Here is a 56,964-nt window from a genome sequence, read left to right on the forward strand (position 1 = left end):
GGGTGGGGCCGGGGGGCGCTGCGGGGCAGCCGGCGCTGGCGCCATGGCCAGCGGCGGTGCCTTGCGGCCGCCACCACGGGCAGCGGAAGCCTGGCGGGCGGCCGCCAGCGCGGCGGCGGCGGGCGACATGGCCCCGTTGCCGGCGCCAGCGGCCGGCCGTGCCGGCGCAGCTTCAGGGGATGCAGGGACAGCGGCAGGTGCGGCAGCGAGTTCGGCCACTACCGCGGGCTGGACCGCCCGTGCGGGCATAGGGGCAGGGACCGGTGCCGCCGCAGCACCGGCCTTGGCCTGTTCGGCGGCATTGGCCACAGCCGTCGCATGGCGGGTATCAACGGGTTGCGCGGCTTCGGCACCACGCTGGCGCGCAGGCGCGGCACCACCGCCCTGCCCTTGCGTCGTAGTGGGTTCAGACGACGGCCGGAACGCCAGCATGCGCAGCAGCGTCATGGTGAAGCCGGCGTACTCGTCCGGCGCGAGCGCCAGCTCGCTGCGGCCGAGGTTGGCGATCTGGTAGAACAGCTGCACTTCCTGCGCGTCGAACACGCCGGCCAGGCGCCGCACCTCATCGGCTTCGGGCCATTCGTCCTGCACCGAGGCCGGCACGGCCTGCGCCAGAGCCACCTTGTGCAGCAGCGAGCCCAGGTCCTGCAGCGCGCCGGCAAACGACAGGCTGCGGTCGGCCATGGCATCGGCAATCGCCAGCATGGCGGCGCCGTCTTCGGCGGCCAGCGCATCGAGCAGCTGCACCAGGTAGCCCTGGTCGATCGCGCCCAGCATGCCGCGCACCGCGTCTTCCGAGACCTGGCCCGCGCTGTAGGCGATGGCCTGGTCGGTCAGCGACAGCGCATCGCGCATCGAGCCGTGCGCGGCCTGCGCCAGCAGCCGCAGCGCATTGCCGTCGTGGCCGATGCCTTCCTGCGCCAGGATATGGTCCAGGTGCGAGACGATATGCCCCGGCGGCATCTGCTTGAGGTTGAACTGCAGGCAGCGCGACAGCACCGTGACCGGGATCTTCTGCGGATCGGTGGTGGCGAGGATGAACTTGACGTGCCCGGGCGGCTCTTCCAGCGTCTTCAACATGGCGTTGAAGGCGTGGTTGGTGAGCATGTGCACTTCGTCGATCATGTAGACCTTGAAGCGCCCGGAGGTCGGGGCGTAGACCGCCTTGTCCAGCAGCTGCGCCATCTCGTCGACGCCGCGGTTGGACGCGGCGTCCATCTCGATGTAGTCGACGAAGCGGCCGCTGTCGATCTCCTGGCAGGCCTTGCACTGCCCGCACGGCTGGGCGGTGATGCCGCCGTTGCCGTCAGGGCCGGTGCAGTTCAGGGCCTTGGCCAGGATCCGCGACAGCGTGGTCTTGCCGACCCCGCGCGTGCCGGTGAACAGGTAGGCATGGTGCAGCCGCTGCTGTTCCAGCGCGTGCGTGAGCGCGCGGACCACGTGCTCCTGGCCGACCAGCGTGGTGAAATCCCTGGGGCGCCATTTGCGCGCTAGAACTTGATAACTCATGGCGGCGATTGTAGCAAAATGCGGCCCCCCTCCGGCCGCCGCCGCCCCGACCTCGCGGTCTTTATTCGCCACGCGCCGCGCGGGCTGGCTCCGGTGGCCGCAACCCGCCCGCGGCGGGGCTCAGCCGCACTCGCCCACGTAGCCGCAATTGGCGCATTTGGCGCATCCGTCGACCTTGTGCAGGGCGTGCGCGCCACACTCCGGGCACGGCTTGCCGGTGCCGACACCGGGGGTGCCGGGGGCTCGGACCGGGCTGGCGAGATCCGCCCCGGCATCCGGCGCCTGCCCCCCGCCCTCGCGCTGGGCCAGCCTGGCCGCCAGCGCGGCTACCGGCACCTGGCCGCCGTCGGCATCCAGGAAGCCGCGCTTGATCAGGATGCGCTGCAGCGCGTAGCTGAGCGCGGCCACTTCGGAGTCATGGAAGCGCGGCACCTCGGTACCGTCCTGGCGCACCAGCGTGCCGTAGCGCACCGTGCCCTTGTCCCACACCACGTTGCGCATGTCCGCCAGTGCCTTGGCCACCGAGCCGCCCGAGCGCGCCACCATCGACAACAGCCGCATGGTCGAGGTAATCCACTGCTGGCCCTCGCTGCGCTGCCCCGCCGGCATGAAGAACTCCACCGGGCGCTCGATCTCCACCGGCTTGCCGCCGGCAACGCCGGCGACGCGCATGAAGTTGACGGTCAGGTAGACGGTCTTGTGGCCCTCGTACGTCAGGTATTCGACCTTGGACGTCACGCCCTCCAGGTCGCCCACCGGCCGGCTGCCGAAGGGGCGCACCAGCGGATTGTCGTCGGCCATGGCAGCGGGTGCCGCCGCCGGCGCCTCTACTGACAGCACGGCCCCCAGCACCGAATTGGGACGATAGGTCGCCAGCCCCTTCAGGCCGGCCTTCCACGCCTCCAGGTACAGGTTGCGGAAGGCTTCATACGGATAATCCTCCGGCACGTTGACGGTCTTGCTGATGCTGGTGTCGATATACGGCTGCACCGCTTCCAGCATCCGCATATGATCCAGCGCCGACATCTGCAGCGCGGTGACGAAGGCATCCGGCAACTGGGCCATGTCGGCCCCCATGTGACGGTAAAGCCGCCAGGCATGGTCCGCCACTTCGAAGCTGCGGTAGCTGTTGTCCGGCATCCGCTTCTTGCGGTTGTAGGTCCACGAGAAAGCCGGCTCGATGCCGTTGGAGGCATTGTCGGCAAAGGCCAGCGTGATGGTGCCGGTGGGTGCGATCGACAGCAGGTGCGAATTGCGCAGCCCGTTGCGCGCAATGGCATCGCGCAAGCGTTCAGGCAGCCGGCCGGCAAACCCGCTCTGCAGGTAGGCGTTGGCATCGAACAGAGGGAAGGCACCCTTCTCCACCGCCAGTTCGGTCGACGCCAGGTAGGCATCATCGCGCATGCGCTCCGAGATCCGCGCCGCCAGCTGCCGCGCCGGCTCTGTGTCATAGCGCAGGCCCAGCATCACCAGCGCGCTGCCCAGCCCCAGGAAGCCCAGCCCGACGCGGCGCTTGGCGTGGGCCTCGGCCTGTTGTTCGGGCAACGGCCAGAAGGTCACGTCGAGCACGTTGTCGAGCATGCGCGTGGCCACACGCACCACTTCGGCAAAGGCATCGAAATCGAATTCGGCCTGCGGCGAGAACGGCTGGCGCACGAAGCGCGTCAGATTGATCGAGCCCAGGCAGCAGCAGCCATAGGATGGCAGCGGCTGCTCGGCGCACGGGTTGGTGGCCTCGATGCGCTCGCAGTAATAAAGGTTGTTGTCGGCATTGATCTGCGACAGGAACAGGATGCCCGGCTCGGCATGGTCGTAGGTGGCCTGCATGACCTGGTCCCACAGGTTGCGCGCCGGCACGCGCCGGTACACCCACTGGCCGTCGTCGCGGCGATAAGCTCCTGCGGCGATCATATCGGCGCCCGGCTCGGCCTCATGCACCAGTTCGACCTCGCCGTCTGCCTGCACGGCCTGCATGAAGGCGTCAGTGACGCCGATGGAGATATTGAAGTTGCTGAGGTCGCCCTTGTCCTTGGCGTGGATAAAGCTCTCGATATCGGGATGGTCGCAGCGCAGCACGCCCATCTGCGCGCCGCGGCGGGCGCCGGCGGATTCCACGGTGGCGCACGATGCGTCAAACACTTTCATGAACGACACCGGCCCCGAGGCGCGCGAATGCGTGGCCCGCACCAGCGCGCCGGCCGGTCGGATCGCCGAGAAGTCATAGCCCACGCCGCCGCCGCGGCGCATGGTTTCGGCGGCCTGCGCCACCGCCGTATAGATGCTGGGGCGGCCCTCGCGCGGCTCCGACACCGAATCGCCCACCGGCTGCACGAAGCAGTTGATCAGCGTGGCCTGGATGCCGGTGCCCGCCGCCGAGTTGATGCGTCCGGCCGGCACGAAGCCGTTTTCCTGCGCCCACAGGAAGCGCGCGCTCCAGGCCTCGCGCTGGTCCTCGGGTTCGGCCTGCGCCAGCGCGCGCGCCACGCGTTGCCTGACATCGGCAATGCTGCGCTCTTCGCCCTTGGCGTACTTCTCGATCAGGACTTCGGAGGAGATTTCCTGCGGCGCCAGGGCGCCGCGAATGATCTGGTCGTTTGCGTTCATGTATTGGCTCACCACGGTCTGGGTCGGTGAATGGTCGGGCCGCCGCGGCCCGCGTTACCTGCGCCAGATCAAGCCGACGCATTTACCGCGGGCAATGACCCACCACTGCAAAGGGCATTCAACGCAATTTCTCCGCGATATCGCGGTCTGGGGTACAATGCCGCTCGGACGGGCCTCCTCGCATGGTGGCGCGGTCAACCTGGTCAGGTCGGGAACGAAGCAGCCACAGCCGTTTTCCGCCAGTGCCGAGGGTCAGGCTCGTCCACCTCACACCCCCTCCCGCTGTATCCGCACGCACGAGTCGTTCGCAGCGCAGTCCCTGTCACTTTAGTACAGCCGGGCCGCGAGCGCGCGCGCTGCACACCCCATTTTGCGCCGATTCTGGCACCCTGTCCGGGTGCCACGCCAGCCGTCAGAACAGCGAGCCCTGCTGCGGCATCGGCGGCGCCATTCGCTCGGCGGGAATCCATTCGCCGTCCGCGGTGGCCACGCCGGCCTCGATACGCTTGCCCGGGAACATCGGCGCAAGCGCGGCCACATAGCGGCCCAGCTGCGCGCGGTAGGCGGCATGCTCCTGCGGCAGGAGCCGCAGCTTGTAGTCGACGATCACCACGCGGTCGTCGAATTCCACCAGCCGGTCGATGCGCAGCAGCCGGCCGCGCGCGTCATAGAGTTCGACTTCATTGCGCGCGCTGCGGGCGTCCCCCGCCCCCAGCAACGGCGCCAGCGCCGGCGCGCGCAGCATCGCAGCCACCGCCTCCAGCGCTTGCGCCACCTGTTGCCGCCACGCCTGCCGTGCCGCCCCGGTGTGCGCGCCCGTCAGCGGGAACCAGCGCAATGCGGTGTCGATCCCCGGCACGCCGGCAAAGGCTTCGGGATAGCGCGTCAGGCGCTCCAGCAAAGCATGCACCAGCTCGCCGTGGCGGGCGGCCGCGGCGTTGAAGACGATGCCGTCGGACTCGTCTTCGGCTTCGGCCTCGCCCTCTTCTTCAAGCGCGGTCCCCTGCCGCGCATCCACTGCATCGCGATAGCGCAGCCGGAAGTCGGTAAAGCGCACCGGCTCGCTCAGGCGCGCGGGCATCGGGGCCTGGTCCTGCGCATCGGCCAGCTCGCCCGGATAGGCCGGCACCATCTCGCCGACGCCCGCGGCCTGCAGCCGCACATACCAGCTGCCGGCGATCTCGGCATTGCCCTCGCCCGAACCGCTGCGGCTGGCCCGGCCCTTGACCCCGCTGACCAGCAGGCCCTGCTGCGCGCGCGTCATGGCCACGTACAGCAGGTTCCAGTTCTCGCGCTCGCCCAGCGCCGCCTCTGACTCGAACAACGGCGCCCGCGCCAGCCCGCGCTCGCTGCGCTTGCCGTAGGCCGAGAAATGCCGAGGCACCGGCGACGACGGCGGCCAGTCGACCAGGATGCCGCCCCGGTCCGCGGCCGGCTCGCTGTGATTGGCATCGAGCAGCACCACGAACGGCGCCTCCAGGCCCTTGGCTGCATGCACGGTCAGGATATGGACCGCGTCGAGGCCGGCAAACGCCGGATCGTCCTCGGCCGGCTCCACGTCTTCGGCGCTCTCGCCCATGCCGCCTTCATCGGGGCTTTCGCCCTCGTCGCCGCGGCGGATTTCCTGCAGCTCGTCGATAAATTTCGGCAGGCTCGGATAGCGCCCGCCGTCGAGGTCCAGCGACAGCTTCAGGAAGGCATCGAGGTTGGCCAGCACCTGTTCGCGGATATCCGGCGGCGCGGCCTCGGCATAACGGCGCCGCACTTCGCCGCCGTGGAAGATCTGGTCGATCAGGTCATGCACCGGCCGGTGCGGCGCGACGCGCAGCCACTGGCGCAAGCGCTGCACGCCTTCGCGCAGCGCATCGGATACGTGTTCGGGCAGGCCGCCTGACTCGATGCGTGCCCACCAGCCGCCCTCGCATTCGATCCGGGCCAGCGCCAGCAGGTCGTCGTCAGTCGCGCCCACCAGCGGGCTCTTCAGCACGTGCGCGAGATCCAGGTCCGATTCCGGCGTCATCAGGAACGCCAGCAACGCCGACAGGTCCAGCGCCTCGAGCGTGGCCAGCAGGCCGCCGCGGCGCGGGCTCAGGCACGGAATGCCGGCCTCGCGCAGCGCGCGCTCATAGTCAGCCAGATGGGTCTTGCGGCGCACCAGCAGATGCATGTCGCTCCAGCGCGCGGGGCGCTGTTCGCCGCCCTCATGGACCGGCACGGTGTCGCGCACCAGGCGCAGCCACGCGGCCACGCGCCGGCCCTCTTCCAGCCGCAACGAATCGCCGGCCTGCCGGCGTGGCTGCAGCAGCGTGTCGCGATGGGCGGAGGCGGCTTCGGCGCCCTTGTCCTCTGCACCATCGTCAACGGCGTCTTCGGCCTTGTCCTCGGGCTCCACCAGCGGCAGCAGCCAGACCGGCCCGTTGCCTCCGGCCAGTGCCGTGGTCTGGGTCGCGTACAGCGGATAGCGGCCCTCGGCGCGCGCGCTGTCGAACACGGCGTTGACCCAGTCCAGCACTTCGGCACGGTTGCGCCGGGTGCGGTTGGTGCGCAGCACGGTGGCGCCGAACGCATCGCGCAGCATCTCGCCGGCCGCGCCGAACAGCCGTGCATCGGCGCGCCGGAAACGGTAGATCGACTGCTTGGGATCGCCCACCAGGAACACCGTCGGCCGCTCGCCCAGGCCCGCATAGCCGGCCAGCCAGCCCTGCAGGATGCGCCACTGCAGCGGGTTGGTGTCCTGGAACTCGTCGAGCAGCAGATGGCGGTAACGCGCGTCGAGCCGCACCTGCAGGTAGGTGGCGGTCTCTTCGTCCGACATCAGGCGCGCGGCCTGCCATTCCAGGTCGGCGAAGTCCATCGCGCGCTGCTCGTCCTTGTGCCGCTGGTAGCGCGTCAGCAAGGCATCGCCGATGCAGAACAGCGCGCGGTTGATCGCCAGCACCGCGGCTTCGCAACAACGCGCGCTGATGTCGTCAAGCATGGCGCAGATCGAGGCATGCTCGTCCAGCAACGCATCGACCATGCCTTCGCCGCCGGCGGCCTTGACCAGCGCCGCGGTGCGCCGCAGCGAACGCGGGCCGCCGGTGGTGGTGAAGAACGCGGCGCGCAACTGCGCGAACGCCCGTTCGGCGGGCTTGCCGGGCACCGCGCCCGCTTCGCGCCACGCGGTGATCGCCATCAGCGCATCGGTGATGCGGCCGGCGTGGGTCTGCTCGGTCTTGCCGGCCGCGCCCAGGCGCAGCGCCAGCGACTCGCAGGCATCGCGCCAGCCTTCGTCGGCCAGCGCCTGCAGCAGCACGTCGCCCCGGGCGTCTTCGCCCAGGCAGTCGGACAGCGCCTGCAGCGGGTCGCCGCCCTCCTGCATCGCCCACCATTCGCTGCGGGCATGGAACATCGCGTCCAGCAGCGCGCGTGCCTGGAAGTCGCCCACGGTATCGACCAGCGTTTCCCACGCGGCGCGCAAGTCGGTGTATTGCTCCGTGGCCAGCGCGCGCCAGACCGGGGCCCAGGCTTCGCGTTTCATGCGTAGCGCATCTTCGCGCAGCGCCGCGCCCGGCACGATGCCCGAGGCCAGCGGCGCGCCGCGCAGCAGCGTGCCGAACCAGCCGTGGAAGGTATCGATGGCCATGCGCCCGGGCGCGGCCAGCACCTGCGCATGCAGGCGCCGCGCACGCGGCAGCGTCTCGCGCGCGGCGTCGGGCGTCAGGCCGCGCTGCACCAGAGCGGCGATCACGTCGTCGTCGCTGTCGCGCGACAGCTGTGCCAGCACCTCAAGCAGGCGGTCGCGCATTTCTTCGGCGGCCTTGCGCGTGAAGGTGATGGCCAGGATCTCGTGCGGCGCGGCGCCGGCCAGCAGCAAGCGCACCAGCCGCGCCACCAGCAGCCAGGTCTTGCCGCTGCCGGCACAGGCCTCAACCACCACCGAGCGCGCGGGATCGCAGGCGGCGCGCGTGAACTCGGTCTCGGAAACGGGTTCGCCGTCGCGCTGGTAAGGCTGGACGTGGTGCGGATCGTGGGGCGTCATGATGTCAGCGCCGGCACGGCGGTGGATTCCCAGAAGCCCTTGCGGCACAGGCCGCGGGCGGTGCAATACAGGCAGGCGGAGGCATCGCCGAAGGCCGGCAGCCTGGCGCCCTGGCGCAGGCGCATGACGTCGTCGCGCATCTGCCGTTCCAGCCAGATGACGGCGGCTTCAAAATCGGGCAGGCCGACTTCGCGCTGCGCCGCCGCTGCGCCCTCGCGCGCGCCTTCGAGCGATACCCAGCTGCCGGCTGCCGCATCGGCGCGCAGCAGGCCGTAGAACGGCAGCTGGCAGTCTTCCTCGACCTCGGCCAGCTTGCGCTTGAGGCGGGTGGCGCTCTGCGTCTTGTAGTCGAGCACGGCATGCGCCCCGCCCGGGCCCTGGTCAAGCCGGTCGATGCGCCCGGTCAGGCGCAGCGGCTGGCCGTCGGGCATCGGCAGGTCGATGCCGGCGTCGAGCTCGCCGCCGCGCCAGAACCAGCCCTCGGCCTCGCGCGCGGATTGCCAGGCGACATACGACGGCATCACCTCGCGCCAGCGCCGGTAGTAGGCAATGGCATTGCCGTCCTCGGCCATCAGCGCGCCGAACACGTCTTCGGAAATCTCGGCCAGGCGGGCCAGGCGCTGGTCTTCCGCCAGCGTCTCGCCACGCTCGCGGCGCGCCTGCAGGTCCTTGTGGTAGCGCAGCAGCACGTGGTGCAGGTGTTCGCCGATCTCGCGTTTCTCCAGCTCGTCGCTGACTGTCTCCAGCCCGGCCAGGCCCAGCATGCGGCCGGCGAAGAACTGGTAGGGGCAGCGGCGCAGCATGTTGTAGGCCTGCGCGCTCCAGCGCACCGGCACCAGCGCGGGCTCCGCCGCCGGCGCCGGCATGCCCTGCGGATCGGCAAAGGTCTCGTGCGCCTGTGCTGCGGCGGCGGCTTCGATGCTGACGCCCGCGCGCGCGCAGCACGCCGCCAGGCGCTCGATCCAGCCCGACACATGATGCGGCTCGCCGCGGCTGCCGTAGCGTTGCCAGGTCAGCACCACGTCGTCGTTGTTCAGCAGCACCTCGGCCAGGTCGCGCGCCTGTTGGGCAAAGCGGGCCTCGCGGTCTTCCAGGTCCAGCTCGCGCCGCATCTGGTTGGAAAAGAACATCAGCTCGGCGGCGCTGGACGGCAGTTGCGCGTCATCGCAGCCGACGATCACCACGCCCTCGAAGCGGCGCATGCGCGCGCCGTTCAGGGGCAGGATGGTGATGCGCGCCGGGCCGCTGGCCGAGGGCTCCTTGTAGGCGACCGATTCCAGCAGCGCCGACAGCATCGCGCGGAACTCGCCCTGCGACAGCGTGGCATGGCCGCCAGTCTCGTCCAGCGGCAACTCCTGCAGCCGCGCCAGCGCATCGAGCAGCTGGCTGCCGGCATCGTCCGCGGCCAGCGCCGCGCGCATGCCGAGGCCGTCGAGCATGCCGTCGAGCCGTTCCAGCCAGGTTGCCAGCGGATGCTGCGCGAGCCCGCGCGGCCAGCGCGCCGCCTCGTCGGCGAGCACGGCGACGAGCGCGTGCGCGGCGCGGCGCGGCGCTTCGGCGGCATCCTCGTCTTCCGCGGCAGCTTGCTGCGCGGCAGTCGGTGCGCTCCCGAACAGCTGGCGCAGGCGCGCCCAGCCGCCGGTAATGCCTTCGCGCCGCACCTGGCGCTCAAGCAGCGCGATGGCCGCGCCGCGCCCGGCAACCTCCGGCAGGCAGAACGGGCTCTTGAGCAGGTCCAGCAGCGCGGCGGTGTCGCCGTCGCGCACCAGCAGGTCGAACCAGCGCATCAGCGCGGCGGCCGCGCGCGTGGTGGAAAGCTTCCAGCCGGTCTCGTCGCGCACCGGTGCCCCGGCGCGCGCCAGCAAGGCGCGGGCGCGCCGCGCCACCACGCGGTCGTGCGCGACCAGCGCCACCTGGCGGCGGCCTTCATTGAGCCACTGCACCAGTTGCGCGGCTGCCGCGGCGGCTTCGTCCTCGAAGCGCGCGCTGCCGATCACGCGGATCGACGAACGCTGCGGCGGCAGCGCAGGCATGGCCGGCGCGGGGGCGACGGCTTCGGCATCGTCGGCGATCCTTGCTTCCGGCCACAGCGCCAGCAGCGTCTGGTACCAGTCGGCATCGCTCTCGCCCTGCCCGGTCCAGTCATAGCCGACCTGCAGCACCGGCACCAGCTCGGCGGCATCGCGCAGGAACGCGGCTTCAAGCGGCGTGGGCGGGGTCGGGGCAATCCAGATCACCGGGCCGCGCAGCTGCTGCGACAGCTCGCGCAAGGCGCGGCGCCGCGCCGGCAGCGGATCGTCCGGGCCGGACAGCGCCTGCCAGAATGCCAGCACGATGCGCGCCTCTTCGCCGAGGAAGCGCTCGGACAGATGCGAATAGGTCCGTTCCAGCGCGCCCTGCAGCAGGCCGGCGCGATCGTCGCCGTCGATCTCGTCATCGTCGCGGATGGCGGCGTCTTCGAGCCAGCGCGCGTTGAGCTCGTCGCAGATCGACAGCAGCGTCTGCGACAGGCCCCAGGCGGCGGTCTCGTTCTGGGCGCCGAAGGCGCGGCGCAGCCAGTCCTGCCCGCGCACCGCCTGCTGCACGGCCAGCAGGCGTGCGGCCGGGCTGCGCACCGGGGCGCCCTCGGGCGGCAGGTCGAGCAGCCAGTGGCCCAGCGTCAGCACGCGCGGCAGCAGCCGCGGGCTGCCTGCCGCGCGCGCGGCGGCGTCCAGTGCCTGGCGCACGCCCGGGATCTGCGCCGCGGTGGGCACGACCACGTGCGCGCCCGCCTCCGGCGCGCCGCAGCGGTCGAGGAAATACCAGGCAGCGGTGGCGGCCTGGTCGAGGAAATCAGGGCCAGGGCGGAAACGTAGCGACGTCATGGGCGCGTGGGGCGCAGCCCGGAATGGCTGCGCGAACTGCGTCGGTCGGCGAAAGCGTCAGGATGCAACGGAAACAATACGGGCGCCGCCGGCCTGGGCGGCTGGCGGCAAGTGTGATGCAGGGGCAGGCGGAACGGCTCAGTCCGAACCGCCTTCCAGCCGGGCGCGGATCTCGCGCGCGGTCTCGAGCAGGCCCTCATAGCCGGAGCGCGCATGCTCGGGCAGGTCCGGGTCGCCCACGAGGGTACCGAGGGTCTCGATGATGCTGTAGACCAGGCCGCGTGCGGCACCGCTGGCGATGCTGTTGGTCTCCACGGCGCTGCTGATATGGTCCAGCGCATCGCTCAGGTGGTCCACGTCCGGCGCCTGGCCGGGCTCGGGCTCGGGCTGCGAAGGCTTGCGGGGATCGGTGTTCATGTCGATGACCTAGTCAGTGGCGCAGGATGCAAGATTGGTCCGCTGGCGCCGCCCGCGAACCGCTTTCTATTCTACGCGCACGCCACACGCAATCGGCACCGCGCGGCGCGCACAAGTGCATTCTATGACACACCCTCCCGCACGCCGCAAGCGATTACCCGAATCTCTCGGCGCCATAGAAAATAAGCATTTCAATGAATCCCCCGCTTGCAGCAGAATCATTTCCGTGCCGGCGCGCTTTCGAGTGTTTGCCAGGCCGGTCTTGAAAATCGGCAAACTGGTAACATATCGGCAGCACCGGGCGCGGCAGCGGCCCCCACAGCCTGTTTGCGGGCTGCGGAGGCAGCCCGACGGGTCCGCGCAATCTCGTGTAAGGTAACGGTTCGGCCCTCCGAAGTCTCCAGCCTTCAACATAAACAGAGCGAAACCAGAGGTTTTCCGCCATGAGCGAACAAATCAAGTATGTGAGCGACGCCTCCTTCGATGCTGACGTCCTCCAGTCCGACAAACCCGTCCTGCTCGACTTCTGGGCGGAATGGTGCGGCCCCTGCAAGATGATCGCGCCGATCCTGGACGAAGTCGCCAAGGACTACGGCGACAAGCTGCAGATCGCCAAGATCAACGTCGATGAAAACCAGCAGGTGCCGGCCAAGTTCGGCATCCGCGGCATCCCGACGCTGATCCTGTTCAAGAACGGCGCAGTCGCGGCCCAGAAGGTCGGCGCGCTGTCCAAGTCGCAACTGACCGCCTTCCTCGACGGCAACCTGTAAGCTGCGCGCCGGGACCTGACCCACGGTCCCGGTTTTGTCACGGTCCGACGTGCGTGCGCCACATCCTGGCGCGCCGGTCGGATTGTGCTAAGATGCCACCAACAACTCCCCGAGCGTTCGCTCATTTCCCCCCTTCCCTTTAGGTCTCGCCCGTCCGGGCCCATCTGTACCCCTCGTCTATGCACCTGACAGAACTCAAATCGCTTCACGTGTCTGCGCTTCTCGAAATGGCGGCTACGCTCGAGATCGACAACGCACAACGGATGCGCAAACAGGAACTGATGTTTGCGATCCTGAAGAAGCGCGCCAAGATGGGCGAAACCATCTTTGGAGACGGCACGCTGGAGGTGCTGCCCGACGGCTTCGGCTTCCTGCGCTCGCCCGAAACCTCGTATCTGGCCAGCACGGACGACATCTACATCAGTCCGTCCCAGATCCGCCGCTTCAACCTGCACACCGGCGATTCGATCGAGGGTGAAGTGCGTACGCCCAAGGACGGCGAACGCTACTTTGCACTGGTCAAGGTGGACAAGGTCAACGGGCAGCCGCCCGAAGCGGTCAAGAACCGCATCATGTTCGAGAACCTGACGCCGCTGCACCCGAACCGGCCGCTCACGCTCGAACGCGATATCAAGGCTGAAGAGAACATCACCGGCCGCATCATCGACATGATCGCGCCGATCGGCCGCGGCCAGCGTGCGCTGCTGGTGGCATCGCCCAAGTCCGGCAAGACCGTGATGCTGCAGCACATCGCCCACGCGATTGCCAACAACCATCCGGAAGCGGACCTGTTCGTGCTGCTGATCGACGAACGCCCGGAAGAAGTGACCGAGATGATGCGATCGGTGCGCGGCGAAGTGGTTGCGTCGACCTTCGACGAACCGGCCATCCGCCACGTCCAGGTTGCCGAAATGGTGATCGAGAAGGCCAAGCGCCTGGTCGAACTGAAGCGCGACGTGGTGATCCTGCTGGACTCGATCACCCGCCTGGCGCGGGCCTACAACACCGTGGTGCCGGCCTCGGGCAAGGTGCTGACCGGTGGCGTGGACGCCAACGCGCTGCAGCGCCCGAAGCGCTTCTTCGGTGCCGCGCGCAACCTGGAAGAAGGCGGTTCGCTGACCATCATCGCCACCGCGCTGATCGAAACCGGCAGCCGCATGGACGACGTGATCTATGAAGAGTTCAAGGGCACCGGCAACATGGAAGTGCACCTGGAACGCCGCCTGGCCGAGAAGCGCGTCTACCCGTCGATCAACCTGAACAAGTCGGGCACGCGCCGCGAAGAGCTGCTGATCAAGCCGGAAATCCTGCAGAAGATCTGGATCCTGCGCAAGTTCATCTCCGACATGGATGAAGTGCAGGCGATGGAATTCATCATGGACAAGATGAAGGCCACGAAGAACAACGCCGAGTTTTTCGATATGATGCGCAGAGGCGGCTGAGCCCTCGCTGCAGCGTCAACGCAGCATCGCCGCAAGGCGGACAGGAAGGCGTGCCACGGCACGCCTTTTTTTGTTGCCCGACCTTTTTTGTTGCCGGACCATTTCACAGCGCACCGCGCTACGCCCATGCTCGGCAAACTGACCTCATTCCTGCGCACCCGCTCGCGGGCCCGCAAGCTGGAGCACTACGCCATCCCCGATGCGCTGTGGGCGCGCACGGTCGCCACGCTGCCGTTCGTGCAACGCTACGGCAGCGAAGACCTCGCGGCGCTGCGCGAGCTGGCCACGCTGTTCATCGCTGACAAGGAATACTCCACCGCGCACGACCTGCCGCTGGCCGACGACATGGTGGCCAGCGTTGCCGTGCAGGCCTGCGTGCCGATCCTGAAGCTGGGGCTGCCTTGGTACCGGGGCTGGCACGGCATCGTGCTCTACCCGGGCGAGTTCATCATCCGCCGGACCGTGCAGGACGAGATCGGCCTGGTGCACGGCGTGGTCGAGGAAGCCAGCGGCGAGGCCTGGGAGCACGGGCCGGTGATCCTGTCCTGGCCCGACGTGCACACCCCCGGGGCCGGCATCGACAGCGACCACGAACTGCCGGCCGACACCTACAACGTGGTCATCCACGAGTTCGCCCACAAGCTGGACATGCTCGACGGCGAGCCCGACGGCGTGCCGCCCTTCTCGCGCGTGCTGCACCCGGACATCGACGCGGAAGCCTGGGCCGAGACCTTCCTGACCGAGTACGACCGCTTTGCCGAGGCCTGGGAGGCACGCGACGAGGCCGACTGGGAGCACCCGGAGCGGCTGCCGCCGGCACTGCGCATCATCGACCCATACGGGAACGAGGCGCCGAGCGAGTTCTTTGCCGTGACGTCAGAGGCATTTTTTGTCGAGCCGACCGGGCTGGCGCGGCACTGGCCGGTTGTATACCAGTCGCTGGCCGTCTTCTATCGCCAGGACCCGGCCTCCATGTGATGCTTTTGCCATATTCCTGCGCCACACTTTCTGTGCCGCGCGTGGCGCTGCCTCTTCCCCAAGTATTTGTTTTTCTGCCATAATCCCGGTTTGCCCGTTACCGGCAAGTGGTTCGTTCGTCGCCGCGCCATGCACGCTCTCGCCCTCGGCGGAGAACAGCGGATTGCAACGGACTGGCTACCCAACCAGAAAGGACTCATCATGAAAGAAGGCATTCACCCGAATTACCGCGAAGTCGTGTTCCAGGACATGTCCAGCGACTTCAGCTTCATCACCCGCTCGACCATCCAGACCAAGGACAAGATCGTGAAGGACGGCAAGGAATACCCGCTGGCCAAGATCGAAGTCTCGTCGGAATCGCACCCGTTCTACACCGGCACCCAGAAGATCATGGACACGGCCGGCCGCGTGGAAAAGTTCCGCCAGAAGTTCGGCAACAAGCTGGGCAAGGCTGCGAAGTAAATCGCTTTCAGCGAACCCCGCTTCGCAAGGCCTGCGGACAGATGCTCCGGGGCCTGTGCGAAACAGCAAAGAGGCAGCATCGGCTGCCTCTTTGCTTTTATGCCGGACCACGACCGGTACCGCCGCATTCATTGGATTTACCCCACACCCCGTGAGGCTTCCACGCCATGCCACGGCCCGCGCGGCCGCCGCATGCGCGATACTGTGGCCTTCGCGCCATTGCGCCACGGCCCGACCTGAGCATCGATGCGTCAAGCCAATACCTCCCCCGTCCAGTTGACCGCTGCCGCGACCGGCGCCCTGCCGCGCGCGCTGCTGCTGGCGATCTGCATCATCTATGGCCTGGTCGGCCTGTTCGGCCGCGACCCGTGGAAGAACGAGGACGCCGCCGGCTTTGGCGTGATGTGGCAGCTGGCCACCGGCAACCTGCACGACTGGCTGATGCCGAATATCGTCGGCCGCCCGTACAGCGAGGACGGCCCGCTGGTGTTCTGGATCGGCGCGCTGATGATCCGCGGCTTCGGCAGCTGGCTGGGCGCGGCCGACGCCGCGCGGCTGGCCACGGCGCTGTTCTTCTTCGCGACCTGCGCCTGCATCTGGTACACCACCTACCTGCTGGGCCGGCGCGACGAGGTCCAGCCATTTGCCTACGCCTTCGGCGGCCAGCCCAACGCGCGCGATTACGGCCGCACGCTGGCCGACGGCGCGCTGCTGATCTTCCTGGCCTGCGTGGGCCTGGCCATGCGCGGGCACGAGACCACGCCGCAGGTCGGCCAGGTCGCCTTTATCGCACTGGCCCTGTACGGCATGGTGCGCAGCCTCGACAAGCCCATCCAGGGCAGCCTGGTCTATGGTGCCGCGCTGGGCGGGCTGGCGCTGGCCAGCGGGCCCCTGCTGCCGCTGGCGCTGCTGGGAGGCAGCGCGGTCTGCGCACTGGTGTGCAAGCCGCTGCCGTGGCGGCGCCTGGCCGCCATCGGCATTCCGCTGGCGCTGCTGATGGTGTCGGCGTGGCTGGCGGCCGCCTACTTCGGCGCGGCCGACCGCGACGAGGCGGTGACCTTCATCCGCGAATGGTCGCGCTATGACCGCCGCAGCTACGGCTCGCCCAATGTGGCGACCTTCGGCTTCAACGTGCGCAACCTGTTCCTGTACACGTGGCCGGTCTGGCCGATCGCGGGCTGGGCCTGGATCGCATGGACCGGCATGCGCCGCGCCCCCCATGTGGCGGCGCCGCTGGCGCTGCTGCTGCCGGTGCTGGTGCTGCTGTTCCTGCAGCGCAGTGCCGGCGACGTGCAGTTCATCCTGCTGCTGCCGCCGATGGCCGTGCTGGCCGCATTCGCGCTGCCCACGCTGGCGCGCGGCGTGATCAACGCGATCGACTGGTTCGCGCTGCTGTTCTTCACCATCTTCGGCGGCACGGTCTGGTTCATGTGGATCGCCAAGACCACCGGCTGGCCGCCGCGCATCGCACGCAACGTCTTCCGCCAGCTGCCCGGCTACCAGCATGAGTTCACCATCGCCGCGGTGGTGTTTGCGCTGGCGGCCACGGTCGCGTGGGTGCTGATCGTGCGCTGGCGGCTGTCGCGCGCGCCCAAGCAGATCTGGCGCCCGGTGGTGATTTCCGCCGCCGGCACCACCCTGATGTGGGTCATGGCCATGACGCTGTGGCTGCCCTCGATCAACTACGGCAAGACCTACCGCGACGTGGCCCAGGCTGCGGCGATGGCGCTGCCGCCTGCCTACCAGTGCGTCCAGCCGATCCGCATGGGCGATGCGCAGCTGGCGTCGTTTGCCTATTTCGGCCATATCCGCTTTGGCGGCCCCAACGACGGCTGCGACGTGCTGCTGCGCCATGACGCGGTCGACTATGGCGAGCCGGGCAATATCTCGCATTTCGAGTGGCGGCTGATCTGGGAAGGCCGCCGCCCCGCGGACCGCGACGAGCGCTTCCGCATGTACCGGCTGGTCGATACCGCGCGCGCCGTCCATCCGCGCCCCGACCTGCCGCGGCGCCGCCTGCCGCGCCAGCCCTGAGCCCTTTCCGGCGTCACTACCACCGCAGCGCCTGTCGCACCATCGAACCATTCCGGCCGCAGGCGGCTGCGGGGCTGACCATCCAGCCCTGACCAAGCCTGCCGAGCCCTGAATGACCCTGTTCCAAGACCTTCGCCGTATTGCCAGCCTGGCCGGCCCAGTGCTGGCCGGCCAGCTTGCCGTTATTGCCTTTGGCGTCATCGATACCGCAATGGCCGGGCGCGCCTCGGCGACCGACCTGGCCGCCGTGGGCTTGGGCGGCTCGATCTATGTCACCATCTATATCAGCCTGATGGGCGTATTGCAGGCGCTGTCGCCCATCGCCGGCCAGCTCTATGGCGCCGGCCGCATCGAAGCGATCGGCGCCGAGGTCCGGCAGGCCGCATGGCTGGGCGCCGCGCTGGCGATTCCGGGCGTGCTGCTGCTGGCCTTCCCGGCCCCGCTGCTCGCTTTCGCCAAGGCGCCGCCCGAACTGGTCGAGAAGGCCACTGCCTACCTGCACTTCGGAGCCTTCGGGCTGCCGGCGGCGCTGGGTTTCCGCATCTACTCGGCGCTGAACAATGCGCTGTCGCGCCCGATCATGGTGACGGTGCTGCAGATCGGCGGGCTGGCGCTGAAGGTGCCGCTCAATGCCTGGTTCATCCACGGCGGCCTGGGCGTGCCGGCCATGGGCGGCCCCGGCTGCGGCCTGGCCTCAACGCTGATCAGCTGGGCCTGGTGCATCGCCGGGCTGCTGATCCTGCGCTATGGCAGCGCCTATCACCCGCTGCGGATCTTCAGTATGTGGAGCTGGCCGGCTGCCGCCCCGCTGCGCGCGCTGCTGCGGCTGGGCCTGCCGATGGGCCTGACCTACCTGATCGAGATCACCTCGTTCACGCTGATGTCGATCTTCATCACGCGCCTGGGCACGGTCACGCTGGCCGGGCACCAGATCATCGCCAACCTGGGCGCGGTGGCCTACATGCTGCCGCTGTCGCTGGGGATTGCCACCTCGACGCTGGTGGCACAGCATCTCGGCGCGCGCGACCTGGCCGGCGCCAGCCGCCTTGCCTGGCGCGGCATCCGCATGGCGGTGACGCTGGCGGTGCTGACCGGTGCCCTGCTGTGGCTGCTGCGCAAGCCGGTGCTGCATGCCTACGCGAGCGATCCCGCGGTGGTCGCGGCAGCGCTGCCGCTGGTGCTGTTCGTGGCGTTCTACCAGGCCTTCGACGCGGTGCAGGTGATGACGGCGTTTATCCTGCGCGCGTACAAGATCGCGCTGATTCCGACGCTGATCTACGCCGGCTCGCTGTGGGGCATCGGACTGGGCGGGGGTTATGTGCTGGGCTTCGGGCTGATCGAGGGCATGCCGGCCTTCACGCGCGGCGCCAGCGGCTTCTGGCTGGCCAACAGCATCAGCCTGGCGATTGCAGGCGTGCTGCTGGTGCGGTATTTCAGCCGGGTCAGCAAGGATCCGGAAAACTGACTCTGGCACTGGCCGCCCGCAAGGGCGGCGGCCGCGATTTCAGCAGCCGGAAAAGAAAAACGCCCGCTTGCGCGGGCGTTCTAATTTGGCGGAGTGGACGGGACTCGAACCCGCGACCCCCGGCGTGACAGGCCGGTATTCTAACCGACTGAACTACCACTCCTTAGTCGGCGTCTTCCGAAGCTTCGCTTCAGTCGACTGGGCGTCTGATTACGCCCTGTTGTTATGGCGTCCCCTAGGGGATTCGAACCCCTGTACTCACCGTGAAAGGGTGATGTCCTAGGCCTCTAGACGAAGGGGACAGAAACTTGTTTTACAACGCGTTTTCTGTCTTGCGCTGGAAAGTCCGCCATCATAGCAGGCTTTTTCGCGCCTGGGAAGCTTCTTTTCAGACGCTTCCCAAATTCTGGTGGAGCTAAGCGGGATCGAACCGCTGACCTCTTGCATGCCATGCAAGCGCTCTCCCAGCTGAGCTATAGCCCCGTATCCGGTACGGCTGGACGGTTACTGCTGGAACCACCTTCGCTGCCTGCCGCTTACCGCAGCATTTGCAGCGAAGACAGGATTATATAGCGAATTTCGCAACGAATGCAACATTTTTTATTGCGTTTGCAGCGATTAACGACATAATCCCTCACCCAAAGAAAAACCCGCATGGTGCAAACCATGCGGGTTCAGTTTTGGCGGAGTGGACGGGACTCGAACCCGCGACCCCCGGCGTGACAGGCCGGTATTCTAACCGACTGAACTACCACTCCTTAGTCGGCGCCTTCCGAAGCTTCGCTTCAGTCGACTGGGCGTCTGATTACGCCCTGTTGTTATGGCGTCCCCTAGGGGATTCGAACCCCTGTACTCACCGTGAAAGGGTGATGTCCTAGGCCTCTAGACGAAGGGGACAGAAACTTGTCTTTCAACACGTTCCGTCTGGCGCCACCCCAAACAACCTGGATGACACCTAAATCTTGGTGGAGCTAAGCGGGATCGAACCGCTGACCTCTTGCATGCCATGCAAGCGCTCTCCCAGCTGAGCTATAGCCCCATGGTACTGCCATTTACTGCAACTTGCTGCGCTTTCGCCTGAATTAACTACCGTTTCAGGCGAAGCCAAGATTATATATCAACCATTAATCTTTGCAAGCTCCCGTTTCAGCTTTTTTCGCTTTCCCGTCACTTCAAAAATCAGTTCGGAGATTGCGAAGATCCTTGCGGATCCACCAGCCAGCTTGGTCAGGGACCGCGCTGCAGGGAGAAAGAGATTATGCGCAAGTCCGGCCCGGAGCGCAAGCCCCCGGCGCGGACTTTTTACGATTTTTTATGCAGCTGCCGCCAGGCGGCGCAGCACCGTGTCGCGGCCGAACAGTTCCAGCACCGCATCGATGCCCGGCGTCTGCAGCTGGCCGGCCACCAGCAGGCGCACCGGCATGGCCAGCTTGGGCATCTTCAGGCCGAACTCGGCGAGCACGGCCTTGAAGGTGGCGCTGATGGCTTCGCGCTTCCATTCCGGCAGCGCGGCCAGCTGGGCGGCCAGCACCGCCAGCGCGGGCTGGATTTCCGGGGTCAGGTGCTCGGCCTTGAGCGCGGCTTCCGCCTGCGGCTCGCCGCGATAGAACAGCAGCGCCGCCTGCGCGACCTCCTTCAGCGTATTGGCGCGGTCCTTCACCAGCGCCACCACGCCGGCCAGGTCCGCCCCTTCCACCTTGCCTCCGAGCGCCTCGATGAACGGCTGCGTCAGCGTGGCCAGGCGCTGGTTGTCGCCGACCTTGATGTAGTGGTTGTTCAGCCAGGCCAGCTTCTCGGGGTTGTACTGGGCGGGCGACTTGCCCAGGTGCTCCAGGTCGAACCATTCAACGAACTGCTCGCGCGAGAAGATCTCGGCGTCGCCGTGGGCCCAGCCCAGGCGCGCCAGGTAGTTCAGCACGGCTTCGGGCAGATAGCCCTCGTCGCGGTAGCCGGTCACGGCCATCGCGCCATGGCGCTTGCTCATCTTCTCGCCCTGCTCGTTAAGCACGGTCGGCAGGTGGGCGTAGACCGGCGGCGTGCCGCCCAGCGCGCGGATGATGTTGATCTGGCGCGGGGTGTTGTTGACGTGGTCGTCGCCGCGGATCACGTGGGTGATCTTCATGTCGAGGTCGTCCACCACCACGCAGAAGTTGTAGGTGGGGGTGCCGTCCGGGCGCGCGATCACCAGGTCGTCGAGCTCGTCGTTGGAGATCTCGATGCGGCCCTTGACCGCGTCATCCCACACCACGCTGCCGCCGATCGGATTCTTGAAGCGGATCACCGGATCGACCCCTGCCGGCGGCTCGGGCAGAACCTTGCCCGGCTCGGGACGCCAGAAGCCGTTGTAGCGCGGCTTCTCGCCGCGCTCGCGCTGGGCTTCGCGCAGGGCATCCAGCTCTTCGGTGCTCATGTAGCAGCGGTAGGCCAGGCCGGATTCGACCATCTGCGCGACCACTTCGCGATAGCGGTCCATGCGCTGCATCTGGTAGAACGGGCCTTCGTCGATATCCATCTCCAGCCAGGCCATGCTCTCGAGGATCACGTCGACCGCTTCCTGCGACGAACGCTCGACGTCGGTGTCTTCGATGCGCAGGATGAAGTCGCCCTTCATGCGGCGGGCGAAGGCCCAGGGATAGAGCGCGGAGCGGATATTGCCGAGGTGGATAAAACCGGTCGGGCTCGGCGCAAAGCGGGTGCGGACGCGTTGGGTCATGGTCAGGGGCAGAAACAAGAAAGCCCGCGCGCAGCGGCGCGCAGGCTGGTGTATGTGCAGGCCTTGCATTATACCAACGCGCATCCCTCGCCCCGCCCGGCGTGCCGGCGCCGCGCGGAATCATTTATGCTTGCGCCGGTCTGAGGTGATGCCGCTGATTCAGGCTATGCGATGCCAGCCTCCCTGGAGGAGCGCCCGCATCACATCCCGTATCCGCCGGTCCCACCTGATTACTGATCCCGCTTCATGCAACGACGTCATTTCCTCGGCATCTCCGCGGCCGCCCTGCTGGCGGGCTGCTCGTTCGGCCCGCGTCCCGCGCCGCCGCTCGCCACTACCCCGCCCGCGCCGCGGCCCGTCAAGATCGGCCTGGCGCTGGGCGGCGGCGCGGCGCGCGGCTTTGCCCATATCGGCGTGATCAAGGCGCTCGAAGCGCAAGGCATCCATGCCGACCTGGTCACCGGCACCAGCGCCGGCGCAGTCGTGGCGGCGCTTTACGCCAGCGGACTGAATGGCTTCCAGCTGAACAAGCTGGCGCTGACCATGGACGAGGCCGCCATCGCCGACTGGGCCCTGCCCTTCGGCACCCGCTTCGGCGGCTGGCTCAAGGGCGAGGCGCTGCAGAACTACATCAACCGGCTGGTGCAGAACCGGACCATCGAGACCATGAAGCTGCCGCTGGGCATTGTCGCCACCGATCTCAAGAGCGGCGAGAAAATTCTGTTCCGCCGCGGCAACACAGGCCAGGCCGTGCGCGCGTCGAGCAGCGTGCCCGGGGTGTTCCAGCCGGTGTCGATCCAGGGTCACGACTATGTCGACGGCGGCCTGGTCGAGCCGGTGCCGGTGGATTCCGCGCGCGGCATGGGCGCGGACTTTGTCATCGCGGTCAACATCTCGGCCGACCCGTCGGCGCAGAAGAACGCGGGCCAGAGCGGCGTGCTGCTGCAGACCACCGCGATCATGGGCCAGTCGATCAACAAGATGGCACTGGCGCGCGCCGACGTGGTGATCCGCCCCGAGCTGCCCGATATGGGCGGCAGCGACTTCAACGCCCGCAACCGGGCCATATTGGCCGGCGAACAGGCCACCACGGCGGTGATGGCAACGCTGCGGCAGCGGCTGGAACAGGCCCGCCTGGCACCGGCCGGAACGGTCGCAGTGCAATAGCCCGGGAGAGCACGCCTCGCCAAAGCAAAAAGGACTGCCGCAGCAGTCCTTTTTGCTTGAAGCGTGCCGGAACCTCAGCCGCCGTACATCGATGCGCGGACGACCTTGGGGTCGTAGCGCTTGAGCGTCTCGACCATGTCGCCGAGGCCATCGGCGCCGCCCTCCTTGCCATCCTCGATGCGGCGGGCGCCGTTGTAGCGGGTCACCCAGTAAGACGCACGCATGTCGTCGACACGGATCTTGCTGCCCGTGGACGGGGCATGCACGAACTTGTTGTCGCCGATATAGATACCAACGTGCGAGAAGGTCTGGCGCATGGTGTTGAAGAACACCAGGTCGCCCGGACGCAGGTCGGTGGCCGCCACGGTGGTGCCGACACGGCTGATTTCGACAGAGCGGCGCGGCAGCATGAAGCCGAAGGTGTCCTGGAACACGTAGCGGACGAAGCCGCTGCAGTCCAGGCCGGATTCGGGGCTGTTGCCGCCGAAGCGGTAACGCACGCCAATCAGGCCCAGCGCATTCATGACCAGGTCGCCAGCCTTGCTGGCAACGTTGCTGGTGGAATTCACCACCGACGACAGCAAGCCGCGCTTGCCTTCCGCATGCGAATCCGCGGCGTGGGCCGTAGCATCGATACGGGCGTCGGCATCCTTGAATACCGTATCCGCCAGCACTCCATTCGACACAGTCGCACCGCAGGCAATGGCAATTCCGACGGCGGCACGCGCCAGGGAATGAAGTACCGATCGCTGCATTGGTTCTCCCGTTGATCGTTCCACAGAAAGCCCCGGCACAAGTCCGGGGCAGCTGGGTATATGTGAAATTCGCGTGAACTTCGCGAGAAATTCATGTGAACCTGCGGGGTGAACCCTATGCAACATCCGCACCAGGCTTACCGGGCCTGTTTTGCACCGCAATCGTGCCATGCACGATCCAATGCGTCGGACGGACCACCCCCAAAACTAGTTCTCGCGGGATGGTAAAGGGTTGTCATTCACATGTCAAAGTTCGTTACAAATTCGCCGGATTTGACTGGCGAATCAAGGATATAGGCGGGAATTCGCACCTTGTTTATCGGATTGATCCGAACCACCGGATGCTAGCCAGGCGGGGCCGCGGCGTTGCTGCGCCGCACACCTGCGGGTCAGCCAGCGCCGACCTGCGCCGCCGCCATCAGCTTGCGCGTATAGGGGTGCTGGGGTGCGCCCAGCACCGCTTCGGTGTCGCCGGCCTCGACCACCTCCCCTGCCTTCATCACGAAAACCCGATGCGCCATGGCGCGGATCACCGCCAGGTCATGGCTGATGAACAGGTAGGTGAGGTTGTACTTGTGTTGCAGCTGGGACAGCAGCGCCAGCACCTGCTGCTGGATCGACACGTCCAGCGCCGAGGTGGGCTCGTCCAGCACCAGGATCTGCGGCTTGAGGATCAGCACCCGGGCAATCGCGATGCGCTGCCGCTGCCCGCCCGAGAATTCGTGCGGATAGCGGCCCAGCGCGGTGCGGTCCAGGCCGACCTCGCGCAGGGCTTCGATCACGCGCTGGCGCGTGCCCTCGTGCGACAGGCCGGGCTGGTGCAGCGCCAGGCCTTCTCCGACGATCTGCTCGATGGTCATGCGCGGCGCCAGCGAGCCGAACGGGTCCTGGAACACCACCTGCATGCGCGCGCGCAACTGGCGGCGATCGTCGCGCGTCGCGGTGTCGAAGCTGCGGCCGAGGAAATGGATGGTGCCGCCGCTCTTGCGCTGCAGCGCCAGCACGGTATGCGCCAGCGTGGTCTTGCCCGAACCGGACTCGCCGACGATGCCGACGGTCTCGCCCTCGCGCAGCTGGAAGTCCACGTCCTTGACCGCCGCAAACTGGTCCTTGCCGAACCAGCCGGCCAGCCCGCGGCGCTTGCGCGCGTAGTTGACGCTCAGCTTGCGCGCTTCCAGCAGCACCGGCGCCAGCGGCACCAGCGGCAGCACCTCGCGCCTGGGGCGGCTGTCGATCAGCTTGCGGGTGTAGGGGTGCTGGGGGGCGGCAAACAGCTGCGCGGTCTCGCCGGTCTCGACCAGCACGCCCTTCTCCATCACGCCCACGCGCTGGGCAAAGGAACGCACCAGGTTGAGGTCATGGGTGATCAGCATCACCGCCATGCCGAACTCGGCCTGCAGGTCGCGCAGCAGGTCCATGATCTGGGCGCGGATGGTTACGTCCAGCGCCGTGGTCGGCTCGTCGGCGAGCAGCAGCTTGGGGCGGCAGGCCAGCGCCATGGCAATCATGGCGCGCTGGCGCTGGCCGCCCGAGAGCTGGTGCGGGAAGCTGTCGAAGCGGTGCGCGGCGTCGCTGATGCCGGTGCGCTCCAGCAGCGCGATGGCGCGCTCGCGCGCGGCGCGGCGGTCCAGGCCCTCGTGCAGCGCCAGCGTCTCGACGATCTGGTTGCCGATGGTGTACAGCGGGTTGAGCGCCGTCATCGGCTCCTGGAAAATCATCGCGATCTCGGCGCCGCGGATGCCGCGCATCTCGCGGTCCGACACCTCCAGCAGGTTCTTGCCCTCGAAGCGGATCGCGCCGTCGTAGTAGGCGTCTTCCACCAGCCGCAGCATCGCCAGCGCGGTCACGGTCTTGCCCGAGCCCGACTCGCCCACCAGCGCGTAGCGCTCGCCCGCGCGCAGGTCGAAGCTGACTTCACGCACGGCACGGGTGGCATGCTCGCCGTGGCCGAAGGTGACGGAAAGCTTGTCGACGCACATCAGCGTGGAACCGGGCGCCGGCGCCGCGGCCGGCGCCTCGGCCGGCTGGATCACGGGAGACACCGCGGTCATGGCGTGGCCTCCGGTGCCGCCCCGGTCGGCGCGCCGGCCGGGATCTTGGGTTCGACCCGGCCGCGCAGCGCCGCCAGGCCCAGGCGGGTATCGAAGGCATCGCGCAGCGCGTCGCCCATGAAGGTCAGCAGCAGCAGCGTGACCACCAGCACCGCGAAGGTCGACAGCGAAATCCACCACGCATCCAGGTTGGCCTTGCCCTGCGCCAGCAGCTCGCCCAGGCTGGGCGTGGTCGGCGGCACGCCCATGCCGAGGAAGTCCAGGCTGGTCAGCGCCAGGATCGCGGCGCTCATGCGGAACGGCAGGAAGGTGATCACCGGGGTCAGGCTGTTGGGCAGGATATGGCGCCACATGATCTGCACATTGGACAGGCCCAGCGCGCGCGCGGCCTTGACGTAGTCGAGCGAGCGGTTGCGGTAGAACTCGGCGCGCACGTAGTCGGACAGGCCCATCCAGCCGAACAGCGACAGCAGGATGATCAGCAGCGCCAGGCTGGGTTCGAAGATCGAGGCAAAGATGATCAGCAGGTACAGCTCCGGCATCGAGCTCCAGATCTCGATGGCACGCTGCGAGAACAGGTCGAAGCGCCCGCCGAAGAAGCCCATCAGCGCCCCGCTCAGCGTGCCCACCAGCACCCCGATCACGGTCAGCGCCAGGCTGAACAGCACCGACACGCGGAAGCCGTACAGCAGACGGGCCAGGATGTCGCGGCCGCGGTCGTCGGTGCCCAGCCAGTTCTCTGCCGACGGCGGCGCCGGGTTGGGCTCCTTGGCAAAGTAGTTGAGCGAGTCGTACGAATAATGGTTCAGCGGGAACACCGCGAAGTTGCCGTTGGTGGTGATGCGGTCGCGGATATACGGATCGAGGTAGTCCGCGGGCGTGGCGAAATCGCCGTCGAAGGTGGTTTCCGGGTAGACCTTGACGATGGGGAAATACCATTCGCCCTTGTAGTGCACCACCAGCGGCCGGTTGCTGGACAGCAGCTCGGCGCCCAGGCTCAGCACGAAGATGACCACGAAGATCACCAGGCTCCAGTAGCCGCGCCGGTTGCGGCGAAAGCGCTGCCAGGCGCGCTGGCGCGGCGAAGGCGAATGCGGCAGCCCGTTGGGGGCCGCGTGCGTGAACAGTTTCATCGGTGCAAGCCCTCGAAATGGATGCGCGGATCCACCAGCACGTAGCAGACATCGGAGATCAGGCGCGTGACCAGCCCGATCAGCGTGAACAGGTAGAGCGTGCCCAGCACCACCGGATAGTCGCGCCGCAGCACCGCCTCATAGGACAGCAGGCCCAGCCCGTCGAGCGAGAACAGCGTCTCGATCAGCAGCGAGCCGGTGAAGAAGGCGCCGATGAACGCGGCCGGGAATCCCGTCACCAGCGGGATCAGCGCGTTGCGGAACACGTGCTTCCACAGCACGCGGCGCTCGCCCAGGCCCTTGGCGCGCGCGGTCAGCACGTATTGCTTGCGGATTTCCTCGAGGAAGGCATTCTTGGTCAGCATGGTGACCACCGCGAAGCTGCCCACCACCGATGCCGTGATCGGCAGCACCAGGTGCCACAGGTAGTCCATCACCTTGCCCATCAGCGAGAGCTGCTCCCAGTTGTCGGAGGTCAGCCCGCGCAGCGGGAACCACTGCACGAAGGTGCCGCCGCCGAACAGCACCAGCAGCAGCACGCCCAGCACGAAGCCGGGGATGGCATAGCCCACCAGCACGATGATGCTGGTCACCACGTCAAAGCGGCTGCCCGCGCGGATGGCCTTGGAAATGCCCAGCGGCACCGATATCAGGTAGGTCAGGAAGAAGGTCCACAAACCCAGGCTGACCGACACCGGCAGCTTGGACTTGACCAGCTCCCACACGCTGCGGTGCTGGAAATAGCTCTGGCCCAGGTCGAACTGGGCAAAGCGCTTGAGCATCAGGAAGTAGCGCTCCAGCGGCGGCTTGTCAAAGCCGTACAGGGCCTGGATCTCCTTGATCTTCTCGGGGTCGACGCCGCGCCGCCCGCGGTATTCGGCGCCGCCGCCGCTGGCTTCGCCGGCACCGCCCCGCCCTTTCAGTTCCATCATCATCTGCTCGACCGGGCCACCCGGCACGAACTGGATCACCACGAAGGTCAGCGTGATGACCCCGATCAGCGTCGGGATCATCAGCAGAATGCGCTTGAGCAGGTAGGCAAGCATCGGCCGGTCCTCTTCCTTGTCTTGGTCGCGGCGGGCGCGTCAGCGCGCCTGCGGCTGCAGGTCCGTGCGCCACCATTGGCTCAGGATCCAGCCTTCGGCCGTGTAGTAATAGGGAAGGCGCTCCGGGTAGGCCAGCGTCTTGCGGTATGACACGCGGTGCGATGCGCTGTACCAGTTCGGCACGATGTAGTAGCCATGCATCAGCACCCGGTCCAGCGCCCGCCCGGCGGTGACCAGCTCCTGCCGGGTATGGGCGTGCAAGACGTTGTCCACCAGCTTGTCGACCACGGGCGACTTCAGCCCGAACAGGTTGTCCGAGCCCGGCGTGCCGGCCGCCTCGCTGGAAAAGCGGTCGCGCAGCTCGTTGCCGGGGCTTTGCGAGTCGGGAAAGCGGATCGACACCATGTCGAAGTCGAAATCCTCCAGCCGCTTCTGGTACAGCGCAAAGTCCGTGGTGCGCTGGTTCACCTGGATGCCAAGCTTCTCCAGGTTGCGCACATAGGTGGTGATGACGCGGCTCATGGCGCCGCCGTCGTCGAGGAACTCGAACACCAGCGTCTCGCCCTTGGCGTTGCGCAGCGCGCCATCCGTATAGGTCCAGCCGGCCTGGGCCAGCAGGCGCCGTGCCTGGCGCAGGTTGTCGCGCAGCGAACGCGGCGCCGCAGTGCTGGGCTGGACCACGTCCGGGCCGAACACCTCCGGCGGCAATTCCGCGCGCAGCGGCTCAAGCAGCGCCAGCTCGCCCGGGCCGGGCCGGCCATCGAAGGTGGCGCTGGCGGCCAGCTCGCTGTTGGAGAACCAGCTGTCCAGCCGCCTGTAGGCGCCGTAGAACAACTGCCGGTTCAGCCATTCGAAGTCCAGCGCAAGGATCAGGGCCTGGCGCACGCGCACGTCCTGGAACACCGGCTTGCGCATATTCATCACGAAGCCCTGCATGCCGGCACCGTTGCGGTGCGGGAACTCGGTCTTCAGCAGCTCGCCGTTGCGAAAGCGGGTGCCCTGGTAGCTCTTGGCCCAGTTCTTGGCCTTGTATTCGACGATGGCGTCGAACTCCCCTGCCTTGAAGGCCTCGAGCTTGGCGGTCTCGTCCTTGTACAGGCGGTAGGCCACGCGCGCGAAATTGAAGGTGCCGCGGCGCACCGCGAGATCCTTGCCCCAGTACTTCGGGTCGCGCTGGAAGATGATGCCGCGGCCGGCGTCATAGCGCTCGATCAGGTAGGGGCCGCTGGTGACCGGCGGCTCGAAGGTCAGCTTCTCGAACGGGACCTTGGCCGTCCATTTCTTCGAGAACACCGGCAGCGAGCCTACGATCAGCGGCAGCTCGCGGTTGCGCTGCTTGAATTCGAAGCGCACCGTGCGCTCGCCGGCGACGATCACCGCCTTCACATCGGTACACATGCTGCGATAGCCCGGACTCGAGGCCTTGCTCATCAGCATGTCATAAGAATATTTGACATCCGACGCCAGCACCGGGTCGCCATTGGAGAAGCGCGCCTGGGGCCGGATGGTGAACGTGACCGACAGCTCGTCCGGCGCCACCGTGACGTCCTCGGCGAGCAAGCCATAGGCGCTCGCGCTCTCGTCGGCGCTGCTGATCAGCAGCGACTCGAACATCAGCGCGTTCAGGCCGGGCGCCGACGTGCCCTTCAGCGTGAACGGATTGAACTTGTCGAAACTGGTGCGCCGGTCCGGATTGGCGAGTGTCAGCGTGCCGCCGGCGGGTGCATTGGGATTGGCATAGTCGAAATGCCGGAAATCCGCCTGGTACTTCAGGTCCCCGTGCAGCGCGAAGCCATGCGCCGCCAGCGCCGGATTGGAAAAGAGAGAGACCCCCGCCGCCAGCGCCATGGCCAGCCCGCTTGCAACCCAACCGCGCAGTACCGCATCCCGCCGGAAGCACTGCCATGCCGCCTGAAGCGGCCAACGTGCTTGAATAGGCATCCCGTTGGATTCCTCCACTATGACCTGTGGGGCCCGGCATTCTGTGGCCGGGCCAAGTATGAGACAATTTTACATGCGTCCGGGGTGGCGCCAGCCATCCGGACATTCCCTCTGCGCGGCGCAATAAAAACGACCGCAAGACAGCAAAGGCACGCACACGGCCGCACGGCGGACGCACGAAGCGTGCCTGATACACCACCTTGGAGAACTTATGGGATTTCTGGCAGGTAAGCGGATCCTGATCACCGGCTTGCTCTCTAACCGGTCGATCGCCTATGGCATCGCATCGGCGTGCAAACGCGAAGGCGCCGAACTAGCCTTCACCTATGTCGGCGAACGGTTCAAGGACCGGATCAGCGACTTTGCCAAGGAATTCGGCAGCGACCTGGTGTTCGAATGCGACGTCGGCAGCGACGAGCAGATCGCCGCGACCTTCGCCGCGCTGGGCCAGCGCTGGGATAAGTTCGACGGCCTGGTGCACTCGATCGGCTTCGCGCCGCGCGAGGCGATCGCCGGCGACTTCCTGGAAGGCCTGTCGCGCGAAGGTTTCCGCATCGCCCATGACATCTCCGCCTACAGCTTCCCGGCGCTGGCCAAGGCCGCGCTGCCGCTGCTGTCGGACAAGGCCTCGCTGCTGACGCTGACCTACCTGGGCGCCGAGCGCGTGGTCCCCAACTACAACACCATGGGCCTGGCCAAGGCCTCGCTGGAAGCCAGCGTGCGCTACCTGGCCTCGTCGGTCGGTCCGCGCGGCATCCGCGCCAACGGCATCTCCGCCGGCCCGATCAAGACCCTGGCCGCCTCGGGCATCAAAGGCTTCGGCAAGCTGCTCGGCCACTTCGAGCAGGCCGCGCCACTGCGCCGCAACGTCACCATCGAAGAAGTCGGCAACGTGGCCGCCTTCCTGCTGTCCGACCTGGCCAGCGGCGTGACCGGCGAGATCACCTATGTCGACGGCGGCTTCAACGTGGTCGGCGCCAGCGTCGCGGACGCAGAGTAAGCCCGTCCCGCCAGCGGATGCATGAAAAAGGGGTGCCCGATGAGGCACCCCTTTTTTGTTCCTTGCAGACCTGGTGCGCACACCAGGTCCGCCTGCATCACGCTTGCGCCGCGGCTGGCGCGCCCTGCCGACCCATGCTCAGCATCGACCACGCATAGACCACCAGGCCGCCCAGCGCCAGCAGCAGGCCGACCCAGCCGGTGGACTCCCAGCCGTAGCCGGCGGCAATGGTCACCCCGCCCAGCCACGCGCCGAGCGCGTTGGCCATGTTGAAGGCCGAGTGGTTGAGGGCCGCGGCCAGCGTCTGCGCGTCGCCGGAGACATCCATCAGCCGGATCTGCAAGGCCGGGCCCAGTGCCACCGTGGTGCCCACCAGCAGCACATTGATGGCAGCCAGCCAGGGATGCGACGCGGTCAAGGCGAAGGCGCCCAGCACCAGCGCCGCCCACACCAGCACGCCGCCGATGGTCGGCATCAATGCCTTGTCGGCCAGCTTCGCGCCGGCAAGGTTGCCCGCCACCGTGCCGATGCCGAACAAGGCCAGCACCACCGGGATGCCCGCCGCCGGCATATGCGCCAGCTCCAGCATGGTCGGCTTGATATAGCTGAACACCGAGAACATGCCGCCGAAGCCGATCGCGCCGATACCGAGCGTCAGCCAGACCTGCTTGCGCTTGAGCGCCGACAGTTCGCGGAGCGGGCTGGCGCACCGGTCGGCCGGCACGAACGGGACCCACCGCCACACCAGCAGCGCCGTCAGTGCGCCGAGGGCACCGACAATCAGGAAGGCCGAGCGCCAGCCCAGCCAGGTGCCGACCGTGGCGGCGATCGGCACGCCCACCAGCGTGGCAGTGGTCAGGCCCAGCATCACCAGCCCCACCGCCTGCGCGCGCCGTTCGCGCGGGACCAGGCTGGCGGCCACCAGCGCCGCCACGCCAAAGTACGTGCCATGCGGAAAACCCGTGAGCAGGCGCGCCACCATCATCGACAGATAGGAAGGCGCCAGCGCGCTGGCGATATTGCCGGCGGCAAACACCGCCATCAGCGCGATCAGCAGGTTGCGCCGCGGCCAGCGCGCGCCCAGCACCGCCAGCAGCGGCGCGCCGATGACCACGCCCAGCGCATAGGCGCTGATCAGGTGGCCGGCTTGCGGGATGGAGATGGCGAGGTCGCTGGCGGCATCGGGCAGCAGGCCCATGATGACGAATTCGCCGGTGCCGATGCCGAAGCTGCCGACCCCGAGCGCCAGCAGCGGCAGGCGGCCGGATGGATTGCGATCGCGGGAAGAAACGGAAGCGTCTGCGCCGCGGACGGGATCCGCGGCGGAATGTGCATGTGGGGCGGCCATGTACAGGATTGCAGGATGTTCAACAAAATGCCGCCCGCTGACGGGCGAGGTCAGTGCCCTCGCCTCTGATCGATCCAGCGTGCTCCTGTGCGGCGCGCAGGCTGTATTGTGCGGCAAAACCGCAAATCTTGCCCGCGCCGGCCTGACTGGCCGGCGTTGCTTACTTGGTCACGTGGACCAGCCGGTGCCACCAGTACCGAAGCGAGTGCTTCGCTATGCCGAACACCGGCTTGTGGTGGATGCCCACCCGGATGATGTAGCCGTAGACCCCGACCAACACGGCCAGGAACACAAGGGACCAGACGATCCCTGCACTGTCGGTCTCAGTCATTTCTTCTTCTTGGCGACCTCATCGTGCCCGCGAAACTGGACCGTGCTGAAGGGTGAGGCCGGCACGGATGGCTTCTTCGGTTGCTTGGGTTTCTTGGCTTCGCGGCTGCTGCGTAGTTGACTCTTGGCCATGATGGGCTCCTGAATGGCTTGCCTGGAGATAATGGCAATCCCAGCATACGCGCTAAATCGCCGGCGAAAGAAATATCTTTCGCGAAGACCGCGGCCATGCGCTCCAGCAGGCCGCGGGGACACATGCCCAGCTCGCGGGAAACAGGCGCATACTAGGGGCGGCAGCACCGGCTGGCGCCAGCAAGCCCAACACGCACGGCGTACCGTGACCGGACAGGAGTCTGCAATGGCACTGAATTTTCCCAATCCCAGCCGCAGCTACGATGCGGCGCGGCACTGCGTTTGCTTCTGGGGCTACGACAACGCGCGCGAAGTGGCCTTTCAGGTCACTGACGAAATCCTTCTGCGCCTGAGCCACCAGGGTGCCGCGGAAGAATCCGCCCTTCTCGCCACCTTCGACCATCATCGGGACCAGATCCTGCAACTGGCCAGGGACCTCTACAACCCCGGGGAACGTACCACCTACACGATTTCCTGACCGGAAAAACGCAGCGCGGCGGGCCAGCTTTCGCAGAGATCGGGATGCATCGATTGCCCAGCCCCGCCCGCGATTCGGCATCCGATATTAGAACCGTCCCAGTCCCGGCCCGGGCTGCGCCCGACGCCCCCATCCCTATGGCCGCTCGTCCTGCCGCAGCCTGGCCGGGTTGCGCTTGATCACGTCCAGCACCGCCGCGGTCATCACTGCGGTGGAGACGCCGAACATCAGGATGCCGTTGGCCGCCTCGAGCGGCCCCAGCAAGCGCCGGGCTTCGGACATGACGATATCGCCGTAGCCCAGCGTGGCGAAGTTCACGCCCGAGTGATAGAGCGCGGTAGCGAAATCGCCGAACTCGCCCAGCAGCATGAACAAGACGGCCCAGATCGCCATCTGCACGAAATTGCCAAGCAGCATCAGCATCATCACAACCGACAACAGCAGGACGTCCTGCCACAGCGATTCGCGGCCTTGCCGGGCATGCTTGAAGCGCACGTAGTAGCGCAGGCAGATGGCCACGAAGAGCGCCTGCAGCAGCAGGCACAGCAGCATTACGGGAAGGCCGATCAGCAGGTTGCTCAGCACGACCGGCCTCTTCAGCGGGCGCGCCGTCGTGCGCCGCGCGGCTGGTCGAGCAGCTCGATCATCAGCCAGGCATACAGCGTGACGCCGATAAACAGGCCCATGCGCACGGCGAAGGCGGTATAGACATCCTTTCCGGCCGCGCTGTCCTGCACGGACTGGCCCAGCAGGATGATCAGCGTCACGAGAGTGTTCACCCAGAAGCCTGGCGGGTACCGCGACGGGCTGAGGCCATACAGCTTGCGCGCCGCCAGCAGGCCGAACAGCAGCATCCACAGGAAGTACATCCACAAATGTACGAACAGGCTGAGTGCACACCAGAACACGATGGCCAGCACGCCGCCGAACATGGTCGAGCCAAGCAGCTCCCGCCCGGCGCCGCGTGCCGTGGTGGTGCAGCTTTGCCGGCCGAGGCTGACCGCTTTCATGATGATCGGGATGTACGCGGCCGGATCGTTCAGCGCCAGCAGGAAGGCCGGCATCACCACCAGCGCCGCGCGCAGCGCAATCCAGGCGGCCTGGTCATCCGGCAGAGCCTTGGCCGCAGGCCGCGCCTGCGCGCCGGACGGTTCGGGAAACAGCCAGTGGCCAAGTGTCAGCACCGCGACCGCGACGAGCAGTCCCTTGACCAGGGCATCGATGACCATGACCGCCAGCCCGAAATCGATGGTGCCCGCCGCCGAGATCATGGTCAGGCCGACCACCAGCAAGGTGGAGACCAGGTTATTGCCGCCGCGCAATCCGTAGCGAAAGGCCAGGAACAGGCACAGGCCGATCATCAGCACGCCGCTGACGGGATAGTAGCGCAGCAAGGGGATCAGCAGCAGGCCGGTGCCGGTGGTCAGCATCACGACCAGCACCAGGCCCAGCCCGGCCTTGGCCGACATCGGCTGGTTGACGCTGGCCAGCAGGAATACGCCGAGCACCGGCGCGAGCATGGGGATCGGCAGGCCCAGGCCGAAGCTGGCCGCCAGGCACAGCGCGGTGCCGCTGGCCAGGCGCAGCGAACGCTGGGCGCGTGGATCGCGCGCGGGCAACGGCAGCGCCGGGGCGTCAGTAGACATAGGAAAGCCAGCTCATCAGGTACAGGAATACGCGGCCGAGCGGATTGAGCGGGTTGCCCTGGGTGGGAAACGCCATGACTTCGGCCTGCCCGCCCACGCGAATGCCCCGCATCGAGGCGAGTTCGCCCTGGGCAAACTCGACCACCACCGGGAAGCGTTGTGCCGGACGCAGCCAGTCTCGGCTGTTCTGCACCGTCGGCAAGCTGCCCGGCGGCGTGCTCGGGCCGACGTTGACGCCATAGCCAACGCTGCGCACACGGCCTTCGAAGATCCTGCCCGGCAGCGCATCCAGCACGATGGCAACCGGCGTGCCGGGTTCGACACGGCCCAGGTTGTTCTCGGTCATCTCCGCGCTGATCCACAGATCGTGGATCGCGATCAGCGTCATGACCGGGTTGCCGGCTGCGGCAAACTGGCCGGCGTCGGTGCGCAGGTCGGTGACCAGCCCGGCGGCGCGCGCCCGCACCCGCGTATTGGCAAGATCCAGTTCGGCCTTTTCCAGGGCGGTGGCGGCGCTGCGCAGCTTGGCGTTCTCTTCCTCGCTGCCCCCCTGCTGTTCGCGCGCACGCTGGACCTCGGCCTTGGCGGCGGCGACCTGGCTGACAGCCTGCTCGAGGCTGGCCCGCGCCACCTCCAGACGGCGCAGGGAGATGGTGCCGGGATCATCGCTGTACAGGCGCTCCAGGCGATCGCTGTCCTGGCGCGCCTTGAGCTCGTTGGCGCGTGCTGCGCGCAGCGATGCCTGCGCCGATTCGATGCCGGCGGTGCTGGCGCCGATCTGCCGGCGTGTCGACTCCAGATCGGCGCGGGCGCGGTCCACGGCAATCTTGTAGTGCTGGGGATCGACCTCGAACAGGACAGTGCCTGCCGCGACGTCCTGGTTGTTGCGCACATGGACCTTGGTCACGCGCCCGGACACTTCCGCCGCAACCGGCACCACGAAAGCCTGTACCCGCGCCTGCTGCGTGTACGGGGTCAACCGGTCGGCAAACAGGTACCAGGCCAGGCTGATGACGATCAGCAAGAGCACCCAGCGCACGCCCTTCCTTGCCGGGTCGGCGGCGGGCGGCGGTGCGCTGGGCGCTGGGGCTGCGGGGGGTTGCGGGGCATCGCTCATCGGCACTCGCTCAGGGAGATCTACCTCTGCTTCACAGGGAGGCTGGCACCGGCGGACGGCGGGCCTGGTTCATCCAGCAGGTTCCCCCAGTCGGTGCGGTGCTGCATCTGCTCACGGGTGGCCGGGTCCACCAGTGGCTGCTCGCTGTGCCAGCCGCCGCCGAGCGCCTTGTACAACGCGATCAGGTTGCTGACGGCATTGCTGCGGTTGACCAGGTAGGTGTCCTGCTGGGCGGCCAGCGCACGCTGGGAATCCAGCACGCGCTGGAAGTCCGAGTAGCCTTCGCGGTAGAGCGCGTTGGCCAGCGTCAGCGAACGCCTGGCGGCCAGCGCGCTGTCGCGCAGGATCTGCTCGCGCTCCAGCGCCTTGATCAGGGCACTGGCGGCATCGTCGGCCTCGCGCGCCGCCTGGCGCACGGCATCCTGGTAGGCGACGATCAGCTGCTGCAGGCGGGCGTCCTGCACGCGCACGGTGTTCTTGATGCGGCCATAGTCGAACACGTTCCAGCGCAGGCTGGGGCCGCCGATCAGGGCCAGGCTGTTGGGCGTACCGGCCAGCGTGCTGGCAGACCAGACAATGCTGCCCAGCAGCGTCAGCGACGGATAGAGATCGGCTTCGGCCACGCCGATCAGCGCCGATTGCGCGGCGATCTGCAGCTCGGCGGCGCGGATGTCCGGACGGCGCGAGAGCAGGCTGGCGGGCACGTCCTGCAGTACCGCGCGATCGATCAGTGGAATCACCCCTTCCTTGCCCGCCAGTTCCGGCAGCTCCGGCAACGGGCCTGGCGGGCGGCCCATCAGCACCGCCAGGGCATTGCGGGTGCGCATGATCTGGCTTTCAAACTCAGGGATGGTGCTCAGGGTGCCCAGGTACTGCGTCTTCGCTTGCTGCAGGTCGAGCTCGTCGGTCTCGCCGCTCTTGAACAGCCGCTCGGTGATTTCAAGGCTGCGCTTTTGCAGCGCCGCGTTTTCGCGAGCGATGCGCAGCCGTGCCTCGGCCGTGCGCAGCGCAAAGTAGGTCTCTGCCACCTGGGCGCGCAGCAGCACCAGCACATCGTCGCGGTTGGCGCGGGCGGCAAAATAGACAGCATCGGCAGACTCGATGGCGCGGCTGAAGCGGCCCCAGAAATCGAGTTCCCAGCCGATATCGAAGCCCGCGCTGTATTGCCAGAAGCGGCTGTTCTGCGGGTTGAGGCCGCCGGCCTGCCGGCGGTCCGTGTACAGGGCATCGGCACTGGCCTGCTGCAGTTGCGGGAAGCGCCCGCTCTGGGCAATGCCCAGTTGGGCGCGCGCTTCCATCACGCGCAGGCCGGCAATCCGCAGGCTGGCATTGTGCGCGTCGGCTTCGGCGATCAGGCGTTCGAGCGTCGGGTCGGCAAAGACCTGCCACCACTCGCGGATGTCGGGCTGGGCCCGCTGCTCGGTCGCCTGCTCAAGCGCCGGGCTGTGCCACTGCTGCGTCCAGGGTTCATGCTGCGGCTGGAAATCGGGCCCCAGGCGCGCGCAGCCGCCAAGGCAGCAGGCGCCGGCCAGCAATGCGCGCAATGGATGATTCCAGCGCGACATGGGCGGCCCGGACCACTTCAGGTCTGTTGCTGGTTGCCGGGATCCGCCTGCAGCGGCGGGTCTTCCACCCATTGCCAGAACAGCTGATACCCGACCGCAAGCACCACCGGACCGATGAACAGGCCGATCACGCCGCCTGTCACCATGCCGCCCAGGGCACCGATCAATACCACCGGCATCGGCACATCGACGCCGCGCCCGAGCAGCAGTGGCTTGAGCACGTTGTCGGCCAGTCCCGCAACGAAGACGTAGATGGAGAAGACGATGGTGGCAACGCTGGCACCTTCCGTGGCAAAGACATAGATGATTACCGGCACCGTGATCAGCGTGGCCGGCAACTGCGCGATGCCCAGCAGCAGCACTGCCATGGCCAGCACGCCCGCGGCAGGAACCCCCTTGATCACAAAGCCTATGCCGATCAGCAGCATCTGGATGAAGGCGATGCCGACCACACCCTGCGCCACCGCGCGGATGGTCGCCGTGCATAGCGTGGCGATGCGCTGGCCCCGCTCCAGGCCGAAAATGCGCGAGGCAATCTGCACGGCGCTACGGTTGCCGGCCTCGCCGTAGGCCATGAAAATGCCCCCGATAATCAGCGCGAAGACGAAGATCAGCAGCCCCTTGCCGATGCCGGCGGCTGCGGCCAGCACGGCCAGAGTGATTGCCTTGAGCTGAGGCGCCAGCGTCTGCATCAGGCCGGCCAGGTCCGAGGCGGCTTGCAGCCAGAAGTCATACAGGCGCTGGCCAACCAGCGGCCAGCTGGCTACCGACTCATGCGGTGGCGGAATATGAATGCCTTCGCTCTTGACGATGGCGATCGCATGCTCCATCGAGTCAATCATGGCGGCGCCCAGCAGGTAGGCTGGCAGCGCAATGATGGCAATGGCGGCCAGCACGATCAGCGTGGCGGCGCGGCCGTCCTTGTTGCCCAGCCGGCGCCTGAGCCTGACCTGCAGCGGGTAGATGGTCACCGCCAGGATCACGGACCAGACAATGAGATCAAGGAAGGGGCGGAATATCCGGAAGCAGAAGATGGCCAGCACCGCGATCAGCCCGGCACGGATCAGGACATCGAGTAGTCCGCGGGACAGGGCTCTCTCTGAAGTGGACGTGGGCAACATCGCTGGTCTCCCTGCAGATCACCGCAAAGGTATCGGATCGGCAGCCTCACCGCCGGCCCTCACCAAGCCGGGTTAAGTACCGGTCTCTTGGGAAGGTGAAATCCAGTCTAGACGAGTGACCCGGCCGGAACAACCTCAAGACGTATGCCAATCGCTACATGGGAAGGACGTCGGTGCCACGAGCGTGACAGACCAGGCGGGGAATCGCCCGGCGGGAATCAGTAACCTGAATCCATGGGATGACCCCAAGGGGCTGGCGCGTCCTAGAGGATTCGAACCTCTGACCGCTCGCTTAGAAGGCGAGTGCTCTATCCAACTGAGCTAAGGACGCGAAGGCGTGCATTCTACCGCAGCGCCGCTGCGCAGTGACAAGCGGCGCATATCAGGAGGCGGCACGCGGCTGTCCGCGCGTGATGTAGTGGCCATCGTCCGCGCCGCCATCGGCGCCCGCCTCGCTGCCTGCCGGATGCAGGGACACGCAGTTGCGCCCTTTCAGCTTGGCGTCGTATAGCGCACGGTCCGCGCGTCGCATCAGCGCATCGGCGCCTTCGCCCGGCTGCCGCGCCGCCAGGCCGATGCTGACGGTATAGGCGATCGGATCGGGTTCAGACGGGCATGGCGTGGCGCGCACCGCCGTGGCCAGCCGCAGGCAGGCCAGCCGGCCCTGCTCCAGCGCCGTATCCGGCATCAGGATGGCAAATTCCTCGCCGCCCAGGCGCACCGCCACCTCGAGCTGGCCAAAATTCTTGCGCAGTTGCCCGGCGAAATGCCGCAGCACGCTGTCGCCCGCCAGGTGGCCGTAGACATCGTTGATTGCCTTGAAGTGATCGAGGTCGACAAAGGCCACCGTCAGGGGCTTGCGCTGCCGCTCGGCGCGCAGGCAGGCTGCCTCCAGCTCTTCCCAGAACGCGCCGCGCAGCAGCACATCGGTCAGGTCGTCATGGCGCGCGCGCCGCTCCAGCATACGCCGCAGCCGGTCGTGTGCCATCAGCGCAAAGCTGACCGACACGCCCACCAGTGCAAAGACGTTGAGCATGGCGAGTTCGCCGTCCCACGGCATCGGCCGCGGCCAGGCGCCGCCCTGCATGACTGCCGCCAGCGGCAGCGCCACGGTCCATGCGTTGATGGCCGCCACGGCGATGACGATCAATACCAGCGACAACGCCGCCAGCCGGCCGGTGCCGCGCGTGGCCGGCACCGACGGCAAGGCGCTGCGGGCCAGGTCCAGCAGCAGTGCGATATGGCACATCGTCAGCAGCGGTGGCATCTCCGGCATCAGCGCCGGCACGGCAAGATACTGCGGCGCCAGGTCGTGCCAGGCCACCGCCGCTGCGGCCGCCAGGTTGAGCGCCAGCAACGGCGCGGCGCGGCCGGGCCGGCCAGCGAAATGCCGCGCGCCCACGGCCATGACCGAGAGCGCCGCCAGCAGCGCCAGGTCGCTCGATTCCAGTACCAGCCACAGCGGGCGCAGTTCCTGCACCGCCGCCAGGGTCGCTGCCATTGCGGCCAGCACGCTTCCCAGCGCCCACGACGTCAGGCCGCTGCGATCCATGCCCGCCGAGCGGCGCAATACCACGCAAACCACAGCCATCTGCAGGGCGAACAACCCCGCGATGAGCACAACTATGTGCGACTGAAACATCTTCATTCCCGTCCAAGGCGACCAGCGGTGCACCGCATGGCGCCGCTGTTACCTGCTCTTTACCGGTCCTGTGTCGGACCGTTGTTATCAAAGCCGCATACCCGTTTTCAGGCCGGCTGGCGCCGCCAGCCGGCAGACGCAAACACGCCGAGGCGCCCGCCGCGGGCGGGAGCGCCGTTATTGTTGTGGTGATCAGGTCAGTCCGGAAGGAATAGGCAAACCGGGCGTTCCCAAAAGCACGCCGGTCGGACTGGTGCGGTGTGCGGATTATCCCAGCGCGCAAACCCAAGTCAAGCCAAAGCGTCCCCGCCAGAAGGGGGAGCAGGCCGGCAAGGTTGAGTGCGCCAGAGCGGCGCATCATCACATTAGATTGACCGCGATCGCGGGGGCCGGCTACAATGGCCGGCTTCGGAGCGTAGCGCAGCCTGGTAGCGCATCTGATTTGGGATCAGAGGGTCGTAGGTTCGAATCCTATCGCTCCGACCAGAAATACCCAATGGAAACAACGGCTTGGATCGAAAGATCCAGGCCGTTTTTCTTTTCTGCCAACCGCGTCCAATAGCCGGACAGGCACGATCTGTTCTCACCACCGCAGCAAGTCCGGCCAGATCAGCGCCCCCGCGAACAGCATCAGCATCACCGCGACGATGACCAGCCGCCGGCTTGGGCCAGCATGGCCGGTCTCGACCTTTGGCATCCACGACTGGCCTGCCTCGGCCGGGACCGCAGGTGACGGCGGCGGCGCGGGCGGCGCAGGCACGATGAATGCAACCCGCGGCACAAAGTCGGACTCGGCCAGCAGGAAGCCCATGGGCGTGGCCTGGCCGGCTGCACCCATGTGCTGGAACAGCAACTTGGACAGCGCCAGGCAATCATCCAGCGCAACCTGCGGACGGGGCCGGAAGATGCGCAGGTGCTCGCACAGCGTATCGAGCTTGTGGTTAGGGACGTGGAAGTACTGGGACCAGCGGACCTGGCGCACCGAGCAGCGCCAGCGCTTGTGCTGGATGTCGGGAAGCACTTTTCCCAGCATCCGCGCATCGAATTCGGCGCCGTGGGCGACCAGCACATCCGCGTCGTCAACGATGGCACGGATGGCATCGACGTCAAAGCGTCGCCCGCGCAGCATCTCCGCGGTCAGCCCGTGCGTGCCGGTGGCCGCTTCGCTGATCGGCACGGTGGGCTCCTGCGAACCGTAATAGTCGGTGATCTCGCGCAACAGCGTGCCAGCCCGCGGCGCCACTTCGACAAGCAACAGGCCGATGCTGACGGGCTCGTCCGCTGGCGTGAGCCCGGTGGTTTCGGTACTGACGATGGCGACCCGCATGGGCTCGGTACTCCGGTGTAGCCGTCCGCGGGCATGGTTGGCGGCGGCCGCTCTGATTGTTTGCCTTTAGGTTAGTGCGAGCGCGTTAAACGTCATATCAACCAGATGGGCTAGCTGGAGGCGCCGGCCGGGAGGGTGCCGGCTGCCGCCGGTCCTCCCTCATCCCCACCACGTGGTTCAGGCAGGCTGCTGTTCCGCCTCGCCGCGCCGTCGCTCGAGATTGCAGTAGACGTCGGCCGCCACCAGCCCGAAGAGCGCGTGGGCAAACAGGCTTTCCCAGCCGCGGGCCTCGTCGAACCAGTTGAAGTAGGTTCCCAGCAGATAGAAATTGACCAGGTAGACCACCACGCCAAACACGATCCCGACCACCGAGGCCAGCCACAGGCTGGAATCGAAGCGGAATGACGACAGGATCATCGCCAGCACCGCCGCCAGGATGATCGACAGCGCGAAGTGCACCGTCCCCGCCGAAAGCACGACTGTCCAGTTGAAGGCATCGGCAGACAGGGCTTCACGCCCGAGGATGATGGCCGCGACCATCTTCACGGTGCCCCAGGCCCCCTGATACAGCAGGAAGCGCGCCGTCAGCAGTTCCAGCACCATGTAGACCGCGCCGGCAATCAGCCCCGCCACCACTGCGGCCCGCCAGTCCGGCCGGCAGCGAACGTAGCGGTGCGATTCCAGATGGAGTTCCATGGCAGTCTCCTTGCGAGATCCGGCCCGGCAAGGCCGTACGAGTTAGTTCTAGCTCATACGGGGCAAATACCAAGCCGGCCAGGCCGCAAGACACGCCTTTCAAGGCACATGAATTGCCGACCTGCCCGGCACGGTGCAACCGTCGCGGCCGGCGATCTGCCGCAACGTGCCGGTCATGCTGCAACTGCGTACGTGATACAATGTCAAAGTAGCCCACGGGGTGTCCGTGCATCCCTGTAACCGGGCGTTCTCACCAGCGCGCTCTTCGCGAGCGAACAGCAGCCGCCGGCGCGGGCCTTCCGCGACGACACCAAACTGGCGAACCACCGGGTACAACCTGCCCGCCTGCTCCGCAAAGCACACGGCCTCCCCGGCCGTCAGCGGCCAGGCCGTCGCCCAAGCCATCCGCGCCCGTTGGGCGATACCGCTGACAGGACCGAGCATCAGGCGCCGCGCGCCGCAGTCCGCGTGAGCTTGCCCCGAACAACCCAAGGCGCGCTTCGCCGCAACCGGCGAAACATGCCGCGGTTCCGCGCCGTGCCGGGCGAACCGAACAGGATTTTTGAAATCGCAACCACGCAGCCTTCACGGGCTGCCGAAAAGGAAGACAGATTGGCTAAGGAAGAACTCATTGAATTTGGCGGCGTGGTGTCGGAAGCCCTGCCTGACAACCGCTATCGTGTCACGCTGGAAAACGGTGTCGAAATCTGGGCATACGCTTCGGGCAAGATGCAGAAGCACCGCATCCGCATCCTGGCCGGCGACCGTGTCACCCTGGAAATGTCGCCCTATGACCTGACCAAGGGACGCATCAACTTCCGCCACAAGTCCTGAGTTTCTGCACGGCCCCGGCGATACCGCATACGCGGCTGTCGCCCGCGCCGCGGCCGTTGTGCGCCGACGCGCTGTCACGCCGCTGACACCGCGCCCGGACACACTTGCGGGCTGCCCGACAGGCAGCCTGCTTCCGTTTACGCGCCGCGCGCAGCCTGGCCTGCGCCATCGGCGCGGGCCAGCTGGCGCTTGCACCGGTCGGGCCGCTTCACCATACTCGAAGCTCGCTCATTGCCCTGCCCGACATGAACCTGATCCTGTGGCGCCACGCCGAAGCCGAAGACCTCCCCGACGCGCTCAGCCTGAGCCGCCATGCCGACCTGCAGCGCCCGCTGACACGCCGCGGCCGCAAGCAGGCGGAGGTATCCGCCAAATGGCTGCGCGCGCATCTGCCGGCCGACACCCGCGTCCTTTGCAGCCCTGCGCTGCGCACCCGTGAAACGGCGGCCGCGCTGTCTGCCGAGGCGGAGATCATTGACGCCCTTGCGCCCGGCGCCGACGTCAGCGCAGTGCTTGCAGCAGTCGAGTGGCCGGAACGCCCCGAGCACGTGGTGGTAGTCGGGCACCAGCCCTGGATCGGCCGCGTCGCCAGCCTGCTGCTGGCCGGCTCGGAGATGAACTGGAGCGTGCGCAAGAGCGGCATCTGGTGGCTGACCGGCCGCACCCGCGAAAGCGAGGCGCAGACCGTGCTGCGCGCCGTCATCAACCCCGAATTCCTCTGAGCCCCCCGGCGTGCCAGGTGCCGCCTGACGGCACCTGGCCCATTTTGTCCCGTCAAAATCAGAAATAGCTGATGGCGGGCGGAATCTACCGTTACTAGAGTGGCCTTGGCGCCTCTTCCGGTGCCGATTAGCAGTTGTCACGGAGATTCCCCATGAATGGCCCGGCTGATCGTCATATTGCTGTCCAGGATCGCAACGCACACCCTGACCCATCTCGCGAAAGCGCCCGACCGTCCGCCCTGGCAGCGGACGTCACGGAACCGTCATCCCCGGGTCACGGCACTGTCACCCGCTCTCACTACATTGCATCGCAACAGTTTCGTCACCAAAAGGACATACTGATGCGAGATCTGCCGACGCCCACCCAGCCGCTTTTCGACTCTCTGCCCAATGGCCTTGGTGGCCAGACGGCGCGGAGCCGTCTTCATCGCCAATCAGATACACCGGCACATGAATCGCCTGTTCTCAGCGTGGCGTGGGCGCGCCACCAGGACGAAGTAGTCGAAGCCCAGCGCCTGCGCTACAAGGTCTTTGCCGAGGAAATGGGCGCGCGCCTGACCTCTTCGGTGCCGGAGCTGGACATCGACATGTTCGATGCCTACTGCGACCACCTGATCGTGCGCGACATGGCCAGTCTGCGCGTGGTGGGCACCTACCGCGTGCTGCCGCCGCACCAGGCCAAGCGCCTGGGCTGCCTGTACGCGGAATCTGAATTCGACCTGGTGCGCCTGGCCCACCTGCGCCCCAAGATGCTGGAACTGGGCCGCTCCTGCGTGCACCGCGACTACCGTTCGGGCAGCGTCATCATGGCGCTGTGGGGCGGCCTGGGCGAGTACCTGCAGCGCTGGGGCATCGAATCGATGCTGGGCTGCGCCAGCGTGCCGATGAACGACGGCGGCCACTATGCGGCCAGCCTGCACCGGCTGTTCAGCGAGCGCTCGCTGGCGCCGATCGAATACCACGCCTTCCCGCGCGTGCCACTGCCGGTCGAGGACCTGAACCAGCAGCTGGATGTCGAGCCGCCCGCGCTGATCAAGGGCTACCTGCGCCTGGGCGCAAAAATCTGCGGCCAGCCGGCCTGGGATCCGGACTTCAACGTGGCGGACTTCCTGACGCTGCTGCGCGTGAACGACATGAACCCGCGCTACGCCCGCCACTTCCTCGGCCTGAACAATGGCGCCTGAGCGGCACCAGGCGCCTGTCAGCGGCCGCCGCCCTGGCGGCCGCCCTCCGCCCTGCGCTCAGTCGTAGATGACCTTGTAGCGCTTGCCAATCCGCTGCCATTCGTCAGCCTCCTGTGCCAGGCTGTATTCGATCAGCGGATTGGCCTCGATCCACACCTTCGGCAGGCGCACGGTGAAGCCTTCGTCCAGCGCCTCGGCCAGCTGGCTCACGCGGATATCGGGCAAGGCCACGTCCGAGCGGCGGCGGCACAGCACAAAGGCCAGGCGCAGGCTGAACAGCATGCGCCAGTCGACGAACCTGCCGCTGCCCGACAGCTTGCCGAGCTTGCCCGCATGGCCCAGCAGCAGCGTCGCCAGCCGCGCCTGGTCGGTCTTGGAGAAGCCCGGCATGTCGGCATGGGTGGCGATATAGGCCGAATGCTTGTGGTAGCCGCTGTGCGAGATCGACATGCCGGTCTCATGCAGGCTGGCGGCCCAGCCCAGCAGCGCCAGGTTGTCCTCGCGCCGTTCGTTGGCCGGCTCCGGGAACTGTGACAGCAGCGTCTGCGCGGCACGGCGCACGCGGCCGGACTGGGCCCGGTCCACGCCGTAGCGGCGCATGAACTGGTCCACCGTGACGGTGCGCATGTCCTCATGGTGGCTGCGTCCGAGCAGGTCGTACAGCACGCCCAGCCGCAGCGCGCCGTCGGTGACATCCATGCGCTCGATATCGAGTTCGGCAAACACGCCCAGCATGATCGACAAGCCGCCCGGCAGCACCGGGATGCGGTCCGCCTTGAGGCCGGTCAGCTTGACGCGGTTGGTGTTCTCGGCCTTGATCAGCGCGCGCTTGAGGCGCTCCAGCCCTTCGCGCGTGATACCGTGCTCGGCGGTGCTGTCGTTCATGCCATTGAGTTCGATCAGCTCGGCCAGCGCGCGCGCCGTGCCCGACGAGCCGACCGCCTGCTCCCAGCCCGCGGCGCGGTACTGGCGCACCAGCACCTGGATCTCGCGGCGCGCGGCCAGCTCGGCCTGCTTCATCGCGTATTCGTCGACGTTGCCGCTGGGGAAGAACTGGCGGCTGTGCGATACGCAGCCGATATACAGGCTTTCCATCAGCTTGGACTGGTAGCCGTTGCCGATGATGAACTCGGTCGAGCCGCCGCCGATATCGACCACCAGGCGGTTGCCCTGGCAGGCCGGGGCGTCGTGCGAGGCCCCGAGGTAGATCAGCCGCGCTTCCTCGCGCCCGGCGATCACTTCGATCGGGAAGCCCAGCGCGCTTTCGGCCTCGATCAGGAACTCGGACGCGTTCTTGGCCACGCGCAGTGTATTGGTGGCGACGGCACGCACCTGGTTGGGCGCGAACTCGCGCAGCCGGTCGCCGAAGCGCCGCAGCGCATCGATGCCACGGCGCCGCGCGGGCTGGTCCAGGTATTTGTCGGGAGTCAGGCCGGCGGCCAGGCGCACCGGCTCGCGCAGCGCGTCGACCTGGAAGATCTGGCTGGCCGGGCCATTGGCCGTGGGGGTCTCGTCCACCCGCCCGATCATCAGGCGGAAGCTGTTCGAACCCATGTCGACGGCAGCCAGCAGGCGTGGGGTGTTGTTCATCGTGTGCTAGGAGGGCTGGTTCGCGTTGGCGTTGCGTGGCGCGGCAGGTGCACTCTGGTGCCTGGGCCTGCCGGCGTTCGCGCCCGGGAAAAATATGTCCTGGTCATGTCTGCATCATGACAAAATCAAACTGTCATAAAAGTGACACGTTTTTATGAAAAAGTCGCCACATTACCAAAAGAAGGTCATGCTCATGTCGACGACTCCGTCCAGTACGCTGCTCAACCGCGAACTGGGCATCCTGGAATTCAATGCCCGCGTGCTGGCGCAAGCGGCGGACCCGAAGGTCCCGCTGCTGGAGCGGCTGAAATTCATCTGCATCGTGTCCAGCAACCTGGACGAGTTCTTTGAAATCCGCATGGCGGGCCTGAAGGAACAGATGCGCGACAACGCTTCGGGGCTGACGCCGGACGGCCTGTCATTCCAGCAGACCTACCAGCTTGTCACCGAGCGCACGCAACTGCTTGTGGCTTCGCAGTATGACATGCTGCAGAACACCATTTTTCCACTACTTGAAAAAGAGGGGGTCTTTTTCCACCTGACCACCACCTGGACCGACGCCCAGCGCGAATGGGCGCGCGAATTCTTCCAGCGCGAACTGGGGCCGGTGCTGACCCCGATTGCACTGGATCCCGCCCACCCCTTTCCCCGCGTGCTCAACAAGAGCCTGAACTTCGTGGTGGAATTGTCCGGCAAGGACGCCTTCGGCCGCGAGGCCGACCTGGCCATCGTGCAGGCGCCGCGCGCGCTGCCGCGCGTGGTGAAGATGCCGGAGAAGCTGTCGGGCTACCCGTATGGCTTCGTGATGCTGTCGTCGTTCATGCAGGGCTTCGTGCATGAGCTGTTCCCGGCGATTGCCGTGCACGGCTGCTACCAGTTCCGCGTCACGCGCAACTCCGACCTGTTCGTCTCGGAAGACGAGATCACCGACCTGCGCGAGGCGCTGCAGGGCGAGCTGCCCACGCGCCATTTCGGCGATACCGTGCGCCTGGAAGTCTCGTCGGACACGCCGGCACCGCTGGCGCGCCGGCTGCTGCTGGAATCGGGCCTCGCCGAGCAGGACCTGTATCGTGTTTCCGGCCCGGTGAACCTGGTGCGGCTGATGCAGATCCCCGACATGGTGGACCGGCCCGCGCTGAAGTTTGCGCCGTATGTGCCCGCCCCGGTCAAGGCCTTCTCCGCCGGCGCGTCGATGTTCGACGTGATGCGACAGCAGGACGTGCTGCTGCACCACCCGTACGAGAGCTTCAGTTCCGTGCTCGACCTGCTGCAGCTGGCCGCGGCCGACCCCAACGTGGTGGCGATCAAGCAGACCGTCTATCGCACCGGCAATGAGTCGCTGGTGATGGAAGCGCTGATGACCGCCGCGCGCAACGGCAAGGAAGTGACCGTGGTGGTGGAGCTGCTGGCGCGCTTTGACGAGGAAACCAACATCAACTGGGCCGAGCGCCTGGAATCCGCGGGCGCACACGTGATCTACGGCGTGGTCGGCCACAAGTGCCACGCCAAGATGCTGCTGATCGTGCGGCGCGAGCCCACCGGCCCCAAGGCCAAGCAGGTCAAGCTGCGGCGCTACGCCCACCTCGGCACCGGCAACTACCATCCGCGCACCGCCCGCCTCTACACCGACTTCGGCCTGCTGACGGCCAACGAGGAGATCTGCGAAGACGTGCACCACGTGTTCCAGCTGCTGACCGGCACCGCCGGCACCATCCGGCTGAACCACCTGTGGCAGTCGCCCTTCACCATGCAGAGCAACCTGGTCGACCATATCCGCGCCGAGGCCCGCAACGCGCGCGCCGGCAAGCCCGCGCGCATCATCGCCAAGATGAACGCGCTGCTGGAGCCATCGATCATCGACGAGCTGTACAAGGCCTCGCGCGCGGGGGTGAAGATCGACCTGATCGTGCGCGGCGTGTGCGCGCTGATGCCGGGCGTCCCGGGCATGTCCGAGAACATCTCGGTGCGCTCGATCATCGGCCGCTTCCTGGAACACCACCGGGTCTACTACTTCCACGCCGGCGGCGAAGAGGTGCTGTACCTGTCCAGCGCCGACTGGATGGACCGCAACCTGTTCCGCCGCGTGGAAGTTGCCTTCCCGGTGCTGGACAAGGCGCTGAAGGCACGCGTCATCAAGGAAAGCCTGCAGGTGCACCTGCGCGACAACGCCTCGGCGTGGATCATGCAGCCGGACGGCAACTATGCACGCAAGCAGACGCGCTCGAAGCGTCCACATGTGAGTCAGAACGATATGCTGGTGATGTTTGGGGGGATGCCCTGAGCGGGCTTCTGTTGCCCACCTTGCGCCAGGAGCCGAGGAGGCTTCCCTGAGGCATAACATGCAAAACCCCGCCGCGGCGGGGATTTCCTTTACGGCTCAGGCGGCGCGCCGCGAGGTGTCCGGCGACTGCGGCGGCGCGGTCGGGCCGCTGCCTGGCGCGGGCATGTCCGCGCCCTCCCCGGCCGAGCGCAGGCTGCGCTCAAGCGGGAAGATCACGCGGAACACGCTGCCCCGGCCCTCTTCGCTGGTCACGCGCAGGTCCGCATGGTGGCGTGACAGCACGTGCTTGACGATGGCCAGCCCCAGCCCGGTGCCGCCGGTGTCGCGCGAGCGGCTGCGGTCCACGCGGTAGAAGCGCTCGGTCAGCCGGGGAATATGCTCGGGAGCGATGCCCAGGCCGGTATCGGCCACCGAGAACACGGCATGACCCTCTTCCCAGGCCAGCCTGATGGTGATGCGCCCGCCGTCCGGCGTGTAGCGCACGGCGTTCGACACCAGGTTGCCCAGCGCCGACAGCAACTCGGTCTCTGCGCCGCGCATGCCGACGGTCGGGTCGATCTCGGCCGAGACCTGGTGCCGTCCCTGCGACAGCGCCTCGGCGTCGTGGGTCAGGTGCGCCACCATGGCACGGATCGGCACGATGTCATTGCCGGGCGGCTGCGCATCGCTTTCCAGCTTGGCCAGCGCCAGCAGGTCTTCGACGATGCTCTGCATGCGCACCGACTGCGCCAGCATCATGTCGATGTAGCGGCGCCGGTCGTCTTCCGATACCGGCAGGTCGCGCACGGTCTCCAGGAAGCCGGTCAGCACCGTCAGCGGCGTCTTCAGTTCGTGCGACACGTTGGCAACGAAGTCGCGCCGCATCGCCTCGGTGTTTTCGAGCTTGGTGATGTCCTGCGTGATCACCAGCTTGCGGTTGTCGCCATAGGGCAGGATCTGCACCGCGATCACGCTGTGCTTGTGTTCGCCCATGTCGCGCATCACCAGCGGATCGTCAAAACGCTGCCGGGTCAGGTAGTGGACGAACTCGGGCCGGCGGATCAGGTGGGTGATGCGCTGGCGCACGTCGCGCCGCGCGTTCAGGCCGAAGTGCTGCTCGGCCACGTCGTTGCACCACTCGATCTGGTCGGCGTCGTCCAGCATCAGCACGCCGTTGGGCGAAGCCTGGATGGCCTGGATAAAGCGCGTGTGCTGCTGCTCGACCTGCAGCACCTGGGTGCGCCAGCGCTTGACCAGCCGGTGCAGCCGGTAATACACCTCGCCCCAAAGTCCGAGTGCACTGGGGATCTCGCCGTAGACCGGCGCATCGAGCACCTTCCACAGGCGGTTGATCTGGTACAGGTAGTAGAACAGCAGCCCGAGCAGCGATACGCATGCCAGCGCCAGCGCCGGCACCGGGCCCACGGCCAGGTAAACACCGGCGGACAGCACCAGCAGGCTGATCAGGATGGCCACGGAACGGGCCCAGATGACATTCATGCGCAGGGTTCAGGCTCGCAGCCAGGGAAGGCTGCAGGGTTGCGACGGAGTGTGCCACGAATTCGCCGCGCCCTGCCAGCAGCGTGGGCTCTGGCAGGGCAGCACGTCAAGCCGCCCTCCCGTGTCCGGCGCGTCAGGCGCCGGGCGTGCGCGCCAGGCGGTAGCCACTGCCGCGCACGGTTTCGATCATATTGCTGTAGCCGCCGGGGGTGAGCGCGGCGCGCAGGCGCTTGATATGGACGTCGACGGTACGCTCCTCGACAAAGACATGGTCGCCCCAGACCTGGTCGAGCAGTTGCGAGCGGCTGTGCACGCGTTCCGGATGCGTCATCAGGAAGTGCAGCAGGCGGAACTCGGTCGGACCCAGCTCCAGCTTGATCGCGCCGCTCTCGTCCTGGCCGGTGACGCGGTGCGTGGCCGGGTCCAGGCGCAGGCCGTTGATGGCCACCACATCGTCGGTCAGCTGCGGCGCACGGCGGCGCAGCACCGCCTTGATCCGCGCCAGCAGTTCCTTGGGCGAGAACGGCTTGGTGACGTAGTCGTCGGCGCCGGCCTCAAGCCCCATCACCTTGTCCTGCTCCTCGCCGCGGGCGGTCAGCATGATGATGGGGATCTGGCGGGTGCGGTCGTTGGCCCGCAACTCCTTGGCGAAGTTCGCGCCCGACTTGCCCGGGAGCATCCAGTCGAGCAGCACCAGGTCGGGCAGCACATCGCTCATCAGCGACAGCGCCTGCTCGGCGTTATAGGCCCGGATCGGATAGTGCCCCGCGTGCTGCAGGTTCACGGCGATCAGTTCGGCGATCGCCGGTTCGTCTTCGACAACGAGAATACTGCTTGGCATGTAATTGTTCTCCGTGGGCGGCTGAGTTCAGCTCAGCGCTTCGCGCTCCATGTCCTCGCGCGAGACATGGCGGACGTCCGTCCCCTTGACAATGTAAATGATAAATTCCGCGATGTTCTTGGCGTGATCGCCGATGCGCTCGACGGCCTTGGCGATGAACAGGAAATCCAGCGCGACCGAGATCGTACGCGGGTCTTCCATCATGTACGTGATCAGCTTGCGCACGAAGCCGCGGAATTCCTCGTCGATGGCCTTGTCGTCCTTGACGATGCGCGCCGCCGCCACGGTGTCCAGGCGCGCAAAGGCGTCCAGCGCCTGGCGCAGCAGCGAGATCGCCATCTCGCCCGAGAGTTTGACCTCGGCGTAGTTGATGCTGTGCGCCGACGCGTCTTCCATGATGTGCTTGGTGCGCTTGGCGATCTTCTCGGCTTCGTCGCCGGCGCGCTCCAGGTTGGTGATGGTCTTGGAGATGGCCATCACCAGGCGCAGGTCGCGCGCGGTCGGCTGGCGCCGGGCAATGATGTTGCCGCAGTCGGCATCGATCTCGACTTCCAGCGCGTTGAGCTGGATCTCCCGGGCGATGACCTGGTCGGCGGTCTCGCCATCGAAGTCGGCCAGCGCGCGCATGGCGAGCTCGATCTGCGACTCGACCAGGCCGCCCATCTGCAGCAGCTTGGTGTTGATCGCGTTGAGGTCGGCGTCGAACTGGGTCGACAGGTGCTTGTCTGGCATGGGATTCTCCTGGCCGCTTATGGATATGCTACGCCCTGCGGTAACGATCAGCCGAACCGGCCTGTAATGTAGTCTTCCGTTTCCTTGCGGTGCGGCTTGATGAAGATCTTCTCGGTCTCGCCGAACTCGATCAGCTCGCCCAGGTACATGTAGGCGGTGTAGTCCGAGCAGCGCGCCGCCTGCTGCATGTTGTGGGTAACGATCACCACGGTGTACTCATCCTTCAGTTCCGCGATCAGCTCTTCGATGCGGCCGGTGGAGATCGGGTCAAGCGCCGAGCATGGCTCGTCCAGCAGCAGCACTTCCGGGCGGATGGCAATGCCGCGCGCGATGCACAGGCGCTGCTGCTGGCCGCCGGACAGGCCGTAGCCGGACTGGTGCAGCTTGTCCTTGGCCTCGTTCCACAGCGCCGCCTTGGTCAGCGCCCATTCCACGCGGTCGTCCATCTCCGAGCGCGACAGCTTCTCGAACAGGCGCACGCCGAAGGCGATGTTGTCGTAGATCGACATCGGGAACGGCGTCGGCTTCTGGAACACCATGCCGACCTTGGCGCGCAGCAGCGCGATGTCCTGGCGCGCGGTCAGCAGGTTTTCGCCGTCCATGTTGATCTCACCCTCGGCGCGCTGCTCGGGGTACAGCGCATACATCTTGTTGAAGGTGCGCAGCAGCGTCGACTTGCCGCAGCCCGACGGCCCGATAAAGGCCGTGACCTTGCGGTCCGGGATCGACATGTTGATGTCTTTCAGCGCATGGAACTGGCTGTAGTAGAAGTTCAGATTGCGCACGTCGATCTTGGCGCGTACCGAATCGGGAATGTCGATGACGGTGGAGGTCATTGCGTTTCTCGCTTGCAGTCTTTAGGGCGGGACGGATTACCGGCCGCGCCGCTTATTTCTTGAACAGGATGCGCGCCAGGATATTCAGGGCCAGCACGCCAATCGTAATCAGGAACACACCCGCCCAGGCCAGTTGCTGCCATTCGGTGAACGGGCTCATGGCAAAGCGGAAGATCGTCACCGGCAGGTTGGCCATCGGCTTGTTCAGGTCGCTGGTCCAGAACTGGTTGGACAGCGCGGTGAACAGCAGCGGCGCGGTCTCGCCGGCGATACGGGCGACGGCCAGCAACACCCCGGTCACAATGCCGGCGTAGGATGACTTCACCGTGATCGACAGCACCATCTTCCACTTGGGAGTGCCGAGTGCGAAGGCCGCCTCGCGCAGCGCGTTGGGCACCAGGTTCAGCATGTTCTCGGTGGTGCGCACCACGATCGGCACCTGCAGCAGCGCCAACGCGCAGATCCCGGCCCAGCCCGAGAAGTGGCCCATGCGGGTCACCACCAGCGCGTAGACAAAGAGCCCGATCACGATCGACGGCGCCGACAGCAGGATGTCGTTGATAAAGCGGATAAAGCTGGCCAGCGGCGAGCTCTTGCCGTACTCGGCCAGGTAGATGCCGGCCAGGATGCCCAGCGGCGTGCCAAACAGCGTGGCCATGCCGACCATCACGAAGCTGCCGAAGATGGCGTTGGCCAGGCCGCCGCCGGCGGTATTCGGCGCCGGGGTCATCTGCGTGAACAGGTCCAGCGACAGGCCGCCCACGCCCAGCGTGACGGTGGTCCACAGGATCCACGCCAGCCAGAACAGGCCGAAGCCCATCGCCACCAGCGAGGCGGTCAGTGCATACAGGTTGGTGCGGCGGCGGCGCGCCTGCAGCCGGGTGCGGATGGCATCCGCGTCGGGGCGGACCGCCGGGATCGATACGGTAGACACGGCTTGACTCGCGCTCATTTGGTTCCCTCATTCTTTGCCAGTCGCAGCAGCAGCAGCTTGGACAGCGCCAGCACCACAAAGGTAATGAAGAACAGGATCAGGCCCAGTTCCATCAGCGCGGCGGTGTGCAGGCCGGCGCCGGCTTCGGCGAATTCGTTGGCGAGCGCCGAGGTGATGCTGTTGCCCGGCGAGAACAGCGAGGCGCTGTCCAGCAGGTTGGTGTTGCCGATCACGAAGGTGACGGCCATGGTCTCGCCCAGCGCGCGGCCCAGGCCCAGCATCACGCCGCCGATGACACCCGCGCGGGTATAGGGCAGCACCACGTTCCACATCACTTCCCAGGTGGTGCAGCCCACGCCGTAGGCGGATTCCTTGAGCAGCACCGGGGTGACTTCAAACACGTCGCGCATCACCGAAGCGATGTACGGGATGATCATGATCGCCAGGATCACGCCCGCGCACAGCAAGCCGATGCCCAGCGGCGCGCCCTGGAACAGCTTGCCGACCACCGGCAGCTGGCCCACCGTGGCGGCCAGGGGCTTCTGGAAATACTCGCCGAAGATCGGCGCGAACACGAGCAGGCCCCACATGCCGTAGACGATCGACGGCACCGCGGCGAGCAGTTCGATGGCGGTGCCCAGCGGGCGGCGCAGCCAGGCCGGCGACAGCTCGGTCAGGAACAGCGCGATGCCGAAGCTCACCGGCACCGCGATGATCAGCGCGATCAGCGAGGTCACGATGGTGCCGTAGATGGGCACCAGCGCGCCATAGACATCGGCGGGAGGATCCCACTCCGCGGTCCACAGGAAGCGCGCGCCGAAGGTCTGGATCGACGGCCAGGCGCTGATCGCGAGCGAGACGATGATGCCGCCCAGCAGCAGCAGGGTCACGATCGCGGCGCCCCGCGTCAGGCCGCCGAACAGGATGTCGCCCATGCGGCTCGGGGGCTGGACGTTGCGGATCTCGGAGGGGGTAGTCGCCATGTCGGGAATTCAGGGTGGATCGCCGCTCCCGCCTGGGCGGGAGCCCGGTGTCCGGGCCAGTTTCGGGCAGCCCGGCCACCGGCCCCGCACTCGCGCGGGGCCGGCGATGCCGTCAGGATCAGTACAGCGCCTTGCCCGAGGCGTCCTTGACGCTGGTCTTCCAGGTCGAACGGATCTGGTTCACAACGTTTTCCGGCAGCGGCACGTAGTCGAGGTCGGCAGCCATGTTGGCGCCGCTCTTGTAGGCCCAGTCGAAGAACTTCAGCACTTCGGCACCCTGCGCGGCCTTTTCCTGGTTCTTGTGGACCAGGATGAAGGTGGCGCCGGCGATCGGCCAGGCTTCCTTGCCCGGCTGGTTGGTCAGGATCTGGTAGTAGGTCTTGCTCCAGTCCGCACCGGCGGCGGCAGCCTTGAAGGCATCGTCGCCCGGCTTGACCACGGCACCCGACGCGTTCTTCATGTTCACGTGGGTCATCTTGTTCTGCTTGGCGTAGGCGTACTCGACGTAGCCGATCGCACCGTTCAGGCGCTGCACGAAGGCGGCGACGCCCTCGTTGCCCTTGCCGCCGGTGCCGCCGCCCGGCCAGTTGACCGTGGTGCCCTCGCCCACCGCGCTCTTCCAGTCCGGGCTGACCTTGGACAGGTAGTTGGTGAAGATGAAGGTCGTGCCCGAACCGTCGGCGCGGCGCACCGGCAGGATGTCCTGGCTCGGCAGCTTGGCCTGCGGGTTCAGCGCCTTGATCGCGGGGTCATCCCACTTCTTGATCTTGCCCAGGTAGATGTTGGCCAGCACTTCGCCCGTGATGGTCAGTTCGCCCGGCTTCACGCCCTGCAGGTTGATCACCGGCACCACGCCGCCGATCACGGTCGGGAACTGGACCAGGCCCTGCTTGTTCAGGTCCTCGTCCTTCAGCGGCGCGTCCGAGGCACCGAAATCGACCGTCTTGGCGCCGATCTGCTTGATCCCGCCCGACGAACCGATGGATTGATAGTTGACCTTGTTACCCGTTGCTTTTTGGTATGCGTCGGCCCACTTGGAATACACGGGCGCGGGGAAAGAAGCGCCTGCACCGGTAATTTCCGCCGCGAACGCAGTGCCCGCCACCACCATCGAAACGATGCCTGCCACGGCAGTCTTGACCAGCTTCATATGTCCTCCAGAGAACATTGGTTGGGAATGACAAATTTTTGACAAGACGAACTCTATGCTCCCTGTATGACAATTCCGTGACATCTTTAAATCTTCTTGGAACCGGCCTCCAGCAAGGGATCGCCGCTACCATCCGGCAGTCATGGTGACGCAATATGACGGCGGTTAATTGCGTTATGGAATAAAAAAACGCCGGGACTGGCCCGGCGTTTCTGGTCAGGGGGCGGCGTATCAGGCGCCCAAGGCATCGGCCAGCCGCCTGGCCGCGCGCTCGGCCATTTCGGCCTGCTCGGCCTCGACCATCACGCGCACCACCGGTTCGGTGCCGGAGGCACGGATCAGCACCCGGCCGCGCCCCTCCAGTTCAGGCTCGACCGCCGCGCGCGCGGCCTGCAGGCCAGCATGCGACTGCCAGTCGAAGCCTTTCTGCACGCGCACGTTGATGAGCGTCTGCGGGAACAGCCTTACGCCCTCGAGCAACTGCGCCAGCGTCTTGCCGCTGCGGCGCAGCGCGGCCAGCACCTGCAGCGCCGACACGATGCCGTCGCCGGTGCTGTGGCGGTCCAGGCACAGCAGGTGGCCGGAGCCCTCGCCGCCAAGGGTCCAGCTGCGCTTGTTCAACTCTTCCAGCACATAGCGGTCGCCTACCTTGGCGCGCACGAATTCCACGCCCTGGCGCTTGAGCGCCAGCTCCACCGCCATATTGGTCATCAGCGTGCCTACGGCACCCGGCACCGCCTGGCCAGCGGCCTGGCGGTCGCGCACGATCAGATACAGCAATTCGTCGCCGTTGTAGAGACGGCCGTCGGCGTCCACCACCTGCAAGCGGTCGGCGTCGCCGTCAAAGGCCAGGCCCAGGTCGGCCCCATGTGCCTTGACCGCCTCAACCAGCTTGCCCGGCGCCGTGGCGCCGTAGCCGTCGTTGATATTGCGGCCGTCCGGCTGGTTGCCGATCGAAACCACGTCGGCGCCCAACTCATGGAACACGTGCGGCGCGATGTGGTAGGCCGCGCCATGGGCGCAGTCGACCACCAGCTTCAGGCCGTACAGGTCCTGCTCATGCGGGAAGGTGCTCTTGCAGAACTCGATATAGCGGCCGGGGGCATCGTTGATGCGGCGCGCGCGGCCCAGGTCATCGGACGGCGCGCACACCATCGGCTCTTCGATGGCAGCCTCGATCTCCGCCTCGACCGCATCCGGCAGCTTGTCGCCGTCGGCCGAAAAGAACTTGATGCCGTTGTCGTAGTAGGGATTGTGGCTGGCCGAGATCACCACGCCCGCGGACAGGCGCAGCGCCCGCGTCAGGTAGGCGATGCCCGGCGTCGGCAGCGGGCCGGTCAGCAGCACGTGCACGCCGGCCGAGGTAAAGCCGGCTTCCAGCGCCGCTTCCAGCATATAGCCGGAAATGCGCGTGTCCTTGCCAATCAGCACGGTCGGCTTGCCTTGCCCGGTCTTGGCGCCGTGGGCCAGCACCTTGCCGGCCGCATGGCCCAGGCGCATCACGAAGTCCGGCGTGATCGGCGCCTCGCCGACCCTGCCCCGCACGCCATCTGTCCCGAAATACTTGCGTGTCATTCGCTGATTCCCTTTCTTTACTCTGGTCGTTGATCTGTCTGCGGTGGCC

At 66.9% G+C, this 56,964-nt stretch carries 44 protein-coding genes, 8 tRNA genes and 1 other RNA gene; 15 read left to right on the plus strand and 38 right to left on the minus strand.

Annotation, left to right across the window (positions count from 1 at the left end; genetic code table 11):
• On the minus strand, positions 1-1,509 hold a 1,509-nt coding region (locus AC3WON_RS11975), incomplete at its 3' end, for a DNA polymerase III subunit gamma/tau (protein ID WP_492351909.1).
• Between the two features lie 120 nt (positions 1,510-1,629).
• Positions 1,630-4,113, minus strand: coding sequence for an adenosylcobalamin-dependent ribonucleoside-diphosphate reductase (locus AC3WON_RS11980; RefSeq protein ID WP_492320624.1), 2,484 nt, complete (start codon positions 4,111-4,113; stop codon positions 1,630-1,632).
• A gap of 167 nt (positions 4,114-4,280) precedes the next feature.
• On the opposite strand from AC3WON_RS11980, the gene ffs reads away from it, so the two are divergent.
• Positions 4,281-4,379, plus strand: an RNA gene (gene ffs / locus AC3WON_RS11985) — signal recognition particle sRNA small type.
• Between the two features lie 146 nt (positions 4,380-4,525).
• On the opposite strand, the gene AC3WON_RS11990 is transcribed toward ffs, so the two are convergent.
• From AC3WON_RS11990 to AC3WON_RS12000, 3 genes are all read right to left on the minus strand, one after another.
• On the minus strand, positions 4,526-8,134 hold the full coding sequence (locus AC3WON_RS11990) for a UvrD-helicase domain-containing protein (protein ID WP_492351910.1): 3,609 nt from the start codon (positions 8,132-8,134) through the stop codon (positions 4,526-4,528).
• Positions 8,131-10,998 (minus strand): PD-(D/E)XK nuclease family protein, encoded by a 2,868-nt coding sequence (locus tag AC3WON_RS11995; RefSeq protein ID WP_492351911.1) that lies wholly within the window; start codon positions 10,996-10,998, stop codon positions 8,131-8,133. The genes AC3WON_RS11990 and AC3WON_RS11995 overlap by 4 nt, the downstream gene beginning before the upstream one ends.
• A gap of 138 nt (positions 10,999-11,136) precedes the next feature.
• Complete coding sequence (locus tag AC3WON_RS12000; protein ID WP_010814264.1) at positions 11,137-11,415, minus strand: hypothetical protein; 279 nt, start codon at positions 11,413-11,415, stop codon at positions 11,137-11,139.
• A 443-nt stretch (positions 11,416-11,858) separates the two neighbouring features.
• On the opposite strand from AC3WON_RS12000, the gene trxA reads away from it, so the two are divergent.
• The 6 genes from trxA (at position 11,859) to AC3WON_RS12030 (ending at position 18,566) form a co-directional block, all read left to right on the plus strand.
• Positions 11,859-12,185, plus strand: a complete 327-nt coding sequence (gene trxA, locus AC3WON_RS12005; protein WP_010814265.1) for a thioredoxin TrxA — start codon at positions 11,859-11,861, stop codon at positions 12,183-12,185.
• A gap of 179 nt (positions 12,186-12,364) precedes the next feature.
• Positions 12,365-13,627: a transcription termination factor Rho gene (gene rho, locus AC3WON_RS12010; RefSeq protein WP_010814266.1), complete on the plus strand. Its 1,263-nt coding sequence runs from the start codon at positions 12,365-12,367 to the stop codon at positions 13,625-13,627.
• A 126-nt stretch (positions 13,628-13,753) separates the two neighbouring features.
• Positions 13,754-14,605 (plus strand): M90 family metallopeptidase, encoded by an 852-nt coding sequence (locus AC3WON_RS12015; RefSeq protein ID WP_492351912.1) that lies wholly within the window; start codon positions 13,754-13,756, stop codon positions 14,603-14,605.
• Positions 14,606-14,806: 201 nt separating this feature from the next.
• On the plus strand, positions 14,807-15,067 hold the full coding sequence (locus AC3WON_RS12020) for a type B 50S ribosomal protein L31 (RefSeq protein WP_010814268.1): 261 nt from the start codon (positions 14,807-14,809) through the stop codon (positions 15,065-15,067).
• Positions 15,068-15,313: 246 nt separating this feature from the next.
• On the plus strand, positions 15,314-17,101 hold the full coding sequence (locus AC3WON_RS12025) for an ArnT family glycosyltransferase (protein ID WP_011615638.1): 1,788 nt from the start codon (positions 15,314-15,316) through the stop codon (positions 17,099-17,101).
• A gap of 112 nt (positions 17,102-17,213) precedes the next feature.
• On the plus strand, positions 17,214-18,566 hold the full coding sequence (locus AC3WON_RS12030; RefSeq protein WP_492351913.1) for an MATE family efflux transporter: 1,353 nt from the start codon (positions 17,214-17,216) through the stop codon (positions 18,564-18,566).
• A gap of 86 nt (positions 18,567-18,652) precedes the next feature.
• Here AC3WON_RS12030 and AC3WON_RS12035 read toward each other — a convergent pair.
• The 7 genes from AC3WON_RS12035 to gltX all read right to left on the minus strand — a co-directional run bounded on the left by AC3WON_RS12035 (position 18,653) and on the right by gltX (position 21,279).
• Positions 18,653-18,729, minus strand: a tRNA-Asp gene (locus tag AC3WON_RS12035).
• 63 nt (positions 18,730-18,792) lie between these two features.
• Positions 18,793-18,868: transfer RNA gene (locus tag AC3WON_RS12040), tRNA-Glu, on the minus strand.
• A 105-nt stretch (positions 18,869-18,973) separates the two neighbouring features.
• A tRNA-Ala gene (locus AC3WON_RS12045) sits at positions 18,974-19,049 on the minus strand.
• 198 nt (positions 19,050-19,247) lie between these two features.
• Positions 19,248-19,324 (minus strand) — tRNA-Asp (locus tag AC3WON_RS12050).
• A gap of 63 nt (positions 19,325-19,387) precedes the next feature.
• Positions 19,388-19,463, minus strand: a tRNA-Glu gene (locus tag AC3WON_RS12055).
• 66 nt (positions 19,464-19,529) lie between these two features.
• Positions 19,530-19,605, minus strand: a tRNA-Ala gene (locus AC3WON_RS12060).
• Between the two features lie 273 nt (positions 19,606-19,878).
• On the minus strand, positions 19,879-21,279 hold the full coding sequence (gene gltX, locus AC3WON_RS12065) for a glutamate--tRNA ligase (protein WP_492320619.1): 1,401 nt from the start codon (positions 21,277-21,279) through the stop codon (positions 19,879-19,881).
• A gap of 246 nt (positions 21,280-21,525) precedes the next feature.
• Between gltX and AC3WON_RS12070 the strand changes: the two genes are divergently transcribed.
• A complete protein-coding gene (locus AC3WON_RS12070; protein WP_492351914.1) occupies positions 21,526-22,446 on the plus strand; it encodes a patatin-like phospholipase family protein in 921 nt (306 codons plus the stop codon).
• Between the two features lie 74 nt (positions 22,447-22,520).
• Here AC3WON_RS12070 and AC3WON_RS12075 read toward each other — a convergent pair whose 3' ends face one another.
• From AC3WON_RS12075 to AC3WON_RS12095, 5 genes are all read right to left on the minus strand, one after another.
• Entirely contained in the window at positions 22,521-23,201 is a 681-nt protein-coding gene (locus AC3WON_RS12075) for a C40 family peptidase (RefSeq protein WP_492320618.1), read from the minus strand.
• Positions 23,202-23,590: 389 nt separating this feature from the next.
• Entirely contained in the window at positions 23,591-25,252 is a 1,662-nt protein-coding gene (locus AC3WON_RS12080) for an ABC transporter ATP-binding protein (RefSeq protein WP_492320617.1), read from the minus strand.
• On the minus strand, positions 25,249-26,385 hold the full coding sequence (locus tag AC3WON_RS12085; protein ID WP_492320616.1) for an ABC transporter permease: 1,137 nt from the start codon (positions 26,383-26,385) through the stop codon (positions 25,249-25,251). The genes AC3WON_RS12080 and AC3WON_RS12085 overlap by 4 nt, the downstream gene beginning before the upstream one ends.
• On the minus strand, positions 26,382-27,431 hold the full coding sequence (locus AC3WON_RS12090) for a microcin C ABC transporter permease YejB (protein ID WP_010814276.1): 1,050 nt from the start codon (positions 27,429-27,431) through the stop codon (positions 26,382-26,384). Before AC3WON_RS12090 ends, AC3WON_RS12085 begins: the two co-directional genes overlap by 4 nt.
• Positions 27,432-27,470: 39 nt before the next feature.
• Positions 27,471-29,372, minus strand: coding sequence for an extracellular solute-binding protein (locus tag AC3WON_RS12095; RefSeq protein ID WP_492320615.1), 1,902 nt, complete (start codon positions 29,370-29,372; stop codon positions 27,471-27,473).
• Between the two features lie 211 nt (positions 29,373-29,583).
• Here AC3WON_RS12095 and fabI point away from each other — a divergent pair, with 211 nt between their 5' ends.
• The gene (gene fabI, locus AC3WON_RS12100) at positions 29,584-30,372 is read left to right on the plus strand and encodes an enoyl-ACP reductase FabI (RefSeq protein WP_010814278.1); all 789 of its coding nucleotides are present in this window, start codon (positions 29,584-29,586) and stop codon (positions 30,370-30,372) included.
• A gap of 97 nt (positions 30,373-30,469) precedes the next feature.
• Here the strand turns inward: fabI and AC3WON_RS12105 are convergent, their stop codons facing one another.
• The 3 genes from AC3WON_RS12105 to AC3WON_RS12115 all read right to left on the minus strand — a co-directional run bounded on the left by AC3WON_RS12105 (position 30,470) and on the right by AC3WON_RS12115 (position 32,182).
• Positions 30,470-31,720, minus strand: a complete 1,251-nt coding sequence (locus AC3WON_RS12105; RefSeq protein WP_492320614.1) for an MFS transporter — start codon at positions 31,718-31,720, stop codon at positions 30,470-30,472.
• 160 nt (positions 31,721-31,880) lie between these two features.
• Positions 31,881-32,051, minus strand: coding sequence for a hypothetical protein (locus AC3WON_RS12110; protein WP_492320613.1), 171 nt, complete (start codon positions 32,049-32,051; stop codon positions 31,881-31,883).
• On the minus strand, positions 32,048-32,182 hold the full coding sequence (locus AC3WON_RS12115; RefSeq protein WP_013957262.1) for a hypothetical protein: 135 nt from the start codon (positions 32,180-32,182) through the stop codon (positions 32,048-32,050). The genes AC3WON_RS12110 and AC3WON_RS12115 overlap by 4 nt, the downstream gene beginning before the upstream one ends.
• A 226-nt stretch (positions 32,183-32,408) precedes the next feature.
• Between AC3WON_RS12115 and AC3WON_RS12120 the strand changes: the two genes are divergently transcribed.
• Entirely contained in the window at positions 32,409-32,660 is a 252-nt protein-coding gene (locus AC3WON_RS12120) for a DUF1488 family protein (protein ID WP_010814281.1), read from the plus strand.
• Between the two features lie 135 nt (positions 32,661-32,795).
• Here the strand turns inward: AC3WON_RS12120 and AC3WON_RS12125 are convergent, their stop codons facing one another.
• The 7 genes from AC3WON_RS12125 to AC3WON_RS12155 form a co-directional block, all read right to left on the minus strand.
• Positions 32,796-33,245 (minus strand): potassium channel family protein, encoded by a 450-nt coding sequence (locus AC3WON_RS12125; protein ID WP_492320612.1) that lies wholly within the window; start codon positions 33,243-33,245, stop codon positions 32,796-32,798.
• Positions 33,246-33,256: 11 nt separating this feature from the next.
• Positions 33,257-34,306, minus strand: coding sequence for a DUF2955 domain-containing protein (locus tag AC3WON_RS12130; protein ID WP_492351915.1), 1,050 nt, complete (start codon positions 34,304-34,306; stop codon positions 33,257-33,259).
• The gene (locus tag AC3WON_RS12135; protein WP_492320610.1) at positions 34,296-35,423 is read right to left on the minus strand and encodes an HlyD family secretion protein; all 1,128 of its coding nucleotides are present in this window, start codon (positions 35,421-35,423) and stop codon (positions 34,296-34,298) included. The genes AC3WON_RS12130 and AC3WON_RS12135 overlap by 11 nt, the downstream gene beginning before the upstream one ends.
• Before the next feature lie 20 nt (positions 35,424-35,443).
• Complete coding sequence (locus AC3WON_RS12140) at positions 35,444-36,988, minus strand: efflux transporter outer membrane subunit (RefSeq protein WP_492320609.1); 1,545 nt, start codon at positions 36,986-36,988, stop codon at positions 35,444-35,446.
• 17 nt (positions 36,989-37,005) lie between these two features.
• The gene (locus tag AC3WON_RS12145; RefSeq protein ID WP_492351916.1) at positions 37,006-38,109 is read right to left on the minus strand and encodes an AI-2E family transporter; all 1,104 of its coding nucleotides are present in this window, start codon (positions 38,107-38,109) and stop codon (positions 37,006-37,008) included.
• 254 nt (positions 38,110-38,363) lie between these two features.
• A tRNA-Arg gene (locus AC3WON_RS12150) sits at positions 38,364-38,440 on the minus strand.
• Positions 38,441-38,491: 51 nt separating this feature from the next.
• Complete coding sequence (locus tag AC3WON_RS12155) at positions 38,492-39,751, minus strand: GGDEF domain-containing protein (protein WP_492351926.1); 1,260 nt, start codon at positions 39,749-39,751, stop codon at positions 38,492-38,494.
• Positions 39,752-40,160: 409 nt separating this feature from the next.
• Here AC3WON_RS12155 and AC3WON_RS12160 point away from each other — a divergent pair.
• Positions 40,161-40,237, plus strand: a tRNA-Pro gene (locus tag AC3WON_RS12160).
• 97 nt (positions 40,238-40,334) lie between these two features.
• Here AC3WON_RS12160 and AC3WON_RS12165 read toward each other — a convergent pair.
• Both AC3WON_RS12165 and AC3WON_RS12170 read right to left on the minus strand, forming a co-directional pair.
• On the minus strand, positions 40,335-41,078 hold the full coding sequence (locus tag AC3WON_RS12165) for an exonuclease domain-containing protein (protein ID WP_492320606.1): 744 nt from the start codon (positions 41,076-41,078) through the stop codon (positions 40,335-40,337).
• Between the two features lie 177 nt (positions 41,079-41,255).
• Positions 41,256-41,774 carry a hypothetical protein gene (locus tag AC3WON_RS12170; protein ID WP_492320605.1) on the minus strand — a complete coding sequence of 173 codons (519 nt, stop codon included), beginning with the start codon at positions 41,772-41,774 and terminating at the stop codon, positions 41,256-41,258.
• A 612-nt stretch (positions 41,775-42,386) separates the two neighbouring features.
• Between AC3WON_RS12170 and infA the strand changes: the two genes are divergently transcribed.
• The 3 genes from infA to AC3WON_RS12185 all read left to right on the plus strand — a co-directional run bounded on the left by infA (position 42,387) and on the right by AC3WON_RS12185 (position 44,514).
• Positions 42,387-42,608, plus strand: a complete 222-nt coding sequence (gene infA, locus AC3WON_RS12175) for a translation initiation factor IF-1 (RefSeq protein ID WP_008641674.1) — start codon at positions 42,387-42,389, stop codon at positions 42,606-42,608.
• A 245-nt stretch (positions 42,609-42,853) separates the two neighbouring features.
• Positions 42,854-43,330 (plus strand): SixA phosphatase family protein, encoded by a 477-nt coding sequence (locus AC3WON_RS12180; RefSeq protein WP_492320604.1) that lies wholly within the window; start codon positions 42,854-42,856, stop codon positions 43,328-43,330.
• Between the two features lie 341 nt (positions 43,331-43,671).
• The gene (locus tag AC3WON_RS12185; RefSeq protein ID WP_492320603.1) at positions 43,672-44,514 is read left to right on the plus strand and encodes a GNAT family N-acetyltransferase; all 843 of its coding nucleotides are present in this window, start codon (positions 43,672-43,674) and stop codon (positions 44,512-44,514) included.
• Positions 44,515-44,571: 57 nt separating this feature from the next.
• On the opposite strand, the gene ppx is transcribed toward AC3WON_RS12185, so the two are convergent.
• Positions 44,572-46,104, minus strand: a complete 1,533-nt coding sequence (gene ppx, locus AC3WON_RS12190; protein WP_492320602.1) for an exopolyphosphatase — start codon at positions 46,102-46,104, stop codon at positions 44,572-44,574.
• Positions 46,105-46,258: 154 nt separating this feature from the next.
• Between ppx and ppk1 the strand changes: the two genes are divergently transcribed.
• The gene (gene ppk1, locus AC3WON_RS12195) at positions 46,259-48,385 is read left to right on the plus strand and encodes a polyphosphate kinase 1 (protein WP_492351917.1); all 2,127 of its coding nucleotides are present in this window, start codon (positions 46,259-46,261) and stop codon (positions 48,383-48,385) included.
• 96 nt (positions 48,386-48,481) lie between these two features.
• On the opposite strand, the gene phoR is transcribed toward ppk1, so the two are convergent.
• The 8 genes from phoR to glmM form a co-directional block, all read right to left on the minus strand.
• Positions 48,482-49,864 (minus strand): phosphate regulon sensor histidine kinase PhoR, encoded by a 1,383-nt coding sequence (phoR, locus tag AC3WON_RS12200; protein ID WP_010814306.1) that lies wholly within the window; start codon positions 49,862-49,864, stop codon positions 48,482-48,484.
• A gap of 133 nt (positions 49,865-49,997) precedes the next feature.
• Positions 49,998-50,705: a phosphate regulon transcriptional regulator PhoB gene (phoB, locus tag AC3WON_RS12205; RefSeq protein WP_492320600.1), complete on the minus strand. Its 708-nt coding sequence runs from the start codon at positions 50,703-50,705 to the stop codon at positions 49,998-50,000.
• A 27-nt stretch (positions 50,706-50,732) separates the two neighbouring features.
• The gene (gene phoU, locus AC3WON_RS12210; protein ID WP_018309301.1) at positions 50,733-51,437 is read right to left on the minus strand and encodes a phosphate signaling complex protein PhoU; all 705 of its coding nucleotides are present in this window, start codon (positions 51,435-51,437) and stop codon (positions 50,733-50,735) included.
• 47 nt (positions 51,438-51,484) lie between these two features.
• Positions 51,485-52,273, minus strand: coding sequence for a phosphate ABC transporter ATP-binding protein PstB (pstB, locus tag AC3WON_RS12215; RefSeq protein WP_013957282.1), 789 nt, complete (start codon positions 52,271-52,273; stop codon positions 51,485-51,487).
• Positions 52,274-52,325: 52 nt separating this feature from the next.
• The gene (pstA, locus tag AC3WON_RS12220; protein ID WP_492320599.1) at positions 52,326-53,225 is read right to left on the minus strand and encodes a phosphate ABC transporter permease PstA; all 900 of its coding nucleotides are present in this window, start codon (positions 53,223-53,225) and stop codon (positions 52,326-52,328) included.
• Entirely contained in the window at positions 53,222-54,190 is a 969-nt protein-coding gene (gene pstC / locus AC3WON_RS12225) for a phosphate ABC transporter permease PstC (RefSeq protein ID WP_011615657.1), read from the minus strand. Before pstC ends, pstA begins: the two co-directional genes overlap by 4 nt.
• 118 nt (positions 54,191-54,308) lie before the next feature.
• Positions 54,309-55,340, minus strand: a complete 1,032-nt coding sequence (gene pstS, locus AC3WON_RS12230; protein WP_492320598.1) for a phosphate ABC transporter substrate-binding protein PstS — start codon at positions 55,338-55,340, stop codon at positions 54,309-54,311.
• Between the two features lie 231 nt (positions 55,341-55,571).
• Positions 55,572-56,915, minus strand: coding sequence for a phosphoglucosamine mutase (gene glmM, locus AC3WON_RS12235; protein WP_492351918.1), 1,344 nt, complete (start codon positions 56,913-56,915; stop codon positions 55,572-55,574).
• Positions 56,916-56,964 lie beyond the last annotated feature (49 nt).

Source organism: Cupriavidus sp. FW305-46 (assembly GCF_058787075.1).

What these genes read in the sequence shown, in the direction of transcription:
- AC3WON_RS12170 (WP_492320605.1), bottom strand. Translation starts at nt 41,774, where the DNA reads ATGGAACTCCATCTGGAATCGCACCGCTACGTTCGCTGCCGGCCGGAC.
- AC3WON_RS11995 (WP_492351911.1), bottom strand. Translation starts at nt 10,998, where the DNA reads ATGACGTCGCTACGTTTCCGCCCTGGCCCTGATTTCCTCGACCAGGCC.
- gltX (WP_492320619.1), bottom strand. Translation starts at nt 21,279, where the DNA reads ATGACCCAACGCGTCCGCACCCGCTTTGCGCCGAGCCCGACCGGTTTT.
- AC3WON_RS12135 (WP_492320610.1), bottom strand. Translation starts at nt 35,423, where the DNA reads ATGAGCGATGCCCCGCAACCCCCCGCAGCCCCAGCGCCCAGCGCACCG.
- pstC (WP_011615657.1), bottom strand. Translation starts at nt 54,190, where the DNA reads ATGGCGACTACCCCCTCCGAGATCCGCAACGTCCAGCCCCCGAGCCGC.
- phoR (WP_010814306.1), bottom strand. Translation starts at nt 49,864, where the DNA reads ATGAATGTCATCTGGGCCCGTTCCGTGGCCATCCTGATCAGCCTGCTG.
- AC3WON_RS12025 (WP_011615638.1), top strand. Translation starts at nt 15,314, where the DNA reads ATGCGTCAAGCCAATACCTCCCCCGTCCAGTTGACCGCTGCCGCGACC.
- AC3WON_RS12030 (WP_492351913.1), top strand. Translation starts at nt 17,214, where the DNA reads ATGACCCTGTTCCAAGACCTTCGCCGTATTGCCAGCCTGGCCGGCCCA.
- pstB (WP_013957282.1), bottom strand. Translation starts at nt 52,273, where the DNA reads ATGACCTCCACCGTCATCGACATTCCCGATTCGGTACGCGCCAAGATC.
- rho (WP_010814266.1), top strand. Translation starts at nt 12,365, where the DNA reads ATGCACCTGACAGAACTCAAATCGCTTCACGTGTCTGCGCTTCTCGAA.
- AC3WON_RS12130 (WP_492351915.1), bottom strand. Translation starts at nt 34,306, where the DNA reads ATGTCTACTGACGCCCCGGCGCTGCCGTTGCCCGCGCGCGATCCACGC.
- AC3WON_RS12180 (WP_492320604.1), top strand. Translation starts at nt 42,854, where the DNA reads ATGAACCTGATCCTGTGGCGCCACGCCGAAGCCGAAGACCTCCCCGAC.
- phoB (WP_492320600.1), bottom strand. Translation starts at nt 50,705, where the DNA reads ATGCCAAGCAGTATTCTCGTTGTCGAAGACGAACCGGCGATCGCCGAA.
- AC3WON_RS12105 (WP_492320614.1), bottom strand. Translation starts at nt 31,720, where the DNA reads ATGGCCGCCCCACATGCACATTCCGCCGCGGATCCCGTCCGCGGCGCA.
- AC3WON_RS12145 (WP_492351916.1), bottom strand. Translation starts at nt 38,109, where the DNA reads ATGTTGCCCACGTCCACTTCAGAGAGAGCCCTGTCCCGCGGACTACTC.
- AC3WON_RS12090 (WP_010814276.1), bottom strand. Translation starts at nt 27,431, where the DNA reads ATGCTTGCCTACCTGCTCAAGCGCATTCTGCTGATGATCCCGACGCTG.
- AC3WON_RS12120 (WP_010814281.1), top strand. Translation starts at nt 32,409, where the DNA reads ATGGCACTGAATTTTCCCAATCCCAGCCGCAGCTACGATGCGGCGCGG.
- AC3WON_RS12000 (WP_010814264.1), bottom strand. Translation starts at nt 11,415, where the DNA reads ATGAACACCGATCCCCGCAAGCCTTCGCAGCCCGAGCCCGAGCCCGGC.
- AC3WON_RS12115 (WP_013957262.1), bottom strand. Translation starts at nt 32,182, where the DNA reads ATGGCCAAGAGTCAACTACGCAGCAGCCGCGAAGCCAAGAAACCCAAG.
- ppk1 (WP_492351917.1), top strand. Translation starts at nt 46,259, where the DNA reads ATGAAAAAGTCGCCACATTACCAAAAGAAGGTCATGCTCATGTCGACG.
- AC3WON_RS12155 (WP_492351926.1), bottom strand. Translation starts at nt 39,751, where the DNA reads ATGTTTCAGTCGCACATAGTTGTGCTCATCGCGGGGTTGTTCGCCCTG.
- pstS (WP_492320598.1), bottom strand. Translation starts at nt 55,340, where the DNA reads ATGAAGCTGGTCAAGACTGCCGTGGCAGGCATCGTTTCGATGGTGGTG.
- pstA (WP_492320599.1), bottom strand. Translation starts at nt 53,225, where the DNA reads ATGAGCGCGAGTCAAGCCGTGTCTACCGTATCGATCCCGGCGGTCCGC.
- trxA (WP_010814265.1), top strand. Translation starts at nt 11,859, where the DNA reads ATGAGCGAACAAATCAAGTATGTGAGCGACGCCTCCTTCGATGCTGAC.
- AC3WON_RS12080 (WP_492320617.1), bottom strand. Translation starts at nt 25,252, where the DNA reads ATGACCGCGGTGTCTCCCGTGATCCAGCCGGCCGAGGCGCCGGCCGCG.
- glmM (WP_492351918.1), bottom strand. Translation starts at nt 56,915, where the DNA reads ATGACACGCAAGTATTTCGGGACAGATGGCGTGCGGGGCAGGGTCGGC.
- AC3WON_RS11990 (WP_492351910.1), bottom strand. Translation starts at nt 8,134, where the DNA reads ATGACGCCCCACGATCCGCACCACGTCCAGCCTTACCAGCGCGACGGC.
- ppx (WP_492320602.1), bottom strand. Translation starts at nt 46,104, where the DNA reads ATGAACAACACCCCACGCCTGCTGGCTGCCGTCGACATGGGTTCGAAC.
- phoU (WP_018309301.1), bottom strand. Translation starts at nt 51,437, where the DNA reads ATGCCAGACAAGCACCTGTCGACCCAGTTCGACGCCGACCTCAACGCG.
- AC3WON_RS12110 (WP_492320613.1), bottom strand. Translation starts at nt 32,051, where the DNA reads ATGACTGAGACCGACAGTGCAGGGATCGTCTGGTCCCTTGTGTTCCTG.
- AC3WON_RS12140 (WP_492320609.1), bottom strand. Translation starts at nt 36,988, where the DNA reads ATGTCGCGCTGGAATCATCCATTGCGCGCATTGCTGGCCGGCGCCTGC.
- AC3WON_RS12085 (WP_492320616.1), bottom strand. Translation starts at nt 26,385, where the DNA reads ATGAAACTGTTCACGCACGCGGCCCCCAACGGGCTGCCGCATTCGCCT.
- AC3WON_RS12185 (WP_492320603.1), top strand. Translation starts at nt 43,672, where the DNA reads ATGCGAGATCTGCCGACGCCCACCCAGCCGCTTTTCGACTCTCTGCCC.
- AC3WON_RS12020 (WP_010814268.1), top strand. Translation starts at nt 14,807, where the DNA reads ATGAAAGAAGGCATTCACCCGAATTACCGCGAAGTCGTGTTCCAGGAC.
- AC3WON_RS12165 (WP_492320606.1), bottom strand. Translation starts at nt 41,078, where the DNA reads ATGCGGGTCGCCATCGTCAGTACCGAAACCACCGGGCTCACGCCAGCG.
- AC3WON_RS12095 (WP_492320615.1), bottom strand. Translation starts at nt 29,372, where the DNA reads ATGCCTATTCAAGCACGTTGGCCGCTTCAGGCGGCATGGCAGTGCTTC.
- AC3WON_RS11980 (WP_492320624.1), bottom strand. Translation starts at nt 4,113, where the DNA reads ATGAACGCAAACGACCAGATCATTCGCGGCGCCCTGGCGCCGCAGGAA.
- AC3WON_RS12075 (WP_492320618.1), bottom strand. Translation starts at nt 23,201, where the DNA reads ATGCAGCGATCGGTACTTCATTCCCTGGCGCGTGCCGCCGTCGGAATT.
- AC3WON_RS12070 (WP_492351914.1), top strand. Translation starts at nt 21,526, where the DNA reads ATGCAACGACGTCATTTCCTCGGCATCTCCGCGGCCGCCCTGCTGGCG.
- fabI (WP_010814278.1), top strand. Translation starts at nt 29,584, where the DNA reads ATGGGATTTCTGGCAGGTAAGCGGATCCTGATCACCGGCTTGCTCTCT.
- AC3WON_RS12015 (WP_492351912.1), top strand. Translation starts at nt 13,754, where the DNA reads ATGCTCGGCAAACTGACCTCATTCCTGCGCACCCGCTCGCGGGCCCGC.